The organism is Streptomyces scabichelini, from assembly GCF_011045015.1.
Classification (GTDB): Bacteria; Actinomycetota; Actinomycetes; order Streptomycetales; family Streptomycetaceae; genus Streptomyces; species Streptomyces scabichelini.
In genome coordinates this window covers 1-56175 of sequence record NZ_JAAKZY010000035.1, presented here as the reverse complement: position 1 = coordinate 56175, position 56175 = coordinate 1, and the positions used below count along the sequence as shown (strand labels likewise).

Here is a 56175-nt window from a genome sequence, read left to right as displayed (position 1 = left end):
CGCGGTGATCAACGACTCCACGTACGGCCACGACGTCTCCCGCACGGTCCGCGAGGACGGCGGTACCACCACCACGGTCCGCCTCAGCCTGGTCCGCGCCCCGCGCATCCCCGACCCGGAGGCCGACCAGGGCAAGCACCGCTTCACCTACGCGCTGCTGCCGGGCGCGACGATCGAGGACACGGTTGCGGAGGGCTACGCGCTCAACCTGCCGCTGCGGGTGGCGGATTCGGCCGGCGCGGCCGAGCCGGTGGTGAGCGTCGAGGGCGCGGGTGTGACCGTCGAGGCGGTCAAGCTCGCCGACGACGAGTCCGGCGACGTCGTCGTACGCCTCTACGAGTGCCGTGGCGGCCGCGCCGAGGGCACCCTGCGCACCGGCTTCCCGCTGGCCGGGGCCCAGGTCACCGACCTCCTGGAGCGACCCCTCACGGAGGCCGGCGTGGACGGCGACGCGGTGACGGTGTCGCTGCGCCCCTTCGAGGTGCAGACGCTGCGGTTGACGCGGCGGAACGCCTGATCCCGTTTGCACGAAGAATTAAGGAAGCGGTAAGAGGCCTGGTCACGGCGGGTTTTCGGCCCGCCGTGACTACGGCCCGTTGCCTTCACGACACCTGAAGTTCGCCCGGTACCCCTGGGATGGCGCGGCAAGGCGAAGGTAAGAGAAAAAGAGGGGTGTCACCGTGCGGGACCCACGTATCGCCGCGATCCGCAAAGGGCTGAAGCGCCGCGGCAGACTGATGGCCCAGGCGGTGAGCCCGCCCCGCCGGAGCCTCGACGCCATGCCGGCGCAACGGGCCTCGAAGGACGTGTACGTCGCCCCGCGCGCCCCGCGCCTGGTCGACTCGCCGGTCTTCGTCCTCTCCTCGGTGCGCTCCGGCTCGACCCTGCTGCGGGTCCTGCTCAACAGCCACTCCCGGATCCGCGCCCCGCACGAGATGCATCTGCGCACCCTCCACGTCCATCTGGCCCGTGACTTCACCTCGGACGCCATGAAGGCGCTGGAACTGGACAAGGAGGAGCTGGAACACGTCCTGTGGGACCGCGTGCTCCATCTGGAGCTCTCCCGCAGCGGCAAGGAGATCATCGTCGACAAGACCCCGCCGAACACCCTCATCTGGCCCCGGCTGCAACGATGTTGGCCCAACGCGCGCTACGTCATCCTGCTCCGCCACCCGGGCGCGGTCGTCACCTCCCTCACCAACCGCCGCGCCGAGCCCGACCACGAACAGATCCGTGCCGAGGTCCTCGACTACAGCGAGAAGCTGGACGAGGCCCGCCAGAGCCTCACCGACGCCCACGTGATCACGTACGAGGACCTCACCGCCGATCCCGAGGCGACCACCCGGGGCCTGTGCGACTACCTCAAGGTTCCCTGGGAGCCGGCGATGCTCGACTACGGCAAGAAGGACCACGGCACCTTCCGCCCCCAGCTCGGCGACTGGAGCGAGACCATCAAGTCGGGCCGCATCCAGTCGGCCCGCCCGGCCGACCCACAGGCCGAACTGCCGCCCCGACTGGTCGAGTTGGCGCAGGCCTGGGGATATCCGGCCGGCTGACCGGACGCGACGGCCGTCCTGGCGAAAGGGATCAGGCAGGGCTGGCGGCCGTCTCCTCTCCCACCCTCGGCTTGGCCCGAGCGGTGGGACCCCCGTCGGGGGCGGGGACGGCCGGCAGGGTGGGCGGAAGGCCGTCCAGGCGCGGCTGAGGCAGCGACACCGCACGCAGCGCCCGCGGACCCGCGACCACCGCGTAGTCCGGACCCAGGAACGCCGGAACCAGCTCGCCCGGGTCCTCGCCCAGCGCCAACCGCACCGCCGCCCAAGGGGCGTTGAGGCCGCACAGGGAGAGCTGGTGCAGTCCGCCGGCCGGGCGCGTATTGACGTCCATGAGCACCGGCTCGTCCTCGTACATGCGGAACTGGATGTTGGTGAGGTAGTGCAGACCGAAGGCCTGGGCGATGAGCCGCGACGGCTCGATCCACGACGCGTGCAGGGTGAAACCGCGCCGGCGCCCGTTCTTGGTCCGGCCCACCGCCATCCGCACCCGGCCGTCCGGACCGGTGAGACAGTCGACGGACACCTCGGGCTCTTCGAGGCGCGGCATCACCAGCCAGTCGACGGGTCCCTCGGCGTGCCGCAGCGCGTCGACGACGAGGTTCAGCGGCACATACGGGCTGGGGAATCCGTTGAGGTGCATGAGCGAGAAGGGGGCGCGCGTGATGATCCGGAAGCCGACTCCGCCCGCACCCGACGCCGGCTTGAAGCACGCCTTGTGGCCGTCCGCCTCCAACGCGTCGACCGCCGCGAGCAGTTCGTCCTCGGTCCGCACCCGCCACCACGGCGGCACCGGGACTCCGAGCGCCTGGACCGACTCGTACGCGATGACCTTGTCCTGGAAGGTCGTCACGGCCTCGGCGGGCGGCGCGAGCAGGGCCGTACCGGCCGCGGCGAACTCCTCGCGGTGCGCGGCGACCGCCGCCTGGTGCAGCACCGGCACGAAAACGTCGATCGAGTGCCGGGCGCACTGATCGAGCGCGTACTCGACGTACGCGGCCGGGGACAGCCCCCTCGGCTCCAGCTCCGCGGTGTCGGCGGCGGCCAGGATGGGAGAGTCGGGGTCTCCGTGCGTCGCATGGATCTCGACGGGACGGCCGCTGGGATTCTCCCGCAGCTGATCCATGAAGAACACGTTCTCCGCGTACGTGCGGTTGAGCCAGACGCGTACGCGAGAGACCATTCAGGCCGTCCTTTCATGGTTCGCGGGCACGGCGAAGCAGGCCGAGCCCGGCCAAGGAGTTTGGAGGTACACAAAACCGCCGTTCGGAAACGGTGAGCGGGCGGTTGTGTTGGGCCGATCATAGGGCTTCCGTGGCGACTGTGCTGCTACGTCCGTGTTACGGATTCTCCTTTTCGTACGGCTGCTGAAGCCGCTTGTACGGTGTCGGGCGGATGTGTTCTTGTGTTCCCATCCGGGGCGCGTCAGGGACGTCCCGGTTCGCGGAAGGGGCGAGGGTGACGTCGACGGCGAGCCGTGCGGGGCGGCTGCTGGCCATCAGCGATCTGCACATCGGATACGCCGAGAACCGCGCCCTCGTCGAGAAGATGCGCCCCGAGTCCGACGACGACTGGCTCCTGGTGGCCGGCGATGTCGCGGAGACCGTGGCCGACATCCGCTGGGCCCTCGAAACGCTCAGCGGCCGCTTCCGCAAGGTGATCTGGGCACCCGGCAACCACGAACTGTGGACCCACCCCAGCGACACCGTCACCCTGCGCGGCGTGGCCCGCTACGAACACCTCGTCGCCCTCTGCCGTGAGATCGGCGTGACGACCCCCGAGGACCCGTACCCGGTGTGGGAGGGCGCGGGCGGACCCGTCGCCGTCGCACCGCTCTTCCTCCTCTACGACTACTCGTATCTGCCCGAGGGCTGCACCACCAAGGACGAGGGCCTCACCTACGCCCACGGGACCGGCGTCGTCTGCACCGACGAGCATCTGCTGCACCCCGACCCGTACCCGAGCCGCGAAGACTGGTGCCGGGCCCGCGTCGCCGAGACCGAGCGCAGGCTCGCGGACATCCCCGGCGAACTGCCCACGGTCCTCGTCAACCACTACCCGCTGGACCGGCACCCGACGGAAGTCCTCTGGTACCCGGAGTTCGCGATGTGGTGCGGCACCCTGCGCACCGCGGACTGGCACCGCAGGTTCCGCGTCACCGCCATGGTGTACGGGCACCTGCACATTCCCCGCACCACCTGGCTCGACGGCGTCCGCTTCGAGGAGGTGTCGGTGGGTTACCCCCGCGAGTGGCGCAAGCGCCCGGGACCACCGGATACGCTGCGCCGCATTCTGCCGATGGAGGTCGGATCCAGTGATCGAGGAGTTGCTCCCGGACCCGGTCGTGGCCGTGGAGGCACACGGTGACGAGCAGCTCGAGGGCGCGACGCTGTATCCCGACGAACAGGCGCTGATCGCACGGGCCGTGGAGAAGCGGCGCCGCGAGTTCACCGTCGTACGCACCTGTGCCCGGCGTGCGATGGAAAAGCTCGGCGTCGCTCCGCAGGCCGTGCTGACCGGCCACCGCGGCGCCCCGCAGTGGCCGGCCGGCCTGATCGGCAGCATGACGCACTGCGAGGGCTACGGCGCCGCGGCGCTGGCCCGCGTCAGCGACCTGGCCTCGCTCGGCATCGACGCGGAGCCCCATCTGCCGCTCCCGGAGGGCGTGTTGTCCTCCGTGGCCCTGCCCGCCGAGGACGGCCGGCTGCGCGAGCTCTCCGCCGAGCATCCGACAGTCCACTGGGACCGGCTCCTGTTCAGCGCCAAGGAGTCGGTCTACAAGGCGTGGTTCCCCCTCACCGGGAAGTGGCTGGACTTCACGGAGGCGGACATAGAGGTCGGCATGGCCCCCGGGCACGCCACCTCGGGCTTCTTCCGTGCCCAACTCCTCGTGGCAGGCCCGGTGGTGGACGGTCGCCGCCTCGATCACTTCGACGGCCGCTGGACGGTGGACCGGGGTCTTGTGGCGACCGCGGTGACGGTGGCCTACGACCGTGGGTGATCCGGCCTCCGGTTGTCGTACGGCCGGGGCTGACCAGGCGCCCGGGCAGCGGCTGGGCGAGGCTCACGGCTCCGGGCACCAGGCGTGCAGCAGCCGGAAGAACGCCTCCTCGTTGCCCGCAAGTCCCGCCGCGGCCAGCGCCCGCTCGGCCTCCGCGAGGGCGGCGGGCGGTACGACGACGGGCCGGGGGCCCGTGCCGGGCGGGTCGTCCAGCGCGGCTCGTACCGTGTGCAACAGGCGCAGATAGGCCTGCACGGCGGTGCGTTCGTGGTCGGTCAGTACGGCGGTCGGCATGGGACGACTCTCCCGGTTCGGCTCGGCTCCTGTGTGCACGCGCCGTCGCACAGCGGTGGCGCTGAGTCCAGCTTGCCGTCCACCACTGACAATCCCGTTCGGGTGGATGCGGTCCGCGGCCGCGCACACCTGAACGGTGCACGGCCGCAGACCGCGTTGCTCGGTGCACCCTCCCCCGTGGGGGCACACACGAGCCTCACGCCCGCGACACGCTGATGCAGCCGTGACCGCGGCGCGAAGACCGGTCTTCACGTCGTGTCATGATCCTGCAACCCACCGAGACGGATGTCAACTGGAGTAGTCATCTGTGGCTATTGCGGTATCGTCTTCGTGGCCCACCACTCGACTTCAGGAGACGTGCCGGTGAGAGATCCGCTCAGTGCGCTCGCCGAGACCCTGAGCCACATCGACGCCCTCCTCGGGGAGGGACAAAGCCGTGAGGACGTACTCGACCTGGAACGGCTCTGGGCCGAGAGCGGCGTCCCCAAGGACGTCATCGAGACGCTCCTGGACGGCAGGGAACCTCCTGCGGAGGATGTCACCGACCGGATCATCCGCCGCTTCGAGCATCTGCGGGAGACGCGGCTTCGCGACGACGGGCACCGGCACTCGTACGGGGAGATCGCCGCATCCTTCGGGGCGTCCCGGGCCTCCCTGTCGAACCTCGTCAACGGCCGGAAGAAAACACACGTCGAGCAGGGGGCGGAAGGGGCGGAGCCGCGCGCGGTGCGTTCCGGTGGTCCGCTGGCGGCCACCCAGGCCGGGATCGAGGAGTTCTTCTTCGGCGCGCCCAACGGCTGGTTGTCCGCCGAGCCGGCGTCCGCCCTCGACGACGCCCTCCAGCCCGTCCTGGCCGAACTGCGCGAGGCCGCGGGGCAGGACCCGCTCGCCAGGCTGCGCAACGCGCACGGGCTGCGCCGGATCGCGCATCGTGCCGCGGAGCTGAGCGACGCGGAACAGGAACTGGTCGCCGACTGGATCGACACCATCCTGCGGCGCCGAGACCGCGACAGGAGCTGAGCGCTCCGCGGGAGGTGCGGTACGAAAGCTGCGGGTTCGTTGTGGCTTGTCGCGCCCACGCGGCGGAGCCGCAAATTTGATACAGCCCCGCGCCCCTAAGGAAGGCCTGCGGCCTCCTTAATGGGGCGCGGTACAGCACCGGACTTCGTCAAATCCGCCTAGCCCTGGCAGTGGGCTCGGAGGTCTGGAATATTTGCCGGGCGGAGTCCGGCATGTGAGGAGTAGTCAGGGAGATGCGTCGCCTTGTCACGCGGCTGGTCGGAGAATTCCAGGCCGAGAAGGAGATGCGTCAATTCATCGACCGTCTTGTCGGCGAACTGCGGGCCGGCGGGCGGGAGCTGAGCATTCCCACGGACCCTGATGAGCTGTTCGCCGCGCTGATCGAAGTCGTCAGTGAGATCCGGGGCCGTAACGTCGTGCTCCTCAAGGAGGAGTTCCCGCACCGGACCGCGACCGGTCTGTGGCTCGACCTGCCGGAAGAGGATCTCATCCTCGTCGACAAGCGTGCGACGCCGCTTCACCAGCTCGCGATCCTCTTCCACGAGATCTGGCACATGATCAAGGGCGACTGCGGTCACCATGTGGCCGGTGCCGCGGTAGCGGCCCGGATGCTGGACAAGCGGGCCGATCTGCGACATCTCCAGTCGACTGTCGTGCGGGTGGCTGCCCGGTCCGTGTTCGACGAACAGGTCGAGCAGGACGCCGAGACCTTCGCGTTGAAGGCGGTGACCCACTTCCGGGTCTGGCTGGAGGGGAAGCCGGACAACACGGACCGCACCCAGATCGCGGGACGGATCGGCGCATCACTGGGCAGCCGCCGACCACAGGCGTGAGCATGGACGCCTCCGCCTACTACTACATACCCGCGTTCGTACTCTGGGCCGCTCTGGGACTGAAGCTGCCCGGCCTGCTGAAATCGTGGCGCGACCCACTGGTGCGATCGGTCTGCTGGGTGATCCTGTTCGGAGGCGCCGGCTTGTTCTTCGCCGCTCCGCGCACTGTCACCGCGATCAACGAAGCAACCGGCATCGCGAACTTCTCCGGCCCGCTGGTGTACGCCATGGTGAGTTCCTACAGCGCCAGTTGCCTGCTGCTGATCATCCACTGGCGTGGCGGGTCCGACGCATACGTACGCTCCCTCACGCGGCGCTGGAAGGCCGGCTACGCCGTCGTGATCGCCCTGCTGATCACCCTGTTCGCCATAGGTGACGCGCCCACCGAGCGGCCCACCGATTTCGACACCTACTACGCCACGACCCCGTGGATCGGGCAGATGATCCTGCTGTACCTGCTCGGCCACATGACGGCCGCCGTCGCCACCACCGTCCTGTGCCGGCGCTGGGCGCGGGAGGTCCACGGATGGCTTCGGGCCGGACTGCGGCTGCTGGTCCTCGGCTGGCTGCTCAACCTGTCCTTCAGTGGCCTCAAGCTCACCGCGGTGATCGCGCGGTGGACGGGCCGGGACTGGGACGTGCTGAGCACGATTCTGGCGCCCCGCCTCGTCGGCCTGGCGGCGGCCGCCGCCACCGCAGGCTTCGCGGTGCCGTTACTCGGCCCTTGGCTGGCCGCCGTCTGGCGTGCCGTGACGATGTGGAGGCGGCTCGGCCCTCTGTGGCGAGAACTCGACAGCATCCACCCCGGCAGTCCGCTCGCCGCGTCGATCCCCTGGTACTCGTCGTCGTTCGTCCGCCTCACCCGACGCGAGGCCGGAATCGAGGACGGGCTGCGGCTGATCCGCCCCTACCTCGACGACCAGATCCGCTCACGCGCGCAGACAGCGGCCCGAGCCGGGGGCCACGGCGCCGAGAGTGCCGCCTGCGTCGGCCACGCGGCGATGATCGCCGCAGCTGTGCACGCCTGCCGGCGTGGCGGGCCGGCCGCACCGGCGGCCCTCCTGGAAAGCACCGAGAACGCAGGAAACTCCGTGATCCCTGTGACGCGAGCGTCGCTCATCGGTGTCGCGCGTGCCCTGCGCACATCCCCGATCGTCGCGGCAGCCCGGGCCGCCGCTGCGGCCACCGCAGCGGCAGACGAGGAAAGAACCCCCATATGAGCCCCTCATCCCCTCACCAGGCCCCTCTGTCCCCTCACCAGTCCCCTCACCACGACGGGCCGATGCGACGGTGAGCAGCGGAACAGTCTTCTACGTCCCCGGCTTCCTCCTCCTGCTCGCCGCCGTGCTGAAGCTCTCGGCCGGAAGGACGCTGTGGCGTGACCCTCTCGTCGCGTCGACCGGCGTGATCCTGCTGATCGGCTCGCTCGTGTGCCTCCTGTCCGCCCCGCCCACCATCCGGTTCGTCAACGACGTCACCGGCGTCGCCAACTTCAGCGCCCCCCTGGTGTACGCGGGCTTGACGGCACTGAGCGCGGGCTACCTGGTCCTGATGATCAACTGGGAGGGCGGACCGCCCGAGCGGCAACGGCGTGCCTCCCTGCTCGTGATGGGCTTCTACGGGCTGGTCATCGCCGGCATCTGGGTCCTGTTCGCCCTGGCCGACGTCCCCGTGGAACGAACCCGGGACCTGGACACGTACTACGCCAACACGCCCTACATGCGCGAAATGATCCTGCTGTACCTGGTCGCGCACACGGCTGCCACCGTCGCCCTCATGGTCATGAGCGTGCGCTGGCTGCGGGAGGTGCGCGGCGTGATCCGCACCGGGCTGACGCTGATCGTCGTCGGCCTGGTTTTCGACGGGTGCTACCAGATCGTGAAGTACGCGGCCATGGCGGCCCGTTGGCAGGGGATCAACTGGGACGTCCTGTCCACCGACGTCTCGCCTCCGCTGGTCATGCTGGCCGGCACCACCTGTGCCTGCGGCTTCGCCCTTCCCCGGGTCGGACCCCCGTTGGTGGACAACGCCCGCGCCTGGCGGCGCTACCGGCTTCTGAAGCCCCTGTCGGCGGAACTGCGGACGCTGCGCGCCCCGGCCACGGGCGTCATCCGCTGGTGGGATCCTCCCGTGCGGCGTCTGGCACGACAGGAGATCTCCATCTGGGACGGCGTCCTCGCCTGCTCGCCCCACCTCGACGACCAGGTGCGGGCGACGGCCTACGACGCTGCCGTGGCCGCGGGCTCCGATCCCGTACGGGCGCAGGCGGAGGCCGAAGCGGCGATGCTCGCGGCGGCCCGCGTACAGGCGTCCCACCGACACGGCACAGGCATGCCGTCGACCATGGGAACGTTGCAGTCCATCTCGACACCCCATCAGATGGTGGGCCTCTCACAGGCGTTGTCGTCCTCGCCCGTCGTGGCGGAGGTCCGACGACAGGCCGCCCTGCAAGCGGCCACCAGCCATGACTGACGTATCGGGAGCAACAGAAATCGGGGGCAATTGAAATCGGGAGCGACAGAAAGAGCGTCCGCCATGTCTGACAGAACGGCCTCTCGTCCTACCGCGGTGGTTGTCGGAGGGGGTATGACGGGCATGCTCGCCGCCGCCGTACTCGCCGACCACGCCGACGTCACCATCGTCGAACGCGACCTGCTGCCGGACGGCCCCCAGCCACGCAAGGGGCTGCCGCAGGCCCGTCACGCCCATCTGTTCTGGTCCGGCGGCGTCAAGGCCCTCGAGGAGATTCTGCCCGGCATCACCGGCCGGCTCGTCGACCGTGGCGCCCGCAGAGCCCGCGTCATGACCGACCTGGTGTCCAGGGCTCCGTCGGGCCACTGGTTCCGGCGGTTCACCCAGGCCCGGCACACCATCCTCCTGGGCAGCCGTGATCTCCTCGATGCCGTGATCCGCGCCGACGTGCTGGAGGACCGGCGGATCACGCTGCTTCAGCGGACCGAACTCCTTGGCCTGGAAGGTGACGCGGACCGCGTGACGGGGGTGCGGACACGCTCGGCGGACTCGGAGCGGACCCTGCCCGCCGACCTGGTCATCGATGCGAGCGGGCGCGCCAGCCGTACCCCCTTCTGGCTCCAGGACCTGGGACTGCCGCCCGTCCGCGAGCGCACGGTCGACCCCGGGATCGGCTACGCCAGCCGGATCTACCGCCCACCGAGCGGTGCTGTCGACTTTCCGATCGTCAACGTCCAGGCCGAGCCCTTCCGAAACCCCGGCAGGGGCGGCGTCATCCTCCCGATAGAGGGCGGCCGGTGGCTGGTGACGCTGGCGGGAACCCGCGGCGGGCAGCCCAGCAACAGCAACGACGAGTTCGTGCCCTTCGCCCGGAAGCTGTCCCACCCCGTCATCGGCGAACTCCTCACCCACGCCGAACCCGAAACCGACGTCGTCACCACGCGCAGCACCGCCAACAAGCGCCGCTACTACGAGAAGGCCACCCGCTGGCCCGAGGGCTTCGCCGTCCTCGGCGACGCCATCGCCGGCTACAACCCCGTCTACGGGCACGGACTGAGCGCCGCGGCCCAGAGTGTCCTCGCACTGCGCGGTGTCCTGCTCCAGCAGGAGCTCACCGCACCCGGCACGGCACGGCGCATCCAGAAGACCGCGGCACGGCCCGTCGACAACGCCTGGAACCTGGCCGTCGGCCAGGACGTGTTCCGCCCGGGAGCCAGCGACCAGCCTCCCACCCGGCTGGAGAAGACCCTCGCCGCCTTCGTCGACAAAGCCGTCGACGCCGGCTCCCGCAATCCCCATGCCCTGCGGATACTGCTGGACGTGATGAGCATGGAAAGGCCCCCGGCACGGCTGCTCATGCCCGACATGCTCGCCCTGGTCTATCTGGGCCGGAAGAAGCCGCTGTTGAGCGGGCCTCCGCTGACCGAGAAGGAACGGGCGGCCGCGACGACGGGGGACTGACGCAGGGCGAGGGACATCCGCACGAGGTCGCGGGGCCCCTCGGTGGACGTGGGCGGCGCCGCGGTCGCGGACGCCGAGCTGATGACCCTGCCCTCCGGGTCGGCGGCCCTGGCCCGTATCGCCGCCGTCACCATCGCCGCGTCGGCCTCCGCCTGCGCCTGGACGGGATCGGAACCGGCGGCCACGGCCGCGTCGTAGGCGTGCGCACGGACCTCGGCGTCGAAATAGGGGTACAGGCTGAGCATGCCGTCGTGGATGTCGGACTCCCGCTGGGTCACCTGGAGTTCGGCGGGCGACCACCACGAGATGCGTGCGGCTCGGTCCTCGTGCGGCGAGAGCGGCCTCAACTCGCGCCACAGCGGCCCGAGCCGGCGGTAGGTGGACCAGGTGTTCCAGCTGTCCCCGATGCGCTGGCAGAGCAGCGGAAGACAGAAGCCGACCGCGCTGATCTGCAGCCCGGCGGAGGCCAGCGCGGGCGCCGCGTAGGTGCTCAGATCGTCCAGGTTCCCGCCGTTCCACCGGGCGATCACGGCGATGAACTTCGTCACGGCGTAGGGGATGTTGAACGAGAAGCCCAACGCGATGATCAGCAGCCCGGCCCGCAGCCAGCCGCGTACCTGAAGCGCCCAGCGCCAGCACATGACGTCCATCGCGACGCCCGCGACGGTGAATGCCACGAGATACAGCACGATCATCTCGCGGACGAACGGCGTGTTGGCGTAGTACGTGTCGAGGTCCCGCAGCCGTTCGACGGGCGCGTCCCCCAGTGCGAAGAACACGATCAGTGCCACGATCACCACGCCGTACCCGGCGACCCACCGGCGGGAGGCACGCCGGGTCGCCTCCGGAGGACCACCGCGCCAGTTGATGAGCAGCACCAGACAGGCGGCGCTGAAGGCGCTCAGCAGGCAGTAGACGAGCGGCGCGGAGAAGTTCGCGATGCCGGTGAGGCGGTTGACCTCGGTGATCGTCGGCGGTGCGGCGAAGAAGAACGCGAGGCCCGACAGGACGAGCAGCGTGCACACGGACCGCAGCAGCGGATCGCGCCAGGAACGCAGCAGCGCGGGCGCCTTGAAGGCGAACGCGACCGCCATCGCGACGGCGGGTATGTAGTAGCCGGAGTCGTCCATGGTCCCGGGCTTCAGCCCCGCGGTCCGCGATAGCCGAGGGACGCCTCGATCCGGCCCGCGACCCCGTCCCGCCGCGCGGGGCCGCGCATGGCCGAACCCGCCAGCCACACACGGCACTTGCTCGCCAGCAGCAGACCGAAGCTCTCCGCATCCTGCTCGTCCGCGAGGTCGAACCGGGTCCGCGCGGCCACCTTCATGACGGTCGCCTGGAGATCGGCGTCGTCCGACAGTAAGCGGGCGGCGACGGCGGCACCCTCGACATGGTGGGCACAGTGCCCCGCCTTCATGTGCCACAGCTCATGGCCGAGGATCACCAACTGGTGGTCGGGCGCGGTCCGTTCCTCGATGACCACCAGGTCCTGGTCGGCCATGTCGAGCCAGAGCCCGCTGGCGGTGCCCGGCGGGAACGCGGCCGTGCGGAACTGCACCGGGCGGCCGCGGCGTCTGCTCATGGCGTCGCACAGCGCGGCATAGAGGTCGGCGGGCTCCGCCGGTGCCGTGAGCGAGAGCTCGCCCACCAACTCGCCGCACAGGCGGCGCATGTCCTTTCCGATGCCCACTGTTCTCCCCCGGGTCACGACTCGGGCCGTTTGACGCTCTCCAAGAGCATGTCCAGCCATTCCGCGACCTTGTCCCGGTGCTGGTCCGTCGGCAGCTGCGCGGCGCGCCAGGCGATTCCCCGGACACCGTGGTCCTGGAGCAGCTGCTCGAACGGGTCGGTGGCGGCCGCGGCTCTCTCGCGGTCGGCGAGCTGCTGGAGCAGCTCCTGCTCACGGCGCTGGAGGGCACCGGCCAACGCCTCGGGGTCCTCGGCCGTGAGGAACCCGGCGTGCACTCTGAAGAAGCGCTGGATGGCGTCGCAGTGCTCCATGGTGGGGCGGCGGTCCCCGTTGATGAGGGCTCCCGCCTGCTGACGCGACATGCCCGCGCCGTCGGCGATCTCCTGCTGGGTGTACCGGCGGCCGTTCGGCTTCAGCCGCGTACGGCGCAGCAGGTCGAGGCGTTGCAGAAAACGGGTCTGCAGATCCGGCTCACCGGCGGGCCGGCCGCTCAGCAGCGACTTGACCACGACCTCCGGCACACCGGACGCGACAGACAGCCGCCGGACGTCGAACACCTCGCTGTGCGGCACACCGAGCCGGTCGGCGAGGGCGGTGACGCGAGCCACGACGGCCGGCAGCAGACCCGTCGCCGTGGCGCCCGGAACCTCGAAGCCATCCGTCACCGACAGATCTCCCACGCTCTCTCGACCGTCCGTGAACTGCGAAGTCCACGGTGAACTGCCCGGAGATTAGCCCCTGCTTCGAACTCACATCCAGCTCTCGCCACAACTGTGGCGTGATTCGATCGTCAACGAGCGGCAAATGCCACGATAGTTGACACGCCTCCGCCGGGGATAGCAGGATCGCGACGCCGCGTGTAAGGCCGCATAGGCAAGAGGGGTGACCTCCCGATGGAGTACCAGGCAGGAGGGCAGCGGTCGCGGCCGCGACCCGTCCCCGAGAGTCTCCGGGCTCAGGCGTATTTGCAGGATTACGCCGCACTCCTGGAGGCCGTCCCTTTCCCGTCCGTCGTCTTCGACCACCGCTGGGACGTCGTCCTCACCAACGACGCGTTCGAGACACTTTTCCGCGGCGTCGGCCCGCATCCCACGGCCATGCCGGGGGACAACTTCCTCCGGTTCGTCCTGTTCCATCCGGACGCCGGCACGGTCCTCGCCGAGCACGAGTCGAGCTGGTGCCTGCCGATGCTGGCGCACTTCGCCGCCGCGGTGGAGCGGCACGGCCAGGACGGGGTGCTGCGGTCCATCCTCCGGGACATCGCCCAGGACCCGATCATGGACGCCGCGTACCGGCACGGGCTGCCGCACTGGATCCGCTCGGTGGGCCCCGACGCCCTCGAACACGACGGCGCGGTACGGCCGTTGTGGCACCCGGACCCACGGTGGGGCCGCACGGACTGCCGGATCGTCGGCGAGACTCCCAAGACCCTTCAGGACATGGGCTATACGCGGATGACGCTGGTCCTGCGGGACGCTCGCCGCTCGGCCGGCCCGGTACGAACTGCTGCGCGCGTGCGGCGGGCGACGAGTCACCTCAGCGTGGTGCCTGCCGCCGAGGCGTGAGCGCTCCGCTGGGTGAGGTGGTTTCAACGCTGCGGGTACGTTGTGGCTGGTCGCGCAGTTCCCCGCGCCCCTAAAGGGGCGCTGGTCGCGCCCGCGCGGCGGAGCCGCATATGGATACTGCCCCGCGCCCCTAAAGGGGCGCTTGTCCCGCGCCCTTACGGGGCGCCGTAGCGTCCGGCACCCTGCCGCGTTTCGCCGTCTGGATCTGTTCGTACACGTGCGTTCTCAGCTCGGCGAAGCGTGGGGCCACCCGGGTGTGCAGCTGGTCGCGTTCGGTGGGCAGGTCGACCTTGAGCTGCTCCTGGACGACGGTCGGGGACGCGGAGAGGATCAGTACCCGCTCGCCCAGATAGACCGCCTCGTCGATGTCGTGCGTCACGAAGAGGATCGTGATGCCCCGCTGCCGCCACAGCCCGCGCACCAGGTCCTCCAGATCGGCGCGCGTCTGGGCGTCGACCGCCGCGAACGGCTCGTCCATCAGCAGCACATCGGGCTCGTACGCGAGCGCGCGGGCGATCGCCACCCGTTGCTGCATGCCGCCCGACAGCTGCCACGGGTAGGCGCCCGCGGCGTCGGAGAGGCCGACCGACTCCAGGGCGTCGGCGACGAGCTCGCGCCGCCTGGAACTGGTCAACTTCTTCTGCTTGAGGGGGAGTTCGACGTTGTCGCGCACCCGCATCCAGGGGAAGAGACTGCGCCCGTACTCCTGGAAGACGAAGGCCATCCCGGGCGGCGGCCCGCTCACCGTACGCCCGTCAAGGAGGACTTCGCCCGATGTGGGGTTGAGCAGTCCGCCCATGCACTTCAGCAGCGTCGTCTTGCCGCAGCCCGACGGCCCGACGAGACAGACGAGTTCGCCCGCGTCGACGGTGAAGGTGAGGTCGCGTACCGCCTCGACGCGGCGGCCGGAACCCTCGTAGACCTTCTTGAGGCCTCGTACGTCGAGCATGGACCGCCCCTTTTCAAGCTTCTTCTCGAGCTTCACGACGACCGCCGGGAGGAGGCGCGCAGACCGTGGTACCAGCCGAGCACCCGCCGCTCGACCAGCTGGAAGACGACCGACAGCAGGAACCCGAGCAGACCGAGGACCAGGATGCCGGTCCACATGTCGGGGATCGCGAAATTGCGCTGGAACTGGACGATGGTGAATCCGAGACCGTTGCTGGCCGCGAACATCTCGCTGATCACCATCAGGATGATGCCGATCGACAGGGCCTGCCGCAGCCCCGCGAAGATCTGCGGGCTCGCCGACCGCAGGACCACGTGCCGCAGCCGTGCGGCGCCCGTGATGCCGTACGAGCGGGCCGTCTCCGACATCACCGAGTCCACCGCCCGAACGCCCTCGACCGTGTTGAGCAGGATCGGCCACACGCAGCCGCTCGCGATCACGGCGATCTTCATCGTGTCGCCGATGCCCGCGAACAGCACGATGACCGGCACGAGGACGGGCGGCGGCACCGCGCGCAGGAACTCCAGGACCGGTTCGCACACGGCCCGTACACGGCGGTACGAGCCGATGACCGTGCCAAGGGCGACACCCACGAGAGCCGCAGAGACGTAACCGGCCAGCAGCCGCAGCACACTGGGCAGGACGTCGGCGCGCAACCGCTCACCCGTCCACACGTCGGGGAACGTGGTGAGGATCGTGCGCAGCGGCGGCCAGTACACGTCCGTGCTGCCGTCGGAGGTGAACCACCAGGCGATCACCAGGAGCACGGGGAGCGCGAGGACGAAGCACACCCGCAGGGCCAGGCGCTTCACACCGCCACCTCCCCGCGCACCGACTGGTGCCAGGCCAGCGCCCGGCGCTCCACCGTGCGCGCGCCCAGGTTGATCAGCAGCCCGAGCACCCCGGTGACCACCACCAGGGCGTACATCTCCGGCACGGCCTGCGAGGTCTGGGCGACGGCGATGCGCCGGCCCAACCCCGGGGCGCCGATGACGAGTTCGGCGGTCACCGCCAGGATCAGCGCCACTGCCGCGGCCAGCCGGACGCCCGTCATGACGTACGGCAGGGCCGAGGGCCACAGGACGTGACGGACCCGCGCCCAGGTGCCGAGTCCGTAACTGCGGGCCGTCTCCTCGGCGACCGGGTCGACGTCCTGGACGCCGTACAGCGTCTGGATCAGCACCTGCCAGAACGAGGCGTACACCACCAGCAGGAGCACCGACTGGAGTTCCGTGCCGTAGAGCAGCACCGCGAGCGGGATCAGTGCGACCGACGGGATCGGGCGCAGGAACTCGATCGTGGAGGCGGTCGCCTCGCGCAGGTACGGCGTGACCGCGATCAGCACACCCGCGAGAATTCCCGCGGTCACCGCGATCGCGAGACCCAGCGCCCAGCCGGTGAGCGTGTCCCCCAGCGCGGTCCAGAACGCCTGGTCGCCGAGCTCGGTGACGAGCGCGTCGGCGATGCGGCTGAGCGGCGGGAAGTAGTCCTCGGAGACGATGCCGAACCGCGGGACCGCCTCGCACAGGGCGAGGAATCCCGCGAATCCGGCCGTGCCCAGCAGGGCGTTCTCGGCCTTCACGGCAGCAGCGCGTCCAGGTCGGGGGACTCCTTCAACTGGCCGTCGTCCTTGGCAAGTTCGGCCAGCCGCTCGATGGAGGCGCGGTTCGGCTCGGCCGGCCAGTGAGGGAGGGTCAGCTTCTCCAGCAGGGTCGGGGGGATCTTCGTGTACGTGGCGACGATCTCGCGGACCTCGTCCGGGTGGCTGTCGGCGTACTTGAGGGACTCGGCGGTCGCCTCCTGGAACTTCTTCACCAGCTCCGGGTTCTGCTTGGCGTACTGCTGGGAGGTGAAGTACATGGCCACGGTGAGGTTCGGATCCACGTCGTAGAAGCTCGACGCGATGGACGTGCCGCCTGCGGCCTTGACGGTGGAGAGCGCGGGCTCCGGTGTGCAGGCGGCGTCGACCTGGTCGTTCTCGAGCGCGGCGGCCATCTGGTCGAAGGGCATCTCGACGAACTTGAGCGTGGAGGCGTCGCCGCCGTCCTTGCGGACCGACTCCTTGATCGAGGTGTCACAGATGTTGTTCAGCGAGTTGACCGCGACCTTCTTGCCCTCCAACTGCTTGGGGGACTTGATCGGGCTGCCCTTCTTCACCGTGGTGCCCATGAAGTCGGCACCTTCCTCGGCGGTGGAGGCGACACCGTTCGCCACGACCTTGACGGGCACCTTCTTGGACTGGGCGACCAGCAGGGACGTCGTGTTGCTGAAACCGAACTGGAACTGGTTGTTGAGGACACCGGGCACGATCGCGGCCCCGCCCTGTGCGGGCGTCAGTTCCAGCTTGAGACCGCGCTTGGAGTAGAAGCCCTTCTTCTGGCCCAGATAGACGGGGGCGACGTCCAGGATGGGAATGATCCCGACCTTGACGGTGGTGGTGCCGTCGGACGCGGTGTCCCCGGCCGGTTCGGTGGAGCTGGACGAGCCACAGGCCGACGCGGTGACGAACACCGCTGAGACCGTCAGGCCGATGAGCAGACGACGCATGACTCCCCCTAATGGGACAGTGCCTGAAGGCGGGCTGTGCGCAGAGCGCACAGTAGTGCTCAGCGGGAACGTAGAACGCCGCCATGAAGATGGTCAATGCCCATGACGCGCACGTCGTTGACAGTTGTCGAAGTGTGCTCCTAGCGTGCGCAGAACGCACCCTCGTGCGTACTGAGCGCACGCCCGTGCGTCCTCGTGGAGGCGACAATGTCCGCTGAAGCCCGCGCAGCGCACTTCGTGCAGTCCTTCGAGCGTGGCCTCGCGGTCATCCGCGCCTTCGACGCCGACCATCCCGAACTGACCCTGAGCGACGTGGCCCGCTCCTGCGAACTGACCCGCGCCGCCGCCCGCCGTTTCCTGCTCACCCTCGTCGACCTGGGATACGTACACACGGACGGGCGGATGTTCCGGCTCACCCCGCGCGTCCTGGAACTCGGCTACTCGTACCTGTCCAGTTTCACCCTGCCCGAGATCGCCGAACCCCATCTCGAGCAACTCGTCGCGCAGATACGGGAGTCGTCGTCCCTGTGCGTTCTCGACGGCGACGACATCGTGTACGTGGCGCGCGTACCCACGCGCCGCATCATGACCGCGACGATCACCGTCGGCACCCGCTTCCCGGCGCATGCGACCTCCGTGGGCCGGGTGATCCTCGCGCATCTGCCGGACGAGGAGATCGACGCCCGGCTCGCCCGCGCCGACCTGCGGCCCCTGACCGCCCGGACGATCGCCTCGGCAGCGGCGCTGCGCGCCGAACTGCGCCGCGTACGCCGTCAGGGGTACGCGATCGTCGACCAGGAACTGGAGGAGGGGCTGCGCTCGGTCGCCGTCCCGGTGCGCGACCGGGACGGCGAGGTCGTGGCGGCCGTCAACATCCCCGTGCACGCCGCCCGCAACTCCGTCGAGTCCGTACGCCGTGACCTGCTGCCCCATCTGCTGGCCACGGTCGCCCGGATCGAGGCCGACCTGCGGGTCACGGGTCTCACAGGTCCAGCACGAGGCGCTTCCCGCGACACCGGGACACACAGATGAGCATGGTCTCCCCGGCCTCCCGTTCCTCATCGGTGAGGATGGAGTCCCGGTGGTCGGGGGTGCCTTCGAGGACATCGGTCTCGCACGTTCCGCAGGTGCCCTCGGTGCAGGAGAAGAGGACCTCGACGCCGGCGGCCCGTACGGTGTCGAGCACGGAGGCGTCCGGGGGAACGGTCACCGTGCGCCCCGACCGCTCCAGTACGACCTCGAACTCGGTGTTCTCACCCACCTCTTGGGCCTTGGGCTCGAAGCGCTCGACGTGCAGGGCCCCCTTCGGCCACCCCGCGCACCGCACCTCGACCGCGTCGAGCAGTGGGCCGGGTCCACAGCAGTAGACGAGCGTGTCCCCGGCCGGGTCGGCGAGAGCCGTGTCCAGGTCGAGCAGTCCCGTCTCGTCCTGCGGCGCGATCCGCACCTTGTCCCCGTACCGCTCCAACTCCCCGGTGAACGCCATGGAGTCGCGGGTGCGCCCGCCGTACAGCAGCGTCCACTCCGCGCCCGCCGCCTCGGCCGCCGCCAGCATCGGCAGGATCGGGGTGATGCCGATCCCGCCCGCGACGAAGCGGTAGCGAGGGGCGGCCTCCAGGGCGAAGTGGTTGCGCGGACCGCGCACCCTGACCTTGTCCCCCTGCCTCAACTCCCCGTGGACGTAGGCGGATCCGCCGCGCCCGTCGGGTTCCCGGAGGACGGCGATCCGCCACACGTGCCGGTCCGCCGGATCGCCGCACAGCGAGTACTGCCGTTCCAGGTCCGGGCCGAGCAGGACGTCGATGTGCGCGCCCGGCTCCCAGGCGGGGAGTTCCTCGCCCAGCGGATGGCGGAGGGCGAGGGCGAGCACGCCGTCGGCCGCCACGTCCCGGCGGCCGACGACGAGTTCGGCTTCGTACGAGGTCATGAGCTGGTTCCTTGCGGCTCGTGTCCTTGTGGGTGGGCGAGCATCCACTCCCACATCTCGACGGGGTCCTGCGCGGTGTGCTCGCGGCCGCAGTGACAGGTGCCGTGCAGGATGTCGGTGCCCGGCAGCCAGTCGATGCGGTAGATCTCGCCGGTGGGACTGCTCACTGAACCTTCTCCATGGGCTTCTCACCCTGCTCGACCAGGCGGGCGAGGATACGGCGGGCGGCCAGGCCTCCGGTGTCGATGTTGATGCTCAGCTCCTGGTACCCCGTACGCTCCGAGCCCAACGTCTTCTGCAGCAGGTTCAGCGCGTCGACGTCCTGCATCACGACCGTGTGGTTGTTGCCCCGCAGGAACTCGGTGACCTCGTCGTCTTCCGTCGCCCAGTCGCGCGAGACGGCCCAGAAGTCGTACACCTTGCCGTCGGCGGACGGCGTGATGGCGTACGTGATCTCGGTGTGGAAGCCGTTCGGGTCGCTGCCGTCGGCCTCGGGCAGCACGCCCACCGGGGCGATCCTGCTGTGCAGCAGGTACAGGCACGGCGCGTGGTACTCGATGTCCTGCCAGCGGGTGATACGGCCCTCTATGCCGGTCGACTTCGCGTAGAACGGCGGGCACGCGGCGTCGTCCATGTGGCGGCTCACGCGCACGATGCCCGCGCCCTCGTCGACCTCGGTGGTGATGGGCGTCTCGGCGACCTCCGGGGTGCCGATGTACCCGCCGTGCAGATAGGTCTCGTGGGAGAGGTCGAGGAGGTTGTCGACAAGGAGGCCGTAGTCGGCGTCGATCGGCTCCATGCCGCGGACGGTGGTCCAGCCGGGGGAGTCGAGGTGCTTCGCCCGCGGGATGGTCTCCGGGTCGGCCAGGGCCGGGTCGCCGATCCACACCCAGATCAGGGAGTCCTGCTCGACGACGGGGTACGAGGTGACGCGCGCGGTGCGCGGTACGCGCTTCTGCCCGGGCACGTACACACAGGCGCCGGTGGTGTCGTACGTGAAGCCGTGGTAGCCGCACACGATCCGGTCGCCGTCGAGGCGCGTCGGGGCCTCGGACAGCGGGTACCGGCGGTGCACGCACCGGTCGTGCAGGACGACGGGAGTCCCGTCCTCCTCGGTCCGGTAGAAGACGAGCGGCTCGCCGAGAATCGTCCGGCCGAGCAACTCACGCCCCACCTCGTGGGAGTAGGCGGCGACGTACCACTGGTTCCTGGCGAACGTGGTCATGTGCGGCATGGCTGCGGCTCCCGTCGTTGGGTGATGACGACATCTTCCGGAAGGGCGTCACTGCGCCGCAATACCTCTTCCGCCTCACGGAAGCAGATCGGTAAAAGGCCTGTTCAGGGTATGTAGTCCCTCGTGGGGTTGAGTCGGGATGGGCTCGGGCCAACACGCGGCACTGTGTCTGCATCGCTGGGCTGCGTGTCCGCTTCAGGGTTGTTGACTTACGAGATTGATCCTAATTGGGGCTCTTGTGGTGATTAAGTTTCCGCAATTCGTTGGTACACCGGCAGAAGTTGCGTCATCGCTGATCAGGCGTGCGCGTCGCCGTGAAATGAGGCCGTGGGGTCGAATCCGGGTCGAATTCGCCGCTCTTTGGGCCCTGTGGCACATAAGTGCAGGCCAAGGGGGTGGCGGACCTATGTATAGCGACTGTTTGAACCTGCCGGGCCAGGAGCAGCCCGGCTTGGGCTCGGGCCGTGTCCGATTGTGATGGAGTGTCAGGTGGGTCGCGACGCAGGCGAGAAGCCCCGTTCATCGCGGATTTGGGTGCCGTTTCAAGAGCGTGGGTCGGTCAAGCTGCCGTTCTCGGCGGGAGTCCAGTCGAGCGGGGCTCGGGTGACGCGTCGGCCCACCTCGTGGGCGCCGATGTCGACGCTGGTGAGGGAGAGGCGGCGGGTCTTGGCGAGGAAGCAGTTGTCGAAGCTCGCCAGCGACAGGTCCGCAGGGACGGGGGAGCGACATGACCTCCTCCATCCCGTTGGAAACGACCATCAACGGCCCCGTCCAGCAGGTGTTCGATATCGTCACCCAGGTCCGATTCTGGCCCAAGTGGCATGTGCTGACCAGGTCCGTCACCGGGACCATCGACCGTCCGTTCCTCCCTGGCGACGAGTTCACCGAGTTCATCCGGACCGCGGACGGCACGGTGGAACTCGCCTGGAGGGTGGCGGAGCACGAGCGTGGCAAGCGAGTCACGATCGAGCTCGTGGACCTGCCCGGCTCCATCTCGTACACCTTCGCGGAGGTCCCCGAAGGCACCCTCTTCCGCCGAGTCTTCAACAACACGGACGAGGCGCCGAGCGGGGTGGTGACCGCAGACACGGAGACCGCTTCCGTGGCGAACCTGAAGGCCCTCGTGGAGGGCATCCTGGCTCAGGACGTGTCGGTCCCGCGGCTGCCGCCAGCTGCTGCAATTCCGGGCTGCTCAGGGGAACTTCGGCGCTGGCCATGAGGCCGGCCATCGTGCGTACCAGCACGGAAAGGTGCCCGAAGGTCTCTGCCAGGATGCGTTCCTGGGCCGTGGGGGCGAGGTGGGTCTGCTCCTGCACCGCCGCGCAGAAGGCGGCACCGTCACCTGCGTAGAGAGTGCGGGTGAGCGCCGCGGAGTTGAGGACGTACAGCGGCAAACCAGCTGTGAGCGCCAAGACCCGCTGTGCGGTGGGGTAGTCCAGGGTGCAGTCTTCGGCAGCGAAGACGGCGGCCACGGTGTCGGTGTCCCAGCCGGGCAAGGACTCGGCGGAGACACCCAGATGCGCGGCGAGCGCGGTCTGCTCCGGGTGGGGGTGGCCCAGCAGCGTGATCCGGGCCGTCGGCAGCGCCTGGACAAGCAGCCGTGCGTCGTCGGATGGGAGGTCGTGCACGTTGTCGATGACGACCGCGATGGCTGCGCCGTCGTGGGCCAGTCGGCCGTGCACGGCCCGAAGGACGTCGATGCCGGCCCCGCTCGGCAGGCTCACGGCGTCGGGCCCGCTCAGGTGCCGGGCAGCAACCTCCCGGGCCAGCGCACCGGGCACCACCGCGGGCGGCATCTGGCCGGCATCGAAGTAGGTGACCGGGAGCGGGCACCGGGCGGCGGCGTGCGCCGCCCAGTGTGGATTCCCGGCCCCGGAGAAGCCCGTTACCAGCCGCACGCGCTGCTCGCCCGTCAGCTCCGGTTCGCCGCCATGCGGCCAGTAGACGTCGGGAACCAGGGGAAAGGCCTGCAACTCCTCGACGAACTGCTCGTACAGGGCGGGCAGTTCACTGGCATGGAAGGCTCGCCCATGGGCTCCGGCACTCGCGTACTGGATGCGGGCAGCCAGCTTCCACACCAGCGTCTGCGCTCCCAGGGACCCGAACGGGACCTGGGCGGGTGAGTAGCTTACTAAAAAGTGGCTACTTCCCAAGAGAGAGTTACGTCGGTGTACTGGCGGTGGAAACACCCAGTCCGAAGGAGACACCACATGTCCATCGCCGTTACCGGTGCTACTGGCCGCCTCGGCCGTCACGCCGTCGAGACGCTGCTGCGCCGCGGCGTACCGGCGTCGAAGATCATCGCCACCGGCCGCGACACTGAAAAGATCAAGGACTTGGCCGACCGCGGTGTCAGCGTGCGCCGCGCCGACTTCGCGGACACCGAGAGCCTCGCCGCGGCCTTCGACGGCGCGGAAAAGCTGCTGCTCGTCTCCACCACCACGCCCAGCGAGCGGATCGGCAACCATCGCCGCGCCATCGATGCCGCCAAGGCGGCAGGCGTGTCACACCTGGTGTACACGAGCACCGCCAACGCCGAATCCGCGCGCATGCTCCTAGCCGAGGCGCACCGGGAGACCGAGCGGTACCTGCGGGCCGCCACGATCCCGTTCACGATCCTGCGCAATGGCTGGTACCTGGAGAACTACACCTCCCAGCTGCCGCTGTACCAACAGCACGGCAGCATCGCCGGTGCCGCCGGCGAAGGACGGGTCAACGCCGCGACCATCGCTGACTACGCCGAGGCCGCCGCGACCGTCCTGACCGCTGACGGGCACCTCGGAGCGGTGTACGAGCTCGGCGGCGACGAAGCGTTCACGCTCACCGAGCTGGCCGCGCACGTGTCTGCCGCCACCGGCCAGAACATCGTCTACACCGACCTGCCCACAGACGAATTCATCGCCCTACTGGTCGGAGTGGGCGTGCCGGAGGGCCTCGCTCACGTCTTTGCCGACTCCGACCTCGGCCTGGGCCGCGGAGAACTGCTCGCCGACACAGGCGACCTGCGCGGCCTCCTCGGCCGGAGGACCACCACCCCTGCCGAGGCGATCGCGGCCGCGCTCGCCCAGTAACCTCTCCGCCACGGCCCGCGAACCCCACGAGGTTCGCGGGCCGGTGTTGTGGACGGCGCATTCCCTCCCAGTCGCCACCCTGATTGACTGGCACAACCGCGATACGAGGTGGCCCCGTCACGTCTCTTCAGTCGGCCATGACTGGCGATTCGGATGCCTCCTGTTCGCATCGGCACGGACGTCCCGCTTCGTGCCGACGCGTGCGCCCCCAAGGAGCGGGCAGCGTGAGTCACTTATCAAGCGTCAGGAGCGCGCCCTGCGCCCCGAGTTCCTGCCGAGTCCGGGCACCGAGGTCGTCCGCGGAGTCACTCATGAGCGCCGCGGCGATACCGGCGGCGTGGCCGGTCGCCAGTGCGGTGCCCATGACTCGGACGGACGCGCCGATGACACGGTCGCCGCCGAGCATCCGTCCGGCTGCGAAGAGGTTGGCTGTGTCGGCGCTTCGCAGGTTGTCCAAGGTGATGCCGAATACGCGGTCACCGCCGATCCCTACCCATTCGGACGGCTCACCTGTCCCGGGGTGGAACTCGCTCGGCCAGGCGCCGAGCGCGATGCTCTCTGGCTGCGTGATGCCGTTGTGGAGCGTGTTGTCGCGCAGGGGAGTGTGCGCGGTGAGGTGGCGTGACTGGCGGATGCCCAGTTCTGGACCGGTGGAGACGATGTATGCCGATGCACAGCCAGGAATGCGACGCAGCACCTCAAGATGGGCCCAGGCTTGCCTGCGGGCGTGTTGGGTCGCCGCGGTATAGGCGACCGGGTCGAGTGGGTTGAGGTCTTCGTCGGCCAGGTAGACGACCACGTCTGCGGAGAGGGGCAGCCGCATGACGAAGCCGCTCGAGGAGGTGAGGTCGGGAAGACCCTCGCGCTGGGCTTGGCGGACGGCTGCCGCGACGGTGTCGGGCGTGACGTCCGCGTCCGGGGCGATGCCGCTGTAGCGGGTGGCCATGGTGGCCGTCTGGAGGCGGCCGGCCGCGCCGATGGTGAATTCCGCGCCGGCCAGCGCGGTGGCGGTGGCGTCGCCGCTGGTATCGACGACGGCGGTGGCGGTGGCGATGATGTGGTTGCCCGCATAGTCGACGTAGGTGATCCCGCGAAGGGTATCGCCGTCGCGGTCGACCGCGATCAGGGTTGCGGAGAGTCGGACGTCGACGCCGCTGTCGGCGCAGAGTTGGTCGAGTGCGCGCTTGCCGGCTTCCGGATCGAGGAAGACGACTGCCCAGTAATCGCGGCCGACCACGGCCATCTCGCTGACCCCGCCCAGCCTGCGCAGCGCGGTGAGCAGGTCGTCGGCAACACCGCCGACGGCTTTTCGCGGGGTGGGCTCACATGTCCACAGCCCGCAGTAGCCCAGGACGTTTCGTATGGTCGCCGCACCGCCGAGGGCGGTGGAGCGTTCGAGCAGCAGGGTGCGCGCCCCGGATCGGGCGGCACCGCAGGCGGCTGCGACCCCTGCGGTGCCGCCGCCGACCACGACCACGTCGTAATGCGGGGCGGAACGACGGGGACGACCCGATTGACCACCTCGACCAGAACGGCCGTGGTGACCGGCAGGATCAGTGCGGTTGGCGTCGTCGGCCGGAGGGGTGCCGGCATTGGGCGCGGGTCTCTCGGGCGTCCTCACGCGGCAGCTCCGTCCATCGCGTCCGCACAGAGCGCGCCTCGGCCTGACCCGGCGACCGAGTCGGCAGCGACAGTTCCCGGGCCGACGAAGTGGAGGCGGCGCGCGCATGCCCCGCTCTCGTGGGTAAGTCCGACGCACCTCGTTGCGCTGCGGCCGCTAGCCACGATCCGATCCGCGGCCACGCCGGGTTCCAGCAACTGCCCGGTTCCCTGGCGGCCGGGGCGCCCGACAGCCCCTGTGAACAGTATCGGTATGCGCTTCCCCTTCTCTGGTCGATGAGACTCACTGGCCCCTACCTAACTTGCCTGACTTACCTGCGGGAAGTACCGACCTGGAAGTTAGCTGCTAACCGCTTATACTGGACGTCGTGACAAGCACCGAACCGTCCTGGGATCCGTATGCGCGGGAATGCCCCTCGCGTGATCTGCTCAATCGCATCGGCGGTAAATGGACCGTCCTGGTGCTGGGGCAGCTCGCCGACCGGCGTCCCCACCGCTTCGCCGCGATCCGCGACCAGATCGAGGGCGTCAGCGACAAGATGCTTACCCAGACGCTGCGTCATCTCGAAGAAGACGGCCTGGTCTCCAGGCAGGTATATCCCGAGGTCCCGCCCAGGGTCGAGTATCGGTTGACGGCCTTGGGGGCGACCCTGCGCGGTCCGCTCGCCGCCCTCCGGGACTGGTCGATCAGCCACACAGCTGATGTCATCGCGGCCCGGGAGTGCTACGCCAGGACCAACGTTCGGCGCAGCCCGTCCTGACGCCGCCATCGCTGTTGGCCACCTGCGGATGTGCCGTAGCGTTCTGATTCGCACCTTCCTTACAAAAAGGTAGGTACTTACTGCAGGAAAGCCCAAGTCGTAGTGTCGCTGCCGCCCGGGTTCCACCGGGGCTGAGTGAAAGGCGACGCATGGGCGCGCTCGGGGAAGTCGAAAGATGCGACGTGGTCGTGGTCGGTGGTGGCACCGCCGGTGCGGCGGCGGCGGTGGGCGCACTCTGCTGATCGAGCGGTCAAGCGCGCTCGGCGGCGCGGCGACGCTGCGCAACGTGCTCGGCTACTGCGGCCTGTTCACCTGCGACGGCCGTTCGAAGAAGGCGGTCGGCGGGGTCGCCGACCGCGCCCTCGCTCGGCTTTCCGAACTCGGGGGCGTGAGCCGGTACGGCGTCGTCGCCGGACAGTGGACGGTTCCGCTGTTCGACCCGGAAGCCCTGAAGCGGGCCATGGACGACCTCGTGGCACAGGCAGGTGCGGAGGTTGTCCTCGGCGCCGCCGTCATCGGTGCGCAACGCGACGACGACCAGGTCCGGACGGTCGAGTACGTCGACTTCGGCGGTCACCACCACACCGCGACGGCAGACGCCTAAGTCGACGCAAGCGGCGACGGCACCCTCTCGGCACTCGCGGGCGCCACGGTCGAAGTCGGCGCGGAAGGGCGGACGCAGACCGCGACGATGTCGATTCGGTTCTCCGGCTTCTCCGGGGACGCACGCCCCGAACTGGAAATGATCCGTAACGCCGTCCGGTCCGCGGCGGTGGACGGCACGCTTCCGATCACGTCGAGTTCCGGCTTCATCGGTGTTCTGCCGGTCTCCGGGGACGTCATCGCCTATCTCGCGGACGAGGATCTCGACCCGCTCCAGGCCTGGTCCTATACGGAGGCAACGCGCCACGCACGCAGGCAGGCGTGGGCGTACCTCGAGGTGCTGCGCGGACTGCCAGGCTGCGAGGACGCCTACATCGTCTCGACCGGACCGGAACTGGGCATCCGGCAGAGCCGTCATCTGGCGGCAACCACCCCGCTGAGCGACGAGCAACTCGTCGCCGGCGCGATCGGTCCCGCGAGTGTCGCACTCGGCGCCTGGCCGAGTGAATACCATCCTGGCAGCGGGAATCCGGCCGAGTGGCAACTCGAGCCCCGGCGGGCCGCCTACACCTTCACGCTGCTCGGACCGCGCGTCGTGTACGGCACCGGAGTGGCACAAGCCGAACTGGCCGCCGAACTCGACCGTCTTCAAGCTCGACGCGTCCTGCTGGTGGCCAGCCCGCGCGAGCGGAAGTCGCGGGAGGACCTGCTCGGCCTGATCGCCGACCGCATCGCCGGGCACGTCACCGATGTCCGCCGGCACGTGCCGGCGGATCCGCGAGGCCGGCCACCGCCCTGGCCCGGGAGATCGACGCGGACTGCCTGCTGAGCATCGGCGGCGGCTCGGCCGTGGGCACGGCCAAGGCCGTCGCCTTCGAGACCGGGCTGCCCTGCGTGCGGTCATCATCGCGGCGAACTTCCTGACATGGAGGGTGAGCCGGTCGAGCTCGGGATCCCGTTTGCGCAGGCGGTGGAGCTTGTCGGCGTCCTGGTCCCGGAGGGTCTCGGGATGGGTCGTGATCCAGGAGTTGACCTCGCAGACCGACGGCGGCTTGGGGGGTGCGTGTCCGCGCCCGGTTCGGTAGCGCCGCAGATGACGCTGGACGGCCAACTCGCCACCGTGATAGCCCAGTTGTTGGATCTCGCGGTAGAGCTGGACGGCGTTTCTGACACCTTCGTTCCAGCGCCGGTGCATGCCAGGCAGGTGATCGTCTTGTTCCGCTCCCGCGGCGCCAGCAACCCGGTCAGATACTCAACCGGCGAGCAGTCATCCTCAGCCCCCAGCACGGCAGTTGACTCGTACCACCGGCCTACGACCAGCCCGACCCGCCGTCAACCCACACCACCACCGGATTAACGAACTACCGGTATCTGCGGGAAGACTTCAGATCTCATGCGCTGCCGGTGCCCGATGCCCCGTCAGCCGACCACCCAGGGGCGACGAGGGCTTAGCGCTTCAGACCACCGCAGCCCACATTCGTGCGGCCACGGTGGCGCAACCGCGTCCCTGCTGCCGCGCGATGGTGTATCACCCCCGTATCACCCCCGTATCAGCGCAGGTCAGGCCTGCGGTGGCGGGCTCAAGGGCTCCCGGACCCCGCGGGGTTCCGCTGTCCCGTACGGCATGATGGAGCCCCGGCCCCGGCGCCTCTCACGATGGATGTACATGTCTGATTCCGCCCACGAGAACCCTGAGGCTCCGCAAACCGCTGCGCCTTCCGCGACCGCAGTGACCATCCTCCTCGTCGAGGACGACGCGGTGATCCGCAGATCCGTCGCGATGGCCCTGGAACGCTACGGCTACCACGTGACCGTGGCGGGCGACGGGCTGACTGGTCTGGAGCTCTTCCGGGAGGCCCACCATGACCTACTGCTGCTCGACGTGATGCTGCCGGGCCTGGACGGGATTGGACTGTGCCGCCGGATCAGGGAGACCAGCATGGACCCGATCCTGATGATGTCCGCGCGCGGCGATTCCCTCGACGTGGTCTCGGGCCTGGAATCCGGTGCCGACGACTACGTGGTCAAGCCCGTCGACACCGCCGTCCTGGTGGCCCGGATCCGCTCGCTGCTGCGCAGGGCCACCGCGGTCCCCGCCGCACAGGCCGGCGGGGCCGAGCGCCCCGCCGCGCCCCGCCTGCTGGTCTTCGGCGACCTGGTGATCGACCCCGCGGCTCTGGAAGTCCGCCTGGACGGCGAGGAAATCGCCCTGGCCCCGACCGAGCTGCGGCTGCTGCTGGAGTTCGCGGCGCACCCCGGCATCGTGCTGGACCGCCAGACCCTGCTGCGCAACGTCTGGGACTACGGCTGGGACGGTGACACGAGGGTCGTCGACCTGTGTGTGCAGCGGCTGCGCAGGAAGATCGGAGCTCACCGCGTGGAGACGGTCCGCGGCTTCGGGTACAAGCTGCGGCGCTGAACCGGAGAGCCGAGATGCCGATCGCACACGCGCTGAACCCCCGCTCGATACGCTGGAAGATCATTTTTCTGGTTGCCATGGCCTGTTCCGCGATGGCGCTCACGGTCGGTGTGCTGGTGCACGAGTCCACGCTGAAGTGGTCCCTGAACGAAGGCGAGTCCCAGGCCTGGCAACAGCTCGACGCGGAGGTACGGGACGCCCGGGCCTCCGGTCGGCAACCGCCCCTCGCGGACCCCAGCAGGCTTCCGGAATCCCTGCTGCGACAGATCGAGCTGCACGGCCGGGGCAGCGTCTACGAGAAGGAGCTGCCGGCCCCCACCTTCTGGGTGGCGAAGAAGCAGGGCGGCCGGCTCTACGCCACTGAGTTCGACATGACGGCCGACCTGCTCACCAGGCAGGCCCTGGACCGCCACATGTGGAAGTACTCACTGCTCGCCCTGGCCGTTGTGATCCCGGCCACAGCCCTCTCGATGGAACTTCCGACCAGGCGGCTGCGCCGGGTGGCCCGCACCGCCCGCCGTATCGCGGCGGGCGACCTGGACGCCCGCACGAACATGGGCAGCCGCACACGCGACGAGATCAACGCCATCTCGGCAACGGTCGACGCGATGGGCGACAGCCTGCGCGAGCGCATCGCCACCGAGCAGCGCTTCACCGCCGATGTCGCGCACGAGCTGCGCACGCCGCTGATGGGACTGGTCACCTCGGCCGGCCTGCTTCCCGAAGGGGAGGCCACCGATCTGGTCAGAGGCCGGGCCCGGGTACTGCGCGACCTGGTCGAGGACCTGCTGGAGATCTCCCGTCTCGACGCGGACGCCGAGCGGCCACAGTCACGGCCGGTGGACCTGGCCGAACTGGTCGAGGAGTCGGCGGTGAAGACCGGCGTGACGGCGCGGGTGAGCGCCCACGGCACACCGCTGGCCGAGACCGACCCGCGACGCCTGGACCGGATCATCGCCAACCTCGTCGTCAACGCCCATCGCCACGGCGCCGGCCCCGTGGAGATCACCGTCGCCAAAGCGACGATCACTGTACGGGACCACGGGCCCGGCTTCCCCGCCGACCTCCTGGCCCACGGCCCTCAGCGGTTTCGTACCGGCGTCGCCGAGCGGGGCCGCGGGCACGGCCTGGGCCTCACGATCGCATGTGGTCAGGCGAAGGTGATCGGGGCAACCCTGGACTTCGCCAACCACCCTGAGGACGGGGGAGCGGTGGTTGTGCTGCGCCTGCCCACGGACGTCCCCGCAGCTGCCCGGTGACCCGGACCATCCCGCCTCGCCCCGGCCCGGAAGCCTTTCCTTCCTCCCCCTTGCCGGCACTGATACACAGCTGACGGGTTCCTGAGCGCCCGTAGCGCTCCGCTGCCCGTCGTCCGGACGAACCGCCCCCGCAGCCTTGCGATGTATCGCTCACGTACGGCGCCCCCTGAGGTGGCTTTCCCGATGTTTCTTCACCCTGCCCCACGCCATCACGTCCGGATCGGTCTGCTGGCCCTGTTCCTACCGGTGGGCCTAGGTGCCACCGTGATCGTCGCTATGGCACCTGACGACACCTCCGGCCCTACGTCCGCCTCCCGCACCAGGCTGGACAGCGCCTGGCGAGCGGCCGTGGACGACGGAGCGATCCCCTGGCCGGAGGAAGGCCAGACCGCGGTCGGACTCCAGGGCATATCGGCCACAAAAACGCGGGGCGAACAGCTCCCGGTGCCGATCGCGAGCCTGACCAAGGTGATGACCGCCTACGTCATCCTCAAGGATCACCCCCTCGAACCGGGCGAACCACGAGTACCACGGCCGACCAACTGGAACTGACCCGGCAGGCGATGGAGATCCCCGTCTTCCGCGACATCGTGGCCAGCCCCACCGCCACCGTCCCCGGCATCGGTCTGATCCACAACTCCAATCCCCTGCTGGGCACTTCAGGTGTCGTCGGCATCAAGACCGGCTCCAGCACCCCGGCGGGCGGCAACCTCCTGTGGGCCGCCGAGGTCCGCGTCGGTGACCGTACCCGACGGTTCCTCGGCGCGGTCCTGCACCAGCGAGCGAACACCACGCCGGACGAAGGACTCCAGGCGGCGCTGGACAGCAGCCGCGCACTGATCGACGGGCTCCGCGACCAGCTGGCCTCGGCGCGAACAGAGAGCTGAAATGAGTATGACGCGAACACAGGCAGAGAGCGGCGGGCGAACCCAGGAGGCGGTACCCGAAGGTTCGACCAATGTGCCGGGGACGACCGCCGGGGCCTCTTCCCCACAGCCCCCGCTCCGACGGCTCCGGCCGCAGCGGTTGCGGCCGCGACGGTTCCGTCGGCGGGGCACGCTGACCACGGGCGGCTGCGTCCTTCTCGCGCTGGTCGTCCAAGGCCATCGCTTGATCCCCAACACCCCCGGCCGTCTGGGCAGCCTGGCCGACACCCTGCTTCCCTGGACGGCCCTCGCCCTTCCCGCCCTGCTGGCAGCGGCGCTGCTACGCAGATCGCCGGTGGCGACGGTGGCCTGCGTCCTGCCGATCGCCGTCTGGCTGGCCACCTTCGGCGCCTCACTCGCCGACAAGTCGTCACCGGGCGGTGACCTCACCGTGGTCAGCCATAACGTCAACCAGAACAACCCCGACCCGCGCGGCACCGCCCGCAGCCTGATCGCGTCCAAAGCACACATCCTGGCACTCGAGGAACTGAGCCCCGACACAGCACCCGTGTACGAGCGCGCCCTGGCCTCCTCGTACCCGTACCACTTCTACAACGGCACGGTCGGCCTCTGGAGCACCTACCCCCTGCGCCACGCCCGCGCGGTGCCGATCATGCCGTGGACCCGGGCCATGCGCGCCACGGTGGTCACCCCCAAGGGCCCGCTGGCCGTTTACGTCGTTCACCTGGCGTCAGTCCGCGTCCGCCCCGACGGCTTCGCCACACTCGCACGCAATGAGGCCCTCGACCGCCTCACGGCCCCTCTGCACGAGGAACGGGTTCAACGCGTCGTCGTCATGGGCGACTTCAACGGATCAACCGACGACCGCGCGCTGCGCCCGCTCACCAGGAGCATGACCTCAGCCCAGTCGACGGCGGGCCAGGGCTTCGGCTTCACCTGGCCATCGCGCTTTCCGGTCGTCCGGATCGACCAGATCCTCCTCAAGGGCGTGAAAGCCACCTCGTCCTGGAACCTGCCGGTGACGCCGAGCGACCACATCCCGGTGGCGGCCCGCATCGACCTCGGGGACGAGGAGCACACCGCAGTCCGGCAGCCGGCGTCTGCCCGCCGCAGCGGACCGCGGTGAGTCGTATGCCCGGAGCGTGCGGCCCGGACACAGTGATCGGCCCCGGACCGGCCGGCCCACCGCGACTGATACACGACAGATGCCTGCCGAAGTGGTGGCCGATGCCCGGGGGTTACGACGCGGAGACGGGGCCCGGCCAGAGTGCCCGTGCACGGCATCGAAGACAATCGGCTCACTCTTGGAGGCCCCCTCTCATGCCACCAGCTGTCATGCTGCGCCGCGGGACACTGCTTGCCGCGACGGCGATGCTCAGCGGACTGATGCTCCCTTCGGCGTCCGCCGCGCCGAAGGACACCTCAGGCCTGGACTGGCGTCCTTGCACGACCGTGGCCAAAGACTGGCCCATACCGGGCGACACCCGAACGGAGTGCGCTGAACTGCGAGTTCCCCTGGACTACTCCAAACCGCAGGGCCGCAAGATCAGCCTCGCGGTCAGCCGGATCAAGGCCGACGGACCAGGACGCAAGGCCGAACCCCTGCTGTACGGCCCGGGCGGCCCAGGGGTGTCGAACCTGGCGTCACCGGCACGTGTCCTCGAGACCGGGCTGCGCCCGCTCGCCGCCAACCGCGACATCCTCGGCATCGACGACCGGGGCACCGGCTACAGCGACAGGATCGACTGCGACGGGGGGCCGGGCGTCGATGTTCCCGCCACCGCCGGACCACGGGAGCGCGCCAAGGCGGCCTTCGACGAGTACGCCGAGTTCAACAAGCGATGCGCGGCAAAGGACCCCGAGTTCGTACGACAGCTCACTCCGGCGAACGCTGCCCGCGACATCGACTCCTTCCGGCAGGCGCTCGGCGCCTCGAAGATCGACTTCTACGGTGTGTCGTTCAGCACCGCGGTCGGCATGGCCTACCGGTCCCTGTTCGACGACCGGGTCCACCGCATGTGGCTGGACTCGGTGATGCTGCCCGTGTTCGACCATTCCGTGATGGATGGAGACATAGAGGCAGCTGGAGGCGGCATCGACAACTTCGTCCGTTGGCTGGCCCGGCACGACGGGGAGTATCACCTGGGCACGGACAGGGCCGCCATTGCGAAGCGGCTGATCGGGCTGCGTGACGAACTGGACCGCCGGCCCCGTGCCGTCGGTGACGAGGTGATGAACGGCGACTGGGTCGCCTCCCTCCTCGCCTCCAGGCCCAGCGACTGGGTGACGTCTGCAATCAACCTGGTGAGCGTCCTGGAAGGCGGAACGCCGGGACCCGCAACGAAGGCCAGAGGGGCAGCGAAACGGCGGCCCTTCGCTTATGACGCTCCGTGGCGCGGCCTGAACGGCCTGCAGTACGACGCGATGATGTGCAACACCGACACCAGCGGGACCAGCTTCGCCGACATGTGGGGCGCCCTGCAAGCACGTCGCACCGCGGATCCTGGCCTCGGCGGACTCTACTTCACTGCCTGGTGTGCGGACTGGCCCTTGCACGCCCCACCCACACATGTGGTGCGGGGACACAGCCCGCTCCAGCTCTCCGGGCACAAGGACGAGGACATCACGCCCTACCGATGGGTTCAGGAGGCCCAGAAGGCGACAGGCGGCGCTCTGCTCACCGTTCAGGACGACGTACACGCCTCTCTTGCGCAGCTTCCCTGCGTTTCCAAGGTCCTGGCGTTCTTCCGGAGCGGCAAGACCACCAACGGCACCTGTCCCGGCGATCGGTGACCGACCCCTCACGGCATGGAGACACTATGAAACGTTCCTTCAGGACCGGTGCCCTGCTCGGCGCCGCACTGTTCGGCCTCGCGGTCCTGGCGCCCGCCGGATCTGCCGCGCCGGCCCTCCCCACCCCCCCTTCCAGCATCACGACAGCGGTCGCACCGGCCGATGCGACCGCCCCGGCGAAGCCGACGGGACCGGTCCATGCGGCCTCGCCGCGGGACAAGACCGACTTCACCGGTACGGTCGACGTCGATGGCTGTTCGGGCTCGGTCGTACGGATGCCTGACTCGACGGCCGGTGACCGGGCGTTGGTGATGACCAACGCCCACTGCTATGAGGGGGCCTGGCCCGTCCCGGGCGAGGTGCTGGTGAACCAGCCCTCCCACCGCCTGTTCAACGTGCTGGGCCGCTCCGGCGACACCGCGGTGCAGTTGCATGCGAGCAAGGCTCTGTACGTCACCCTGACCGGTACGGACCTCGCGCTGTACCAGGTCCGGAACACCTACCGGGAACTGGAACGGGACCACGGAGTCACTGCTCTGACGCTGTCCACACACATGCCTTCCCGGGGCACGGACATCCGGGTCGTGTCGGCAAGCCTGAAGGAGCAGTTCACCTGCAAGATCGACCAGCTCGCCTACCGCGTCCTGGAGTCGGGGAACGCCACCAAGGACGTCCTGCGCTACACGCCCGCATGCGACACCGGTTCCGGCACCTCGGGATCCCCCGTGCTCGCTGGCGGAAAGATCGTGGGAATCAACAACACCAGCAACCACGACGGTGGTCAGTGCACGCTGGACAACCCCTGCGAGATGGCCAGGAACGGAACGATCACCACACACAAGGGGATCGGCTACGCCACGCAGACGTACTGGCTGACCACGTGCATGGCACCGGGAAACCGCCTGGACCTCAACCGCACCGGCTGCCTGCTGCCCCGCCCAGACCCCCGACTCTAACTGAGCGCTTGGTCCCGGTGGTTCGTGTTTGGTCCTGGCTCAGGTTCCGCGCCAGTTCGGGGTGGCCTCGCCGGTGAGGCGGCGGGCCATGAGCGCCGACCGTGGGGCATGCGAGGCGTTACGACAACACTGGCGTGGCGCCCTGCGCTCACCGCGGAGTGTTGTCCGCGCGCTCGGCTCCGTCGAGCAACCCCCGGACGGCGTCGTTGAACCCCGCCGTGTCAGGCAAGCCGAAGGCCACACGCTGGAGCAAGAATCCGTGCAGCAGACCGATCAATACCCGTGCGCCGCTCTCCGGCTCCACGGTTTGGACAGCGCCTGCCGCCTGTCCGCGGCGCAGGGCGTCTGCGATGCTGCGACGGACCCTTTCCAAGCCCTCCAAGGCGCAGGCGTGCAGGCCGTCGTTGCGCAGCAGTTCCGACCAGGCCTGCACAACGCACTGCAGCAGTTACTCGACCGGCACCACCTGCCCTGCGGCATCCGTGACGGTCTCGACACTCAGTGCCTGAAGGGAGGCGGCGACCAGGTCGCCCAGGGAAGGGGCGTCAGCGACCACGGCCACCCGATCCATCGGCTCGAAGGTCAGCCGGAAGGCGTCCGCGGCGATGGCCAGGATGATCTCTCCTCTTGCTGTGAAGTAGCGGTACGGGGCACCCGCGGAAACACCGGCTGCGGCGGCGATGTCCGGCATCGAGGTCTGATGGAAGCCGCCCCGCGCGAAACAGCGGCGCGCCGCCGCCACGATCTCCGCACGCTTGGCTTTCTTGTCTCTGGGATACCACTCGAAGGCCTCGTCACGCCACAGACCGTTGAGGTGGTCACGGATGGCCATGGCGGGGGTGCCACTGGGGTTGCTCGCCTGGGCGACCCGCACACCCGCCATCTCCGAAGCCGTGATCCACATTGCCTCGATCGACAATCTCGCCAAGTGCAGAACGGACGAGACCACATCCACCTGGCAGGGAACCTACTACTGAACTTGAACTCGTGATGTCGGTCGGATCGTGGTGTCGTGAAGATCGGAAACCGCTGGGCGGCGCTGGCCGTCCAGGATCAAGAGCGTGGATGCAGCCAGTGACGCGCGGCGGCCAGTGTCACCTGGATGTCGTCGCTCCATGAACAGACTTCTAGCCACGACAAGTAGCCGCCCTGCGTGAAGGCCAGGACCTCGCCGGGGCACTCACCGGCCTCAGTGACGAGCTGCGCTTCGGCCGCCACGACAGTGCCGGAGCCGGTGGGCGCGGGCTCGACCTCGCTGGTGTCGAGTTCGAAGTAGGCGGTACCGCACCCGCATGTGCAGCGAGCTCGCACGCTGAGGTGCGGAACCTGCCGTCGGAGCGCGGCATGAACCGGATTGTCCGCGTTCAGGACTGCCGCAAGCACGTCGGCTACGTCGGCGGGCAGGCTCTGATCAGCGCGTCGATCAGCTGCCGGGCGCGGGTCTGTTCCCGCAGGAGGGTCTCGACCAGGGGGCCGGTGCCCGCTCTACTCATCAGGTTGTGGCCCGTGGCCTCGTCGACGTACTCCTCGGCGGACCGGGTATCGGCTGTCAGGTGAATGCGGTCGTCGGCGGTCAGCACACGGTGGACCGAGGTGTAGTTAATGCCCAGGCTGGCTAGTTGCTCGCCGCCCGCGTACCGGGTGTCCCGGCCGGTGGTGTTCTCCCCCACCAGGTGCGGGTACCGGAGCGCGACCTCGTGGGTGGCCAGGATCGCGAGCAGTACATGTTCAGTGCCCACCACCCGGTCGCCGAGACGGCGGGCCTGCTCGTAGGTCTCCAATCCAACCCAGCCGGCAGGCAAAGCCGCCCAGTTGACCCCACTGAGCTTGGTCAGCCACCGCATCCACAAGGGCATCCGGCGATAGTGGCTACGGCCGAGGAGTAGGTCGCGAGTGGCGTACAGCAGAGGGTCGAGACCGTCCTCCCGGCTCCCGGAGCCGCCGTCGAGGCGTGCGAGTACGGCCTGGGGCGAGATGCCGCACGCGCCCAGCAGCTCCACAGCCCGGTTGTCCTCCGCCAGCAGCCCCCTCAGCAGATGCCTGGCGCCGAACTTCCCCGCGTCCTCCCGCCGAGCGTGCTCCATGGCCGCGGTCAGCGCTCTGGCCGCGGCGCCGGTGAAAGTGGTGCGCCGGTCGCCGTCGTCCCCCAGGACGTCCTCCGAGGCAACGCTGGCCTCCGCGTCGTCGTCGGCACTCCACGCGCCGTTCTTCTCCGTCCTGTCCCGCAGCACCGCCAGCAGCGCGGTCGTGGTCGCCCCTTCAGCCACGAGCGCTTCGCGTGCCAGCCCCTTGGACGTGGTGATGCCGGCCAGGAGATGCTCGGTCCCCATGGCTCCCCCGGCGTCCGCCCGCGCGCCCCGAGCAGCCCCCAGGACCCTCACGATGTTCCAGTCGGGGGACTTAGTCGCTTCCATACGGCACTTCCTCTTCTCGCCGTTCCTGCCCAGCAGCCTCTCCGACCAGAGTGGGTGGGCGCGTCGCCCCGGAGGGGGATCCACTGCTGCACCTTTGGATATAGCTCCGGATACTCGGGCCGCGAGGACCCTATTTCCTGGCGCGGGACACCGAGTTCAGCCGAGCTGCGGTTTCGACCGCACCAGGCCTGTGTCGTACGCGAAGATCGTCGCTTGTGACCGGTCGCAATCAGGGAGAGGACCTCTCGTTCACGGGGAGTGAGGGCGTCGAGGGGCGCGGCGCGAGGGGAGGGAGCGGTGGCGGCGAACGTGTCGATGAGGCGGCGGGTGATCACGGGGGCCAGCATGGCCTCGCCGGCGACCACCACCCTCAGCGCTGCCAGGAGTTCGGCCGGTTCGGCGTCCTTGAGGAGGAATCCGGAAGCACCGGCTCGCAGGGCCTCGTAGACGTACGAGTCGAGGTCGAAGGTGGTCGGGACGAGCACCTTGGGTACGTGGCCTGACCCCGGTCCGGTGAGCAGGCCCGTCGCCGTCAGGCCGTCCATGTCGGGCATGCGGATGTCCATCAGGACCACGTCCGGGGTCAGCCGGCCGGCCAGCGTGACCGCTTCGGCGCCGTCACCCGCCTCACCAACCACCACGAAGTCGGGGTCCGCGTCAACGATGGCCGCGAACCCGGCGCGGACCACGGCCTGGTCATCGACGACCAGGACCCGAGCGGGAGTGGAGGGCGAGGTCATGGGACATCACTTTATCGATCCCTCGGCAGGGATCGTGAGCGGAGGATCGGCCGGGGTGCCGTCGCGTAGACTGCCCAGGAGTTCGCGCATCGCCGCCAGTGCCTCACGGGCCGCCGGGGGCACGTCGTCGAGGCGGCCCGCCTCAGCGGCGGTGACCACTTCGGCGGTCCGGTCGAGTACGGCGGCACGCAGTCCGGCGGCGATCCGCTGCCGTTCCCGGTGCGCCGCGGTGAGCGCCTCGTGGACAACCGCACCCAGTTCACCGTCGTCGCGGCGGACGATCCGCCCGCGCCGGAACCGTATGAGAAAGCCTGTCAGCCATGCGCAGCCAAACAGCGGCAGCAGCAGGACCGTGAGGGCGAAGACACTGATCCCCACGCCGAGGGCTCCAGCCGGCTGTCCGTGGATCGTGCCGTCGCGCCCCGCCGTCATCGACACCGCTGCCGCCAGCACCGGCGCGGCCAACGGCACCGATGCCCAAGTCGCCCACGGGTCACGGCCGTAGGCGGCCACCGCGTACACCCCGCCCACCAGGGCGCAGGCGCCCGCGGTCAGGGCCAGCCGGGGATCCGCGGAGGAGCCGGGCGCCAACGGCCACAGCCATGCCGCCACAAGCAAAGCAGTCAGCACCGGCCAGGGCGTCACCCGCCGCCACAGCAACGGCAGCAGTTGCACGACCGACAGCGCGCTCAGCAGGGCCAGATCGTGCACGTGCCGGGCCTCGGTGAACAGCAGCACCAAGGGGAGGATTCCGGCGGCCGGCAGCAGGGCGTGCGAGGCGAGGCGCCAGTCCAGCGCCGCCCGTCCAGCCCGGGGACGTGCAGTCCGTCCCGGGTGGACCGGCAATTCCGCCCGTACCGACCAGCCGACAGACGTACCCGCTCCCGGCCCGGCTGTCACTGTGCCGCCGATCGCGCCGCAGCGCGTTCCCGCATACCAGTCATGCCTCGCCCCGACCCGAGGCCGCGGCGGCCGACGTTGGCCTCCCCGTCCGTACGGAACCCTCCGTCGTCGTCGACGGTGAGGGCGAGCCATCCGTCGCCCAGTTCCCGCAGACCGACGCGTACGACCGCCCCTGGGGCGTAGCGCAGCGTATTGGTGAGGGCCTCCCTGGCGATGCCGAACACCGCATCCGTCACCTGGGCGCCGACTGCCGAGCCACCCTCAACGCCCGTGATCTCCACCCGCTGCCCGAGGCGGACAAAACCGCCGACGAGTTCTTCGATCCGGGTGCCCAGCGGGACGTCGTCGCTCTTTTCGGCGGTCCACAGGGAGGTGACCAGGCGCTGCACGGTGGCCAGAGTCTCGCGGCCCGTGCGGGCAGCGAAGTCGAGCGCCTCGGCGGCCAGTTTGGCACGGCTGGCGGCGAGATGCCGGGCGGCCTCGGCGGTGACGATCACGGAAGTGAGGTGGTGGGCGCTGACGTCGTGCAATTCCCGTGCCAGCCTCCGTCGTTCATTCACCCCCGCCTTCTGCGCCTCGGCCCGGACCCCGGCTAGGTGGGCAGCGGCCCGGGCGCGTGCAGCCGTCTGGTGGGCCCGGCCCCGGCCGATGCCGACGACACCAAGGTGCAGCGCGACAGTGACGGCCAGACCAACACCGACGGAAACACTCACACCGTCCACGGCGAAGTCGACCAGCGCCTGACAGCAGACGAGCGTACCGACGGACCGCAGCGTCACCGGCAGGGTAGTGCGGGCGGCGACGGAGTACACGGCCACCATGTCGCCCACGAAGACGAACGCCTGGACCGCGTCCGAAGCCGCCGCGGCCACAGCCACTCCGTGGCAGACGGCCACCCCGACCAACGCCACCAGCGGCACCCGCCGCCCAGCCCCAGCGCGACGATCACTCCGCCCGCCACGCCCAGGGTGACCCCAAGCCCCTCCCGAAAGCCGCCGTATCCGCCGTCCAGCACCTCCGGCCCCGGCCACATCAAGAGAAGGGCCGCAACGACCAGCGGCAGCAGCCAATTCCGCAAAGATCCCATGAGGGCATGAGCCTACGACGCGCTCGCTGGCCGGTACGTACTGCTCCGGGGGACCGACCCTGTCCCCGGCCACCTCCACTCGGCGACGGCGACCTGTGGATGCTGGAAGACCGCCCGCCCCGATCTGGCCGATCGTCGCGCTCCTCGGTCTGACAATGGAACACCGGTCCGAGGGTATTCACGCTGTGCGCCGGACGCCAGACGGGAAATGACGATCTTCGCCATGGTGGCGCTACTGAACGCACATACGGCCGTACCCAAGGCATGCATGCCTCCCTCTCCGGAGGCAATCCCCGCGCAACCGCCCATGCCGACAGCGGCAACTGACAATGGGTCATCACAGCACCACGTAAGGCGATCAAGGAACGTGTGAACAGGCCAGGCGGCGTGCGCTGGTCTGTCAGTTCCTCTTCAGGACGCGCTCGGTGAGTGCGCCAACGGCGGTGATGAGTTCTGGGGTGAGCGCCGTTGTCAATGCGTTCGTGGTGGTGCAGTCGTCTCCGATGACGAGTCCTGTCTGGTCGGAGAGCGATGGGTCAATGGCCGCGAACACGACTGGACGCGCGCCGTCGGCTGCGGGACGCTGCACTCCTTGGCGGATCTGCTCCCAGTGCGGACGCAACGCAGGCGGCAGGATCTGGGGAGTCATCTCCGCGGCGTTCGGAGTCGCGGATGGCCCTGGGTCGGCCGCGAACACCGACACGCCGCTGTCGCGCAGTCGCTCCGCCAGGTCCTGGTTGTATGCCAGGTGCGCGAGCTTGGCCCGGCCGGACGCGGCCATGCCGTAATACTCGTCGTGCTCGATCTCTTTGTAAACGGGCGTTCCCGACATCAAGGCCACGCTGATGGATGACGACGTGACGTCGACGACCCGGCTCGGTCTGCCCGTCCGCAACGCGTCGAGCAGGGCCTCGGTCAACACGGTCGGGGCGAGGTGGTTCAGTGCGAAGCTCGCTTCGATTCCGTCGGCGGTCTCCCACCGCGTCGACCACATGCCGCCGACATTGTTCACCAACACCTGCAGCGGGCCCTCCTCGGCCAACCGCGCTCCAAGTGCGCGAACTTCGGCCAGTACGGAAAGGTCTGCCTGGATGAAGCGGGCGTCCCCGATCCGCCGCACGGCCTGCTCGCCGTGCTCCTCGTCCCGGCCCACGACGGTGATCGCGTATCCGCGCTGAGCCAGTTCGATCGCCACTTCCACGCCGATTCCGCGTGTTCCACCGGTGATGACTGCCTTCGGTGTCATGTGTTTCCTTCGTTCCTTATGGACTCGGCCGTTCCAACTCTCCTCATGCAATCCGAGCGAGACTGAGAGATCCAAAGCCGGCAAGGCATCGAGGTATGCCTCACCGGCATAGCCGCAGGAGTGGCAAGCTGGTTGAGTGCGGTTCGACATCGATCTCAAGCATCTGCGCTACTTACTCGCGGTGGCCGACGAGGGTACGTTCACGAAGGCGGCCGAACATCTGGGCATGACGCAGCCCGCGCTGTCGCGGGCGATCCGGTCCCTGGAGGACGCGGTCGGGACGGCATTGTTCATCCGGGCCCCGCATGGGGCCGAACTGACCGAGGCCGGCCGGATGCTCAGCCAGGAGGCTCGCAGCCTGGTCGAATCAGCCGATGCCGCACTGACCCGGGTAGCCAGGTTCGGACGGGAGGGACCGCAGCTTCGAGTGACCGCACGCGGATGCGACATCGACGTCCTGCAACAGCTCGTGACCTCCTACAATGAGCGGCTTCCGGGTGAGCTCCCCGCGCGAGGGGGCATGGTTGACTGGCGGGTCCAGGCTGATCAGGTGCGCGCTGGTGAGGCGGACGTCACGCTGCTGCGCGCTCCCTTCGACTCTCGCGACCTGGACAGCGATCTGATCCGGACCGACCCTCGCGTCGCCGTGCTCCCAGACACTCATCCGCTTGCCGGGCGTGAGGCGATCCATCGCAGTGAACTTGCGGGCGAATCATTTCCGGTCTGGTCACATCTCACGCCGGCTGAAATGAAGTACTGGCTTGGCACGGACCTCACCGACTACGACTGGCAGCCTGGCCCGCTGGTGCATGACACTGCTCAGTTCATCGGCAGCATCAGGTTGGGTCAGGGCGTCGGATTCCTTCCGGCTGCCCACGTGCCTGAGCACCTGCCGGCTGGGATCACCGTCATACCGGTCGTCGGGCTGTCGCCCAGCCAGTTGCGGATCACCTGGGCGACGTCCGCGATCTCTCCCAATGTGGCGAGGTTCGTGCGCCACGCTACGGAACACACCACGGCGGTCGTGACGGCCTGACACTCGTCAACGTGCGTGCGAACAACGTACCTTCGCCTGCAAGTCCCTCGTGGCAACGGAGTGCCGGCCATCGCGCTACCCGAGCTTGTCGACCCCGGTCATCGGCAGGTCGAGTCGGGCGGCGGGTGGTGCCATGGATGATGGCCGCGGGTTCGGGCTCAATTGGTCATCGCGACACTCTGATCTGATCGTCGTTCATAGCGGGCCGATGGCGCTTCGGGCTGTGCACGCGGGGAAGTGGTCTTCGCGTACCTGCCGGATCTCGGTTGCGGGCAGGCGCCCGTCCCTGACCGTGCTCCGCGGCTGGCTCCAGCAGTGGGAAGAGACCGGGCAGCCCCACCTCCCGCCACGTACACTCAACTGGCCGTACGGGTTGACGTGGGTCCAGAACAGCGGTGACAGCGCCTTGCGGTCCGCGTCGGTGAGCTCGTCCGCCCTTGACAGCACGTCACGGACCAATCGGGCGAAGCCCGTTGCAATACCCCTGGGGTTTCGAGGAGCTTTCTCGTTCCGGGGCTCCGCCGACAGGCGCGTCAGCGAGCCGACGCGCGTACCGGCCGCGCACACGCCACGACACCACCCCGCATTGGGGCACCTCGCCGTCGGCGCCGCGGCGTGAGCGCGCAATATGGCCGTTCCAGCCGCACGCTCGATCGCCTCGACCACCACACTGGATACCTGGACCGCCATACGCGGTAGATGCCCAGATCAGGCAGGTGACGTCACAAGATCTCTGGCAGAGCCTAACGGTGGTTTGTTAGGACCGGGCAGTAGTAGGACTCCGTTAGGGCTGTCTCGGTCTTGGGGTCCTGCTGGGCAGGGGTTGGTGGCAGGTGGTGCAGGTGCCGGTCCAGCACTTCAGGGTGTTCTGGAGGGTGTCGAGGACCTGGTAGAGGGTGGTGAGACCGGTGCGGGGACTTTTGGGGACAGGCGTTGTTCGGTGAGGAAGGCACGGGCGGCGGTGACGAGGGTGACGTGGTGGTGCCAGCCGGGCCAGGAACGGCCTTCGAAGTGGTCCAGGCCCAGGCCGTGTTTGAGTTCGCGGTAGTCGTGCTCGATGCGCCAGCGGACCTTGGCCAGCCGGACCAGGTCGGCGATCGGGGTGCTGGCCGGCAGGTTGGACAGCCAGTAATCGGTGGGAGCCTCGGCGTCTTCGGGCCATTCGACCAGCAGCCAGCAGTCCGGCAGGCTCGAGTCCCTTGGCGAGGGCTGCCACTGAGGGTGCTCGGTGGCGGTAGCGGGGCTGGGGCCAGCAGCCGATGAGCCCGTTGCGGGCCGGCGCCTCAGGCTCTGCGTCGAACGGATGGGCCGTCACATCGGCCCGGATGGCGAGCATGTAGGCGAGTTGACGGTCATGCAGTGCGGCCCGCAGGTGGGCGTTGGTGCCGTACGCGGCGTCGGCCACCACGACCGGCGGCGTCATCCCCCAGTCTGCGAGGGTGTCGAGCATGTCCAACGCCAGACGCCACTTCTCCCGATGCGTGATCTCGGGCGGAATGAGGGTCTTGGCCCGGTGGTCGGTGTCCAAGGCCCATTCCTCGGGCAGGAACAACCGCCATTGCAGCGGGCACGAGGCGGTGTCACTCGCCGCGTGAACACTGACGGCGACCTGGCAGTTGGCGCGTTTGGGCAGTACTGCGGAGCCACTGCGACCGACATCTGGCCGTCCTTGGGCACCGACACGTCGTCGATCACCCAGGCCGCCGGGAGGCCATCGCCTGGATGGACTTGCGGCGGCCGTCCAGCATCAGCCCCCGCAGATAGCAGTCGCCCTTGGCCCGCTGGTCCTTGCGCGACACCGAGGCGAACACATCCGCCACGTATAACGCCAACGTCGCCCGGACACGGTTCACTTCATGTGCGTCCACACACCCAACATGCTCCTGATCACGACTATCCGGAAGACCTGACGGAGTCCTAGTAGGCCGACGTTGGCCCGTCGGCTGGGAAGGTACGCCCATGCTCACGGTAGTCACCGAGGACGGCTCGACGCGAGGCGGGTCCCTGATCGACGAGATCGTCCGGGAGGGCGCCAGGCGGATGCTGGCCGCCGCACTGGAGGCCGAAGTTGACGCCTACATAGCCGAGTTGGCCGACGAGAAGGACGAGCGCGGGCGGCGGCTCGTGGTCCGCAACGGACACCACCAGCCCCGGAACGTGACCACCGCGGCCGGGACGGTCGAGGTCAAAGCTCCACGCGTGAACGACAAGCGCATCGACGAGGAGACGGGCGAGCGCAAGCGGTTCTCCTCGGCGATCCTGCCGCCCTGGGCAAGGAAGTCCCTGAAGATCAGCGAGGTGTTGCCGCTGCTCTACCTGCACGGCCTGTCCAGCGGCGACTTCGTGCCAGCGCTCGAGCAGTTCCTGGGCTCCTCCGCCGGCCTTTCCCCGCCCACCGTGACCCGGCTGACCACCCAGTGGCAGGCCGACCACAAGGCGTTCGGCGAGCGCGACGTGTCCGCCACGGACTACGTCTACGTCTGGGCCGACGGCATCCACCTGCGCATACGCCTGGAGGAGGCCAAGGACGCCGTCCTGGTTGTGATGGGCGTGCGCGCGGACGGCACCAAGGAACTTACGTGCAGGACGTGTCGCCACGCGGCAGTTCATTCGAGACAAAGAAGGCGTCCAAGGCGCCTATAGCGCAGGCATTCGGCTCAGGGTGAACCAGCACTCCGTGGCCCCCTGCGTCGACGTCGACCAAGACTGCATCGCCACCCATTGCCTGGCGCATGCCGCGAGCGGTACTAAGCGGAGTGGCCGGGTCGCGTCGATTCTGCAGAATCAGTACATTGCGCTTTCCAATGGGTTTGACCTTCGGCTCGGGGCCGGTTGGTTGCGAGGCCCAGGCCGAACAGGGCGTGATGTTGGCCGGAGCACCCGCCGTGAGTGGGAACTTCGCCCGGTCGACAGCGGTGTTGTGGGCATAAGTCCTGATGTTGCGTGGCCAGGCCTTGTCCCCACAGCTGATCGCCCAGCCCGCTGAATAGAGATTGTCTTGCGGAACTCCCGCCATCGTGCCGTTGGCGACGAAGTCGTTGGTCAGTTCCGTGAGGAAGGTACGGTCGGCGTCGCTGGGATTTCCTGCTGCGACGCCGGCTGCGGCCTGCCACAGCCGGGCCAGCATGGGCACCGGCGACTCTTTCGTCGCGATCATGCTCGCGTCGTTGTACGAGAGCTGCCAGGTGAAGAACCGTATGAGATTGCCGTTGATCGGGGCTTTGGTGCCCGGCAGCGAGACGGGACGACGATCGAGGTCGGCCGCCAGGGCAAGGTAGTTTCGCCGCACGTCACGGGGCGTGCTGCCGAGACCGACTGTGTCCTTGTGGGCGACCGCGAATCGGGCAAGATCGGGCCAGCGGTCCTCCATGGCTTCACTGAATGTGCGGAAGTCGTCGTAGCCGCGCTTGTTGGGGTCGACCGAACTGTCGAGCACCACTCGGTCGACATTCTCGGGAAACAGCGCTCGGTAGATCGAACCCAGGTAGGTGCCCCAGGAAATGCCGTAGTAGGAAACGGAGCGCTCTTCGAGCGCGCTGCGGATCCGGTCCATGTCCCTGGCGACGTTCGCAGTGGTCAAGTGCGGCAACAGGTCAGCTGAGTTGGCTGCGCACTGGTGGGCCATCCGCTTGGCGTATGCCACGTTGGCGTTGATCGAACCGTCCGCGCCTGGGAAGGACAGTACCTCCAGCTGCTCATCGCGGACGAGTTCATCGGCGTCCCGGCCGCAGTTCATCGCAGTGCTGTGTCCGATGCCGCGAGGGTCGAAAGCGACCAGGTCGTAGCTGTCTCGCACCGCCTTAGGCAGGAGACTGCCCATCGCGGTAGGAACGTCCAGGCTGGAGCTTGGGCCCCCGCCGTTGAGCATCAGGACGCCCTTGCGCTTCTTCGGGTCGGCTGCGGAGATCCGGGACACTTCGATCGCGATCGCTTGTCCCTCCGGATCCTTGTAGTCCAGCGGCACCTTGAGCCTGGCGCATTGCTGCGGGGCCGGGGCGTCCGTGGGGCACGCGCCCCACTTAAGTGTGGATGGATGGGTCGCTGTGGCCTCGGCCGACTGGATCATGATGGTCACAGCGCCGACACCGAGCGCGGCGGCGGCAACCAAGGCAGGCAGCGTGCGCACACGGTGGCCTCGGTGCCGACCGTTGCGAGGGGAATTGTTTGAAGACACAGGTCGACCATAAAAATCATGGTCAGGACAAGCTAACCCCCTGGCTACCGGGATGTGGGACAGGCAGCGGTATGGACAACAAAGCATCGTTGGTGTATTCGCCAGACCTGACCTGTTTGGGCCGCACCTCAACAATCTGCTGGACCAATGGCGAGGCTCCTCAGCTTGATCATTAACCTCGCTGCTGTTTCAGGCGGACGTGTTCGGTGAGGGTTTCGTTTCACGGTCTTCCCTGGCTCGTGACGCGGGGCTGGCCTGCGGTTCTTCGAGCCGGGTGGGCGTCGAGGGCCGGACATGGAGGGTTGCGGCACGTCGGCGGGACGGGCCAGAGACTGTCGCACGGCTCCTGCCCGGTGAAGGTCAAGAGCGATTCGTTGTTCGGTTCTGAGGATCAGGGAGGTGTCGGATTCTTGGCTGGTGGGGCGGAACTTCTTGTCGTGCGACCGTGAACGTGATCTTGAGATGCCGCGGGATGTCCGGGGGTGGCTGCCGCCCGCACTCGCTGTTCGTGCAGGTGTTGTCGCTGTGCGGCCGACGTGGCCTGGTCGATCTTTCGGCGGTGGCCGTGGACGGCTCACCGATGGAGGCGAACGCCTCACGCGACGCCAACCTGCGGCTCCAGCGCCTGGAGGAAACCATCTACCTGTGCGAGAAAGAGATCCACGCGTTGATGGAGGAGGTAGTCGGCCACGCGCTGAGCGTCGAGGCCGATGGTTCTGCAGCACAGGGCGATGGCGAGGACGCGTGTGACAACTGGCCTCGCCTGTCCCGGCTGTGCGACCGGCTCATCCGGGACCACTTGGCCTGGGACCGACTGCATGAACGGGCTATTCCTTTACCCACCGAGATCCGGATCAAGGTCGAAGCCGCCGAGCTGATGGTGGCCCGCGCGGAGAAGCGCCTGGCCGCCGAGACCGAGGCTCACCAGGAGAAGCTGAAGAGGTACGAGCTCCGCGTCCGAGAGGACCGGGCGGCAGGACGTCGTGGAGCGAACGGACGGCCGCCGGTCACGATGGCCCACAAGACCATCCTCGTTCGCCAGCGAACGCGACTGGTGAAGATGCGGGCCTGGCTGGAGCGGGCCCGCGCACTCCGCCCGGCCCCCTCCCCGCAGTCCCGTGCCTGCCTGAGATCCCGATTCCCGGCTGATTCCCGGCAAACGCGGCGGCTACCTGCAGGGATACAACATCCAGATCGTGTGCGCCCGCCGTCAATTCCTGCTGGCCATCGAAGCACACGACAATCCCTCGGACAGGACAGCCCTTGTTCCGATGGTGCACAAGACCCAGCACAATCACCAGGCCGCACGGCTCCCCGGCGACATCCAACTCTGGCTCGCCGACAGCGGGTACGCCTCCGCCGCGTCCCTTGACGCCCTCGCCGACCTCCCCCTACTGGTCCCCTACTGGTCTCGGTCACCAGCGATGCCGACCAGGCAGGCTTTCCCGCGAAACGTCAGCAGGCCCCGGCCGGCCAGCAGGACATGGCGGCCCGCCTCGCCACCCCAACAGGACGAGCCCAGTGCCGTCAACGCAGTGCCCTGGTCGAGCCGGGATTCGCCCAGATCTTCCAACGCTTCGGACGACGCCTCAACTACCGCGGCCGCCAGGCGGTGGACGCCGAGATCAAGCTCCTCGGCACGGTGCACAACCTCAACAAGCTCATCAATCACACGCCCAAGAGGCACTCTTGACCTTCACCGGTCAGGAGCCGTGCGACAGCCTCGCCATCTTCACGCGGATGTACGGAACCCCCGGCGGACCCGGGCGGGGTGAGCCGGCGCGACTCGGTGGGCCGCTACCAGGGCGGCCGAGGTCCTCGGCGAGGGGGCGGGCGAGACGGAGTTGGGTGGGCGGCGATGATCAGCCAGGTCGACAGGTCGACAGGTCGGCGGTGTGCGGGTCGCGGCCCTTGGGGACGGTCCAGCACAGGGTCTGCTTGAACAGCCGGAAGGTATGTTCCAGATCGAATCTGCGGAGGAACGCCTGCCAGCGCAGGTCGACGTCTGCACCGGTCATCCCGGTGCGCGAGGACCAGAGCCACACCGGGCTCGGGGCGCGTCACCGGGCAGGTGCTCGACCTTCATCCGGATCAACGTACCGTTCCGTACCGCTTGGCCCACTCCGGCTCGATCAGCGGCGCCAGCCAGGCGGGGGCGGCCTCGGCCAGCTCCTCCAGCGCCGCCCGCAGCGTCTCCCCGACCAGGTCTAGGCGGCTGAGGGTGCGAACCGCGGTCAGCACATGAGTGGCGTCGGTACGCTACCCGCCCTCGGCCTTGAGCCGGCTGGCCTCCACCAGGCGCTCCAGCACCAGCTGCAACAACTGGTCGGCGGACGCCGTCCTGTTCGGCCAACCGGGCCCTGAACTCGCACAGCACCGAGTGGTCGAACCCCGGATCCTCCAGCTCAAGGCCGAGGGCATACTGCCAGTCGATCCTGGTACGGACCGCATCTGCCGCCGCACGGTCGAAGAGATTCTCCGCGAACTGCAGCTCCGACACCAGCGCCGATTGTCGGGGGGACAGCCCCGGCCTGCCATCAGGGGGATACAGCCCAACGAACTCCTCGTCCTCGAACAGGACATCGAGCCGGGCCCGGATGAGCATCGCCGCAGTGCCCTTCGGGTATGCCGCCCGCGCTGTCCGCACCGTCCTCACCGGAATCCGTTGGACACTCCTTGGCCGTAACGACACAGCCCCACACCCCAACATCCGAGGCCACCCCACACTCCTCCAGCGAGCCATCCGACGGCCCCTCCGTCGGCGCCTCGGACAACATCACCAACAGAGTCACTGAGCCTAAACTCCAGTAGTTGCTGCGGCCTTCCGCGCCGGGGATTGCGCTCCCCCTCAGGCTTGGGGCCGGCGCGCCTGCTCAGCGGGTTGGGCGAGGCTCGCCAGCTGTGGATTTTCCTGGTGGGTCACGGTGAGTTTGAATCGGCTGATGCGCCATCCCTTCGGCGTACGGACCGCCTCGGTATCGTAGAAACCCACCACCAGCCAGCGGTCGGGTCCGTCACCGACGAGTTCCACCGGAAGCCAGTGCTCGGCACGCACGTGCGCATGAATCGTCGCACTGTCGCCGTCGATGGTGACGACGTGACCGGTGATCGCGTGGTGGGTCGCAGCGAAGGGCGCCAAGGTTGTGCGGAGGAGCTCGACGCAGTCACGCAGCGAAGCAGTTACCGCCGGCATGCCGGTAACTGCTTCGAAATCCACCGTCAGTGGATCGGTGCAAATGCGACTGGGCAGGTGGGTGAACTCCTTCATGTCCGCAATATCGGCATATCGGCTCAGTAGCTCGGCGAGATCAATACGGTCGTCCATAACGTCCCTTTGCTTGATGGACTTTGTTGCCTGACTAGACGGGGATCGGGGCTTTACCGTTGAACCGGGCGAAGGCGGCCGGGGCAGACCGGTCCGCTCGGTGATGAGGTGGATCTTCGACCTGTACGTGCCCCGGTCGACAGACATCCGATGCAGTTGATCTGTCAAGTCAGGTAGTGGGTCGGCGGTTGCGTCGTGCTGTGGTGATTCGTGTGAGGCCGCGGAGCGGGAAGGTCGATGAAGCGGTTTTCCTCCATGACTTGGTAGCCGGCGCTCGTGTACAGGTTCATTGCCGCCTCGTTGCCGCCCCACACGGTGAACATCAGCGCCGAGTCGCCGGCTGCGAGCGTTGCCTGTTCGCCGGCCGCCATGGCGGCCCGACCGTACCCTTTGCGGCGGTGCTGCTCCTGGATGTACAGCGAGTAGCCGTAGGTGACTCCCGGGAGGTACCCGTGCTTCAACCAGCCAGTGCCGATCTGCTCGCCGGCCGCCTCGAGCACCAGGAACGTGTTGTCGGGCGTCGCCAGGCCCTCGGGAATCAGCTTCGCGAAGTCGCGGTCGGACTTGTGTACGGCCTCCTTGGGGCTCAGGGCTCCCGCCAGGACGATGTCGCCGACGTAGGCGGCCTTCTCGGAGGCGAGCCACTCGGGATATTCGGCTTGTGTCATCGGCCGTGCGATGACGCCATCGAGTGGTTCCGGCGGGGAACTGATCAGCCGCGTCCTGAGCTGGCCGCGGACGCGGTAACCGTCGAACAGTTCGCCGGCGGGCTCGGTGAGCCGTATGTCCAGCCGGTGTGCGCCGCGCTCCGCGCACCATGCCTCTGCCCAGTCTCGGGCGGCCTGCTCGTGCCCCCGGCCGACGTGGAGTGCGTCGACGCGGAGGTCGCCGATACGGCCCGCGAGCGTGCCGTTGTCGTCAACCACGACCACGGCGACGTATCCCACTCGGGTCCCGGCGTCCGTGATCTCGGCGACGGTCCAGTCGCTGATGCTGGCGCGTACGTCCTCGAGCATGTGCTCAGCCGCGGCCGCACCTGGCCCGGCCGCCGTGTACGAGGCGTGTAGCCGCCGCTCGAAGTCCTTCTGCCATTCCGTCTTGTAACCCAGGAGGTTGAATTCTGTCATCTGATCTCACTAGCCACGTTGGAGAGTGCAAAGTTCACTGGACAGACCCCACACAGGCTGGTGTGGCGGAGCATTCGCGAGGGTGCGGGGTCGGGGTGATTGTTGTGGTTGGTTGTCGCAGCAGTTGTTCGATGAGGCGTTCCTTGGCCAGGGTGAGGTGGCGCCGGTAGGTGCCGTAGGGCACCCCCAGTCGCCGGGCGGTGGCCTTGTGGGTGCACAAGGCCGTGATGTAGGTGGCGGAGAGAACCTCGTGCGCCTTGATGCCCGCGGGGTCGATCTGTATCGCGTCGAGGGCGGTGGTGATGGCGCCGCGCAGGTCCGCGACCGGGTCGGGTGAGCCCGACGGCACGAGATGGGAGTGCAGCAGGACGCTGGTCGCGAGTTCGCGTGGGGTCTGCCAGGTGCCCAGCGCTTCGAGCACGCCTTCCTCGAACGCGGCGGGCGGCAGCTGGTCGCCCGGCCCCCTCGTGGCGGCGGTCGTGGGCCATGTCGCTACGGGCGTGACCGCGGTGCGAGCCCGGTGTTGCACCCACTGTTCCACTGTTTGCCGTCGCCAGTCCCGGCCGAAGACGTGCTGTCGCAGGCCGCCGACGTCCACGGCCGCGACCTCCGGCATCCCGGCCTTGGCGAGGTAGCGTCCCCACCGGTCGGCGTCTTCGAAGACGGTGAAGGTCACCGCGCGTTTGTGGGTCCGCATCTCCTCGCCGATGGTGCGCCGGTTGGTGAGTTCCATCAGGGGTGAGGGCCGCTGGTGCCCGCCGGGTTGTACCGCGAAGCGGCGGTTGCCCAGGTGCTCGCCCGGTCCCAGGGGAGCGGCCGCCTCCACGAGGTCCCAGACTGCTGCGATTACCGGGTCTTCGGCGCGGTCCTCGGGCAGTGGTGCGTCCAGCCGCAGGATGGCCATGAATGACGCGGGTGCGGAGGAGCCCGCGTAGCGGTGGACGCGGAAGGCCTCCGGCTGGCGGCGCAGCCAGTGTGCGACCGCGGCTGCCGATGCCGGGCCCTCGGCCTCCTCGGCCATGCGCAGCACGCCGGGCACGTCTTCGGACCGGAGCGGAGTGTCTTCGATGTGGGGGTGCGTCCGGTAGTTATGCAGATTGTCCGGGCCGTCCTGGTCGCGGAAGAGGAACATCCATTCCGCGACTCGTAAGAGCGCGTCGTCGGCGGTGGCGGAGCGCACGGCGTGCAGGCCGGCGAGCGAGATGCGGGCGCGGACGTCGTCGTAGCGCTCGGGGTCCCGCCAGCGCAGGTCGGCCTCGAGGGTCGCCCGCACCGCGTCGTGCGGGTGCAGCCCTTCGGGTGTGGCCTCGAGGTAGGGAAGCTGGCGCAGCCAGGAGAACACCTTGTCGGTTTCCTCGTCACTCAGCACTGCGCGCAGCAGGGGCTCGCGGGTGACGTAGGCCTGCGCGACGACTTCGAGGGCGCGCCGGTGGACGGCGCTGGGCAGGTCGCCCACCAGCCGCTCGACGAGGGTCCTCAGGACGTCGCCGGTCGGCTCCCACGGTGCGCCGGGTGCGGCCGGGACGGAGGCGGCCAGCGAGAGGGCGAGCGGGCTGCCTCCGGCGAAGGCGACGAAGGCGCCGCGCTGCTCTGCGGGGACACCCCGGGCGGCGAGCAGGGCGTGGGACTGGGCGGCGTCGAGCGGCTGCACGGCCAGTGCGGTGAACAACTGCGCCCATCCAGGGTCCAGCGACCATTCGGCGTCGGGGGCGACCCTGCTGGCCACCACCACGATCGCGTGGTCGGCGAGCCGCAGCAGAAAGGTCTCGCGCAGCCATGCCTCGAGTGGCTGACACTGCTCGAAGGTGTCGATGAGCAGCACCGCACCGGGTTCGGCACACGCCGGGGCCGCAGTCTCCTCGATCCGGCGCGGATCGGCGTCGAGGAACCGTCCGTCCACGTGCACCACGCGGCGGCCGGTGAGCTCGGCCTGCTGGGCGGCGTAGCGCACCAGCGAGGACTTGCCGATGCCACCGGGACCGTGCAGGTACGCCACAAACGGCGCTTGCGCCGCGCCCGACAGCATCCGGTCGAGCACCGCCCGCTCCGGCTCCCTGCCCACCAGCGCACCGGCTCGTGCCGCGGCCAACCGGTCCGCCAGGCCCACCGCTTCCAATCCGCGCTCTTTTCTGGTTTTGTCCCGCCTCCACGGTCGGCAGGAGACGAATGGTCAGGGAGAAGCATTTTCGTGGAGATAGCCAGTCCAGTACGCAGGAGAGGCAATCGCCTCTCTTGGCACGCTCAGGGGCATGGCGACCCCAGAACTCGGCGCGGCCCGGCGTCACTGGCGCGATCACACCTCGCCAAGGCTGTCGGCGTGTCCGCAGTTTCGCCGCCGGGCTGCTCATCATGGTCACACCGCTCAGCCCGGTTACATCCGTGACCGGAGCGGGACCGGGCCTGGCCGAGTCCTGGATGAGGTCGAGCTGTCGAAGGCCGCCCAGGCTCGGTGAGCTGCGGCCGACGGCCGGGTTTGTCGGCCCCTGCGGGCTACAGGAACTCACTTCGGTAGGTCGAGGCCAACTCGGCCGCACGGCGGCGGCGTTCCGCGAGCTCGTCCTCCGACAGTTGTGGCGGCGGCGCGTCCTTGCCCGCGACGACATCGCCGATGCGCGTGAAGTACTCGTCCTGGCCGGCGGGGGTGCACATGCACAGCATGCGGGCCGGCGTACCCGAAGCGTTGCGGAAGTTGTGCGGGGCGTTGGCCGGGATGTTGATCGTGGACCCGGCCCCTATGGTGTGCTTCTCGCCGCGGAAGGTGAACTCGATCTCGCCTTCGAGGATGGTGAACATCTCCTCGAAGTCGTGCCGGTGCGGCGGTGGGCCGCCGCCGTCGGGGATGCGCATGTCGATCAGGCAGTATTGGCCGTTGGTCTGCTCGCCGGTGACCAGCATGCCGTATGTGTTGCCCACCAGCGAGATGTACGTCGTGCCGGGGTCGTCGGGGTTCGCGACGGTCAGCGACCGGGACGGATCGTCGTCGGGAATCATCGTGGTCGTCTCCTCAGATGTCGGTCAAGTGGGAGTCGGTCGCCTGGCGCGACGACGACCTTGCCGCTGGGCAGAGCGCCCGCGGTGTCGGCGTGCAAGGCCCATGGTTCAGTTGGGTGCACCCGCGGGCGGTTGGTTGTTGACGGTTGAAGTGCAGCCAAGAGTAGGAACGGCCATGCGTAGTAAGCGTGTACGTGTGCGACACCGGATGGGATTGCGGCGACATCTTCGTCGGCGCGGAAGACACATGAGCAGCAGGGCGCGTTTCCTCGACCCGGGCGACAGGATGGGCACGTTCACCGTCGACGCCGACTCCACCGGCACCGGCCGGGGGACGGGGGAGCCGTTCATCGACACATGGAACACCGCTCGGGGGACCTGTACCCCCTGCCGGAATTCAGCGCTTCCACGATCGACGGCTTCCAGGGAACGATGCGCTGGGTGACCCCGCAGCACACCGCTGCCAACGAGCTCTGGGCTCTTCGCCCTTGGCTGTCTCCGAAGCCGCCGCGCGCTGGCACTTCACCGACAGCAGCCACTTCATCCGCGCATTCAAGAAACACCCGCCCAGTTCGCCCGCCGCGACCAACCTGATGCCTCGGCTTCCCCCGTCCCGGTTGACCGGCGACTGCCGCGGCCAGCCCGGCGTCTCGCCGCGTCCTGTTCCGCTGCGGCCTGCGGGGCTCCGACGCCTGTCGAGTCCTTATGCTCCGCCTTTGCGGCGGCGAGGCGTGGCCGAGCGGGGCGGTGTCGAACGCATATGGTCGCGTACCGGCGCCAGCAGGCCGGCGAGAGCCTTGACGTCGTCGCGCGAAAGCGGCTCGAACAACAGGCCGCTGACCACCTCGACATGCCCCGGCAGCACCTTCGCAAGCAGCGCACGCCCGGCATCGGTGATGGTGACGGTGATGCTCCGCTCGTCGTCCGGCGAGGGAGCGCGGACGACCAGGCCCTCCTTTTCGAGTAGACCTACCTGGTACGTCAGGCCGCTGCGGCTGTAGACGACGCCGTCGGCCAGGTCGGTCATGCGGTGACTGCCCGTCGGCGAGTCCCCGAGGCGGGCCAGCAGCTGGAACTGCACATAGCTGAGATCACCGGTCTCGCGCAGCTGCTGCTCGACCGCATGCCGGAGCAGGCTGGTCACCTCGACGAGGTCGAAGTAGGCGCCGAGTTGCACACGGTCGAGCGACGGTGGTGAATCAGGCATGTCCGGAGTCTACTGCTTCGAATTCGAAGAGTGTGGAGTGCCGCCGTTCCAGCCACCTCGGCGGAGTTGGAACTGCACTTTTCCGTGAGTTCCGGTGCCATCCCGGGCGGGGGACTGGGCGGAGGCGAGGGTCTCACCGGTCCGATGGGGTGGCCTCGTGAGCGCACGGTGTGGGCAGTGTTGGGCCCGAGTGAGCACCGCAGAAGGTGGAGATCGGGCAGTGGCGCGGTGCAGGGTTGCGGAAGGGAGGACGGCGCCGCCCACGGATCCCGAGGACCGGCCATGAGTATCTCCTATCTCGCGCAACGTGAGGACCAGCAGCAGCTCGAGTGGGTCGGCGGGAGTGTCTTGAGCGTCCTGCTCGAGGCCGAGGCGACCGGTGGGCAGCTGACCGTCGGCGGCTTCGACGTCAGCAAGGGCGAGGCTCCGCCGTTCCACGTGCACAACAACGAGGATGTGGTCTTCCTGCTGCTGTCCGGTTTGGCGCTGGTGTGGGCCGGCGAGGAGGAGCACGAGTTGCGGGAGGGTGGCATCCTGCGGCGCATTCCGCACGGCTACCGCATCACCTCCGAGAAAGCAGACCTGCTGCTCATCGCGACCCCCGGGGGGCTGGAGAAGATGTTCCGCCACGCGGGCCGTGACCTTCGTGAGCCACGCCCGGAGGGCTTCGAGATCCCGGCGCAGCTGCTCGCCGAAGCCGCGGAACTGTCCGGCAATGTCGTCCGCGGTCCTCCCCGGTGACGGCACGACAGCCCGGCCGCGGGGAGGAAGTCATGAACACGATGCCGGGATGAACACCGCCGCGTGGCGCCCGGTGTCTCTGGCCGTCCTGTGCGCCGGCGTCGGCTACGGGCGCCCGACCCGCTTGCTCGCGGACTGGGTTGCGGAGGCTGTGTGCCGGTCACTGGCGGCTGGTGGTGCGCGCGCCGAGGTGGAGGTGCTGGAGCTGCACCGGCTGGCGGCCGACCTCGCCCAGCACTCCACCCACGACCGCGTCAGCCTCGACCTGC

The 56175-nt window shown here is 68.8% G+C and carries 54 protein-coding genes and 9 pseudogenes (1 of these 63 only partly in view); 30 read left to right on the top strand and 33 right to left on the bottom strand.

Annotated elements, in window-relative coordinates; genetic code table 11:
* Together G5C60_RS14000 and G5C60_RS13995 are read left to right on the top strand one after the other, a co-directional pair.
* Positions 1-517 carry the 3' end of an alpha-mannosidase gene (locus G5C60_RS14000; RefSeq protein ID WP_165258690.1) on the top strand. It extends 2531 nt beyond the left edge of the window, so only the last 517 of its 3048 coding nucleotides appear in the window; its start codon lies beyond the left edge, outside the window; its stop codon occupies positions 515-517.
* Positions 518-737: 220 nt separating this feature from the next.
* Positions 738-1556 (top strand): sulfotransferase family protein, encoded by an 819-nt coding sequence (locus tag G5C60_RS13995; RefSeq protein WP_165258726.1) that lies wholly within the window; start codon positions 738-740, stop codon positions 1554-1556.
* A 31-nt stretch (positions 1557-1587) separates the two neighbouring features.
* On the opposite strand, the gene G5C60_RS13990 is transcribed toward G5C60_RS13995, so the two are convergent.
* Positions 1588-2736 (bottom strand): ATP-grasp domain-containing protein, encoded by a 1149-nt coding sequence (locus G5C60_RS13990; RefSeq protein ID WP_165258688.1) that lies wholly within the window; start codon positions 2734-2736, stop codon positions 1588-1590.
* Between the two features lie 275 nt (positions 2737-3011).
* Between G5C60_RS13990 and G5C60_RS13985 the strand changes: the two genes are divergently transcribed.
* Complete coding sequence (locus G5C60_RS13985) at positions 3012-3920, top strand: metallophosphoesterase (protein ID WP_165258686.1); 909 nt, start codon at positions 3012-3014, stop codon at positions 3918-3920.
* Positions 3868-4554, top strand: coding sequence for a 4'-phosphopantetheinyl transferase superfamily protein (locus G5C60_RS13980; RefSeq protein ID WP_165258684.1), 687 nt, complete (start codon positions 3868-3870; stop codon positions 4552-4554). The genes G5C60_RS13985 and G5C60_RS13980 overlap by 53 nt, the downstream gene beginning before the upstream one ends.
* A gap of 63 nt (positions 4555-4617) precedes the next feature.
* On the opposite strand, the gene G5C60_RS13975 is transcribed toward G5C60_RS13980, so the two are convergent.
* Positions 4618-4848 carry a hypothetical protein gene (locus tag G5C60_RS13975; RefSeq protein ID WP_165258674.1) on the bottom strand — a complete coding sequence of 77 codons (231 nt, stop codon included), beginning with the start codon at positions 4846-4848 and terminating at the stop codon, positions 4618-4620.
* A 363-nt stretch (positions 4849-5211) separates the two neighbouring features.
* On the opposite strand from G5C60_RS13975, the gene G5C60_RS13970 reads away from it, so the two are divergent.
* From G5C60_RS13970 to G5C60_RS13950, 5 genes are all read left to right on the top strand, one after another.
* A complete protein-coding gene (locus G5C60_RS13970; RefSeq protein ID WP_165258672.1) occupies positions 5212-5868 on the top strand; it encodes a hypothetical protein in 657 nt (218 codons plus the stop codon).
* 233 nt (positions 5869-6101) lie between these two features.
* Positions 6102-6701 carry a toxin-antitoxin system, toxin component gene (locus tag G5C60_RS13965; protein WP_241266776.1) on the top strand — a complete coding sequence of 200 codons (600 nt, stop codon included), beginning with the start codon at positions 6102-6104 and terminating at the stop codon, positions 6699-6701.
* A 2-nt stretch (positions 6702-6703) separates the two neighbouring features.
* Complete coding sequence (locus tag G5C60_RS13960) at positions 6704-7921, top strand: MAB_1171c family putative transporter (protein WP_206439493.1); 1218 nt, start codon at positions 6704-6706, stop codon at positions 7919-7921.
* A gap of 70 nt (positions 7922-7991) precedes the next feature.
* The gene (locus G5C60_RS13955; RefSeq protein ID WP_165258670.1) at positions 7992-9173 is read left to right on the top strand and encodes a DUF6545 domain-containing protein; all 1182 of its coding nucleotides are present in this window, start codon (positions 7992-7994) and stop codon (positions 9171-9173) included.
* Positions 9174-9236: 63 nt separating this feature from the next.
* Entirely contained in the window at positions 9237-10634 is a 1398-nt protein-coding gene (locus tag G5C60_RS13950) for an FAD-dependent oxidoreductase (protein WP_165258668.1), read from the top strand.
* Here the strand turns inward: G5C60_RS13950 and G5C60_RS13945 are convergent.
* From G5C60_RS13945 to G5C60_RS13935, 3 genes are read right to left on the bottom strand one after another with little or no spacing between them, the layout of a single operon-like run.
* Positions 10553-11764 (bottom strand): MAB_1171c family putative transporter, encoded by a 1212-nt coding sequence (locus tag G5C60_RS13945; protein WP_165258666.1) that lies wholly within the window; start codon positions 11762-11764, stop codon positions 10553-10555. The genes G5C60_RS13950 and G5C60_RS13945 overlap by 82 nt on opposite strands.
* Positions 11765-11775: 11 nt before the next feature.
* Complete coding sequence (locus G5C60_RS13940; RefSeq protein ID WP_165258722.1) at positions 11776-12306, bottom strand: toxin-antitoxin system, toxin component; 531 nt, start codon at positions 12304-12306, stop codon at positions 11776-11778.
* Positions 12307-12338: 32 nt separating this feature from the next.
* Positions 12339-12989, bottom strand: a complete 651-nt coding sequence (locus G5C60_RS13935) for a helix-turn-helix domain-containing protein (RefSeq protein ID WP_165258664.1) — start codon at positions 12987-12989, stop codon at positions 12339-12341.
* A 228-nt stretch (positions 12990-13217) separates the two neighbouring features.
* On the opposite strand from G5C60_RS13935, the gene G5C60_RS13930 reads away from it, so the two are divergent.
* The gene (locus G5C60_RS13930) at positions 13218-13889 is read left to right on the top strand and encodes an MmyB family transcriptional regulator (protein ID WP_165258662.1); all 672 of its coding nucleotides are present in this window, start codon (positions 13218-13220) and stop codon (positions 13887-13889) included.
* A gap of 130 nt (positions 13890-14019) precedes the next feature.
* On the opposite strand, the gene G5C60_RS13925 is transcribed toward G5C60_RS13930, so the two are convergent.
* From G5C60_RS13925 to G5C60_RS13910, 4 genes are read right to left on the bottom strand one after another with little or no spacing between them, the layout of a single operon-like run.
* Positions 14020-14838: an ABC transporter ATP-binding protein gene (locus G5C60_RS13925; RefSeq protein WP_165258660.1), complete on the bottom strand. Its 819-nt coding sequence runs from the start codon at positions 14836-14838 to the stop codon at positions 14020-14022.
* Between the two features lie 32 nt (positions 14839-14870).
* Complete coding sequence (locus tag G5C60_RS13920) at positions 14871-15650, bottom strand: ABC transporter permease subunit (protein ID WP_165258658.1); 780 nt, start codon at positions 15648-15650, stop codon at positions 14871-14873.
* Positions 15647-16420, bottom strand: coding sequence for an ABC transporter permease subunit (locus tag G5C60_RS13915; protein ID WP_165258656.1), 774 nt, complete (start codon positions 16418-16420; stop codon positions 15647-15649). The genes G5C60_RS13920 and G5C60_RS13915 overlap by 4 nt, the downstream gene beginning before the upstream one ends.
* Complete coding sequence (locus G5C60_RS13910) at positions 16417-17385, bottom strand: ABC transporter substrate-binding protein (protein ID WP_165258654.1); 969 nt, start codon at positions 17383-17385, stop codon at positions 16417-16419. The genes G5C60_RS13915 and G5C60_RS13910 overlap by 4 nt, the downstream gene beginning before the upstream one ends.
* A 207-nt stretch (positions 17386-17592) precedes the next feature.
* Here G5C60_RS13910 and G5C60_RS13905 point away from each other — a divergent pair, with 207 nt between their 5' ends.
* Complete coding sequence (locus tag G5C60_RS13905; RefSeq protein WP_165258652.1) at positions 17593-18417, top strand: IclR family transcriptional regulator domain-containing protein; 825 nt, start codon at positions 17593-17595, stop codon at positions 18415-18417.
* Here the strand turns inward: G5C60_RS13905 and G5C60_RS13900 are convergent.
* The 4 genes from G5C60_RS13900 to G5C60_RS13885 all read right to left on the bottom strand — a co-directional run bounded on the left by G5C60_RS13900 (position 18368) and on the right by G5C60_RS13885 (position 21244).
* Positions 18368-19312 carry a PDR/VanB family oxidoreductase gene (locus G5C60_RS13900; protein ID WP_165258650.1) on the bottom strand — a complete coding sequence of 315 codons (945 nt, stop codon included), beginning with the start codon at positions 19310-19312 and terminating at the stop codon, positions 18368-18370. The two genes, G5C60_RS13905 and G5C60_RS13900, sit on opposite strands and share 50 nt — an antisense overlap.
* Positions 19309-19479 (bottom strand): hypothetical protein, encoded by a 171-nt coding sequence (locus tag G5C60_RS13895; RefSeq protein ID WP_165258647.1) that lies wholly within the window; start codon positions 19477-19479, stop codon positions 19309-19311. The genes G5C60_RS13900 and G5C60_RS13895 overlap by 4 nt, the downstream gene beginning before the upstream one ends.
* Positions 19476-20546 (bottom strand): aromatic ring-hydroxylating oxygenase subunit alpha, encoded by a 1071-nt coding sequence (locus G5C60_RS13890; protein WP_206439492.1) that lies wholly within the window; start codon positions 20544-20546, stop codon positions 19476-19478. The genes G5C60_RS13895 and G5C60_RS13890 overlap by 4 nt, the downstream gene beginning before the upstream one ends.
* A 542-nt stretch (positions 20547-21088) precedes the next feature.
* Positions 21089-21244 carry a hypothetical protein gene (locus G5C60_RS13885; protein ID WP_241266782.1) on the bottom strand — a complete coding sequence of 52 codons (156 nt, stop codon included), beginning with the start codon at positions 21242-21244 and terminating at the stop codon, positions 21089-21091.
* A 29-nt stretch (positions 21245-21273) separates the two neighbouring features.
* On the opposite strand from G5C60_RS13885, the gene G5C60_RS13880 reads away from it, so the two are divergent.
* From G5C60_RS13880 to G5C60_RS13870, 3 genes are all read left to right on the top strand, one after another.
* A complete protein-coding gene (locus G5C60_RS13880; RefSeq protein ID WP_165258645.1) occupies positions 21274-21765 on the top strand; it encodes an SRPBCC family protein in 492 nt (163 codons plus the stop codon).
* Between the two features lie 298 nt (positions 21766-22063).
* Positions 22064-22669, top strand: a complete 606-nt coding sequence (locus G5C60_RS13875; protein WP_165258642.1) for a hypothetical protein — start codon at positions 22064-22066, stop codon at positions 22667-22669.
* Between the two features lie 87 nt (positions 22670-22756).
* The gene (locus G5C60_RS13870) at positions 22757-23617 is read left to right on the top strand and encodes an SDR family oxidoreductase (RefSeq protein ID WP_165258639.1); all 861 of its coding nucleotides are present in this window, start codon (positions 22757-22759) and stop codon (positions 23615-23617) included.
* Between the two features lie 229 nt (positions 23618-23846).
* Here the strand turns inward: G5C60_RS13870 and G5C60_RS13865 are convergent, their stop codons facing one another.
* Positions 23847-25094, bottom strand: coding sequence for an FAD-dependent oxidoreductase (locus G5C60_RS13865; protein ID WP_165258637.1), 1248 nt, complete (start codon positions 25092-25094; stop codon positions 23847-23849).
* Positions 25095-25605: 511 nt separating this feature from the next.
* Between G5C60_RS13865 and G5C60_RS13860 the strand changes: the two genes are divergently transcribed.
* From G5C60_RS13860 to G5C60_RS13820, 9 genes and pseudogenes are all read left to right on the top strand, one after another.
* Positions 25606-25998 (top strand): winged helix-turn-helix transcriptional regulator, encoded by a 393-nt coding sequence (locus G5C60_RS13860; protein ID WP_338145813.1) that lies wholly within the window; start codon positions 25606-25608, stop codon positions 25996-25998.
* Positions 25999-26173: 175 nt separating this feature from the next.
* Positions 26174-27430, top strand: a pseudogene (locus tag G5C60_RS13850) (FAD-dependent oxidoreductase).
* Between the two features lie 900 nt (positions 27431-28330).
* Positions 28331-29020, top strand: coding sequence for a two-component system response regulator CseB (gene cseB / locus G5C60_RS13845; RefSeq protein ID WP_338145812.1), 690 nt, complete (start codon positions 28331-28333; stop codon positions 29018-29020).
* Between the two features lie 14 nt (positions 29021-29034).
* On the top strand, positions 29035-30279 hold the full coding sequence (locus G5C60_RS13840) for a sensor histidine kinase (protein WP_165258630.1): 1245 nt from the start codon (positions 29035-29037) through the stop codon (positions 30277-30279).
* 183 nt (positions 30280-30462) lie between these two features.
* Positions 30463-30831 carry a hypothetical protein gene (locus G5C60_RS51960; protein ID WP_241266775.1) on the top strand — a complete coding sequence of 123 codons (369 nt, stop codon included), beginning with the start codon at positions 30463-30465 and terminating at the stop codon, positions 30829-30831.
* An 11-nt stretch (positions 30832-30842) separates the two neighbouring features.
* Positions 30843-31166, top strand: coding sequence for a hypothetical protein (locus tag G5C60_RS51955; protein WP_241266774.1), 324 nt, complete (start codon positions 30843-30845; stop codon positions 31164-31166).
* A gap of 7 nt (positions 31167-31173) precedes the next feature.
* Entirely contained in the window at positions 31174-32292 is a 1119-nt protein-coding gene (locus tag G5C60_RS13830; RefSeq protein WP_165258712.1) for an endonuclease/exonuclease/phosphatase family protein, read from the top strand.
* 194 nt (positions 32293-32486) lie between these two features.
* Positions 32487-33959, top strand: coding sequence for an alpha/beta fold hydrolase (locus G5C60_RS13825; RefSeq protein ID WP_165258628.1), 1473 nt, complete (start codon positions 32487-32489; stop codon positions 33957-33959).
* A gap of 26 nt (positions 33960-33985) precedes the next feature.
* Positions 33986-34915, top strand: a complete 930-nt coding sequence (locus G5C60_RS13820; RefSeq protein WP_165258626.1) for a S1 family peptidase — start codon at positions 33986-33988, stop codon at positions 34913-34915.
* Positions 34916-35063: 148 nt separating this feature from the next.
* Here the strand turns inward: G5C60_RS13820 and G5C60_RS54110 are convergent, their stop codons facing one another.
* Together G5C60_RS54110 and G5C60_RS53140 are read right to left on the bottom strand one after the other, a co-directional pair.
* The gene (locus G5C60_RS54110; RefSeq protein WP_206439490.1) at positions 35064-35348 is read right to left on the bottom strand and encodes a TetR/AcrR family transcriptional regulator C-terminal domain-containing protein; all 285 of its coding nucleotides are present in this window, start codon (positions 35346-35348) and stop codon (positions 35064-35066) included.
* Positions 35349-35363: 15 nt separating this feature from the next.
* Entirely contained in the window at positions 35364-35747 is a 384-nt protein-coding gene (locus tag G5C60_RS53140) for a TetR/AcrR family transcriptional regulator (protein ID WP_206439489.1), read from the bottom strand.
* A 52-nt stretch (positions 35748-35799) separates the two neighbouring features.
* Between G5C60_RS53140 and G5C60_RS13810 the strand changes: the two are divergent.
* Positions 35800-35892: pseudogene (locus G5C60_RS13810) on the top strand (IS5/IS1182 family transposase); the annotation flags it as partial.
* 76 nt (positions 35893-35968) lie between these two features.
* On the opposite strand, the gene G5C60_RS13805 reads toward G5C60_RS13810, so the two are convergent.
* From G5C60_RS13805 to G5C60_RS13785, 6 genes are all read right to left on the bottom strand, one after another.
* Positions 35969-36298, bottom strand: coding sequence for a hypothetical protein (locus G5C60_RS13805; protein ID WP_338145811.1), 330 nt, complete (start codon positions 36296-36298; stop codon positions 35969-35971).
* A 5-nt stretch (positions 36299-36303) separates the two neighbouring features.
* Positions 36304-37329: a Clp protease N-terminal domain-containing protein gene (locus G5C60_RS13800; RefSeq protein ID WP_165258624.1), complete on the bottom strand. Its 1026-nt coding sequence runs from the start codon at positions 37327-37329 to the stop codon at positions 36304-36306.
* A complete protein-coding gene (locus tag G5C60_RS13795; protein ID WP_241266772.1) occupies positions 37293-38069 on the bottom strand; it encodes a response regulator transcription factor in 777 nt (258 codons plus the stop codon). The genes G5C60_RS13800 and G5C60_RS13795 overlap by 37 nt, the downstream gene beginning before the upstream one ends.
* Positions 38070-38075: 6 nt before the next feature.
* Entirely contained in the window at positions 38076-38969 is an 894-nt protein-coding gene (locus tag G5C60_RS51945; RefSeq protein ID WP_241266771.1) for a DUF7134 domain-containing protein, read from the bottom strand.
* A complete protein-coding gene (locus G5C60_RS51940; RefSeq protein WP_338145810.1) occupies positions 38966-39883 on the bottom strand; it encodes a sensor histidine kinase in 918 nt (305 codons plus the stop codon). Before G5C60_RS51940 ends, G5C60_RS51945 begins: the two co-directional genes overlap by 4 nt.
* 576 nt (positions 39884-40459) lie before the next feature.
* Entirely contained in the window at positions 40460-41305 is an 846-nt protein-coding gene (locus tag G5C60_RS13785) for an SDR family NAD(P)-dependent oxidoreductase (RefSeq protein ID WP_165258708.1), read from the bottom strand.
* 136 nt (positions 41306-41441) lie between these two features.
* Here G5C60_RS13785 and G5C60_RS13780 point away from each other — a divergent pair, with 136 nt between their 5' ends.
* Positions 41442-42341 (top strand): LysR family transcriptional regulator, encoded by a 900-nt coding sequence (locus G5C60_RS13780; protein WP_206439488.1) that lies wholly within the window; start codon positions 41442-41444, stop codon positions 42339-42341.
* Between the two features lie 858 nt (positions 42342-43199).
* Here G5C60_RS13780 and G5C60_RS54430 read toward each other — a convergent pair.
* A pseudogene (locus G5C60_RS54430) lies at positions 43200-43529 on the bottom strand (transposase); the annotation flags it as partial.
* Positions 43530-43596: 67 nt separating this feature from the next.
* A pseudogene (locus tag G5C60_RS54100) lies at positions 43597-44302 on the bottom strand (transposase); the annotation flags it as partial.
* Here G5C60_RS54100 and G5C60_RS13770 point away from each other — a divergent pair.
* Positions 44301-44918, top strand: a pseudogene (locus tag G5C60_RS13770) (transposase); the annotation flags it as partial. The pseudogenes G5C60_RS54100 and G5C60_RS13770 sit on opposite strands and share 2 nt — an antisense overlap.
* On the opposite strand, the gene G5C60_RS13765 reads toward G5C60_RS13770, so the two are convergent.
* The gene (locus tag G5C60_RS13765; protein WP_277611310.1) at positions 44917-46209 is read right to left on the bottom strand and encodes an alpha/beta hydrolase; all 1293 of its coding nucleotides are present in this window, start codon (positions 46207-46209) and stop codon (positions 44917-44919) included. The pseudogene G5C60_RS13770 and the gene G5C60_RS13765 overlap by 2 nt on opposite strands.
* A gap of 1451 nt (positions 46210-47660) precedes the next feature.
* On the opposite strand from G5C60_RS13765, the pseudogene G5C60_RS54095 reads away from it, so the two are divergent.
* Both G5C60_RS54095 and G5C60_RS13760 read left to right on the top strand, forming a co-directional pair.
* Positions 47661-47888: pseudogene (locus tag G5C60_RS54095) on the top strand (transposase); the annotation flags it as partial.
* A gap of 32 nt (positions 47889-47920) precedes the next feature.
* Positions 47921-48208, top strand: a complete 288-nt coding sequence (locus G5C60_RS13760) for a transposase (RefSeq protein ID WP_277611308.1) — start codon at positions 47921-47923, stop codon at positions 48206-48208.
* 51 nt (positions 48209-48259) lie between these two features.
* Here G5C60_RS13760 and G5C60_RS53655 read toward each other — a convergent pair.
* From G5C60_RS53655 to G5C60_RS13720, 8 genes and pseudogenes are all read right to left on the bottom strand, one after another.
* Positions 48260-48619: pseudogene (locus tag G5C60_RS53655) on the bottom strand (NF041680 family putative transposase); the annotation flags it as partial.
* Positions 48607-48756: a hypothetical protein gene (locus G5C60_RS51935; RefSeq protein ID WP_241266770.1), complete on the bottom strand. Its 150-nt coding sequence runs from the start codon at positions 48754-48756 to the stop codon at positions 48607-48609. The pseudogene G5C60_RS53655 and the gene G5C60_RS51935, both read right to left, overlap by 13 nt.
* A gap of 124 nt (positions 48757-48880) precedes the next feature.
* Positions 48881-49225 (bottom strand): annotated as a pseudogene (locus tag G5C60_RS54090) (transposase); the annotation flags it as partial.
* 138 nt (positions 49226-49363) lie between these two features.
* The gene (locus G5C60_RS13745; protein WP_165258616.1) at positions 49364-49840 is read right to left on the bottom strand and encodes a nuclear transport factor 2 family protein; all 477 of its coding nucleotides are present in this window, start codon (positions 49838-49840) and stop codon (positions 49364-49366) included.
* A gap of 164 nt (positions 49841-50004) precedes the next feature.
* On the bottom strand, positions 50005-50967 hold the full coding sequence (locus G5C60_RS13740; RefSeq protein ID WP_165258614.1) for a GNAT family N-acetyltransferase: 963 nt from the start codon (positions 50965-50967) through the stop codon (positions 50005-50007).
* A gap of 34 nt (positions 50968-51001) precedes the next feature.
* Positions 51002-53074, bottom strand: coding sequence for an AAA family ATPase (locus G5C60_RS13735; RefSeq protein WP_338145815.1), 2073 nt, complete (start codon positions 53072-53074; stop codon positions 51002-51004).
* Positions 53075-53457: 383 nt separating this feature from the next.
* Complete coding sequence (locus tag G5C60_RS13730; RefSeq protein ID WP_165258612.1) at positions 53458-53958, bottom strand: cupin domain-containing protein; 501 nt, start codon at positions 53956-53958, stop codon at positions 53458-53460.
* A gap of 703 nt (positions 53959-54661) precedes the next feature.
* Complete coding sequence (locus G5C60_RS13720; RefSeq protein WP_165258610.1) at positions 54662-55165, bottom strand: MarR family winged helix-turn-helix transcriptional regulator; 504 nt, start codon at positions 55163-55165, stop codon at positions 54662-54664.
* A gap of 282 nt (positions 55166-55447) precedes the next feature.
* On the opposite strand from G5C60_RS13720, the gene G5C60_RS13715 reads away from it, so the two are divergent.
* Together G5C60_RS13715 and G5C60_RS13710 are read left to right on the top strand one after the other, a co-directional pair.
* A complete protein-coding gene (locus G5C60_RS13715; RefSeq protein ID WP_165258608.1) occupies positions 55448-55906 on the top strand; it encodes a cupin domain-containing protein in 459 nt (152 codons plus the stop codon).
* A 49-nt stretch (positions 55907-55955) separates the two neighbouring features.
* A pseudogene (locus G5C60_RS13710) lies at positions 55956-56175 on the top strand (oxidoreductase); the annotation flags it as partial.

Excerpts from the sequence above, each read along its gene's own strand:
- G5C60_RS13940 (WP_165258722.1), bottom strand. The coding sequence starts at position 12,306 with ATGCGCCGCCTGTGCGGCGAGTTGGTGGGCGAGCTCTCGCTCACGGCA.
- G5C60_RS13945 (WP_165258666.1), bottom strand. The coding sequence starts at position 11,764 with ATGGACGACTCCGGCTACTACATACCCGCCGTCGCGATGGCGGTCGCG.
- G5C60_RS13800 (WP_165258624.1), bottom strand. The coding sequence starts at position 37,329 with ATGGAAGCGACTAAGTCCCCCGACTGGAACATCGTGAGGGTCCTGGGG.
- G5C60_RS51960 (WP_241266775.1), top strand. The coding sequence starts at position 30,463 with ATGTTTCTTCACCCTGCCCCACGCCATCACGTCCGGATCGGTCTGCTG.
- G5C60_RS13715 (WP_165258608.1), top strand. The coding sequence starts at position 55,448 with ATGAGTATCTCCTATCTCGCGCAACGTGAGGACCAGCAGCAGCTCGAG.
- G5C60_RS13880 (WP_165258645.1), top strand. The coding sequence starts at position 21,274 with ATGACCTCCTCCATCCCGTTGGAAACGACCATCAACGGCCCCGTCCAG.
- G5C60_RS13765 (WP_277611310.1), bottom strand. The coding sequence starts at position 46,209 with ATGCTCAACGGCGGGGGCCCAAGCTCCAGCCTGGACGTTCCTACCGCG.
- G5C60_RS13795 (WP_241266772.1), bottom strand. The coding sequence starts at position 38,069 with ATGACCTCGCCCTCCACTCCCGCTCGGGTCCTGGTCGTCGATGACCAG.
- G5C60_RS13990 (WP_165258688.1), bottom strand. The coding sequence starts at position 2,736 with ATGGTCTCTCGCGTACGCGTCTGGCTCAACCGCACGTACGCGGAGAAC.
- G5C60_RS13745 (WP_165258616.1), bottom strand. The coding sequence starts at position 49,840 with ATGGACGACCGTATTGATCTCGCCGAGCTACTGAGCCGATATGCCGAT.
- G5C60_RS13900 (WP_165258650.1), bottom strand. The coding sequence starts at position 19,312 with ATGACCTCGTACGAAGCCGAACTCGTCGTCGGCCGCCGGGACGTGGCG.
- G5C60_RS13960 (WP_206439493.1), top strand. The coding sequence starts at position 6,704 with ATGGACGCCTCCGCCTACTACTACATACCCGCGTTCGTACTCTGGGCC.
- G5C60_RS53140 (WP_206439489.1), bottom strand. The coding sequence starts at position 35,747 with ATGGCCATCCGTGACCACCTCAACGGTCTGTGGCGTGACGAGGCCTTC.
- G5C60_RS13930 (WP_165258662.1), top strand. The coding sequence starts at position 13,218 with ATGGAGTACCAGGCAGGAGGGCAGCGGTCGCGGCCGCGACCCGTCCCC.
- G5C60_RS13875 (WP_165258642.1), top strand. The coding sequence starts at position 22,064 with ATGCGCGGCGAGCGCGGTCTGCTCCGGGTGGGGGTGGCCCAGCAGCGT.
- G5C60_RS51955 (WP_241266774.1), top strand. The coding sequence starts at position 30,843 with ATGGAGATCCCCGTCTTCCGCGACATCGTGGCCAGCCCCACCGCCACC.
- G5C60_RS13830 (WP_165258712.1), top strand. The coding sequence starts at position 31,174 with ATGACGCGAACACAGGCAGAGAGCGGCGGGCGAACCCAGGAGGCGGTA.
- G5C60_RS13910 (WP_165258654.1), bottom strand. The coding sequence starts at position 17,385 with ATGCGTCGTCTGCTCATCGGCCTGACGGTCTCAGCGGTGTTCGTCACC.
- G5C60_RS13785 (WP_165258708.1), bottom strand. The coding sequence starts at position 41,305 with ATGACACCGAAGGCAGTCATCACCGGTGGAACACGCGGAATCGGCGTG.
- G5C60_RS13720 (WP_165258610.1), bottom strand. The coding sequence starts at position 55,165 with ATGCCTGATTCACCACCGTCGCTCGACCGTGTGCAACTCGGCGCCTAC.
- G5C60_RS13890 (WP_206439492.1), bottom strand. The coding sequence starts at position 20,546 with ATGCCGCACATGACCACGTTCGCCAGGAACCAGTGGTACGTCGCCGCC.
- G5C60_RS13820 (WP_165258626.1), top strand. The coding sequence starts at position 33,986 with ATGAAACGTTCCTTCAGGACCGGTGCCCTGCTCGGCGCCGCACTGTTC.
- G5C60_RS13840 (WP_165258630.1), top strand. The coding sequence starts at position 29,035 with ATGCCGATCGCACACGCGCTGAACCCCCGCTCGATACGCTGGAAGATC.
- G5C60_RS13925 (WP_165258660.1), bottom strand. The coding sequence starts at position 14,838 with ATGCTCGACGTACGAGGCCTCAAGAAGGTCTACGAGGGTTCCGGCCGC.
- G5C60_RS13975 (WP_165258674.1), bottom strand. The coding sequence starts at position 4,848 with ATGCCGACCGCCGTACTGACCGACCACGAACGCACCGCCGTGCAGGCC.
- G5C60_RS13965 (WP_241266776.1), top strand. The coding sequence starts at position 6,102 with ATGCGTCGCCTTGTCACGCGGCTGGTCGGAGAATTCCAGGCCGAGAAG.
- G5C60_RS13825 (WP_165258628.1), top strand. The coding sequence starts at position 32,487 with ATGCCACCAGCTGTCATGCTGCGCCGCGGGACACTGCTTGCCGCGACG.
- G5C60_RS13740 (WP_165258614.1), bottom strand. The coding sequence starts at position 50,967 with ATGACAGAATTCAACCTCCTGGGTTACAAGACGGAATGGCAGAAGGAC.
- G5C60_RS13950 (WP_165258668.1), top strand. The coding sequence starts at position 9,237 with ATGTCTGACAGAACGGCCTCTCGTCCTACCGCGGTGGTTGTCGGAGGG.
- G5C60_RS13995 (WP_165258726.1), top strand. The coding sequence starts at position 738 with ATGGCCCAGGCGGTGAGCCCGCCCCGCCGGAGCCTCGACGCCATGCCG.
- G5C60_RS13905 (WP_165258652.1), top strand. The coding sequence starts at position 17,593 with ATGTCCGCTGAAGCCCGCGCAGCGCACTTCGTGCAGTCCTTCGAGCGT.
- G5C60_RS13730 (WP_165258612.1), bottom strand. The coding sequence starts at position 53,958 with ATGATTCCCGACGACGATCCGTCCCGGTCGCTGACCGTCGCGAACCCC.
- G5C60_RS13870 (WP_165258639.1), top strand. The coding sequence starts at position 22,757 with ATGTCCATCGCCGTTACCGGTGCTACTGGCCGCCTCGGCCGTCACGCC.